Origin of the sequence: Flavobacterium panacis (assembly GCF_024649945.1) — a bacterium.
Classification (GTDB): domain Bacteria; phylum Bacteroidota; class Bacteroidia; order Flavobacteriales; family Flavobacteriaceae; genus Flavobacterium; species Flavobacterium panacis.
In genome coordinates this window covers 287685-345355 of record NZ_JANKMS010000007.1, presented here as the reverse complement: position 1 = coordinate 345355, position 57671 = coordinate 287685, and the positions used below count along the sequence as shown (strand labels likewise).

The following is a 57671-nucleotide window of genomic DNA, read 5'->3' as shown; positions in this document are numbered from 1 at the left end:
GCTAAAATTCAATCAGGAATGGCAGATTGCATCATTGCTGGTGGTGCAGAAAGTATGAGTTATATTCCGATGGGAGGTTACAAACCAACTCCAGATTATAAAGTTGCTGCTGCAGGTCACGAAGATTACTACTGGGGAATGGGTTTAACTGCCGAAGCGGTTGCTAAACAATATAATGTTTCCAGAGAAGATCAGGATGAGTTTGCATACAATTCTCATATGAAAGCTTTAAAAGCACAAGCAGAAGGAAAATTCGATAAACAAATCGTTCCAATTACTGTTGAGCAGACTTTCATTAATGAAAATGGTAAAAAAGAAACGAAATCATACGTAGTCAATAAAGACGAAGGACCAAGAGCTGGAACTTCTAAAGAAGCTTTAGCAGGTTTAAGACCGGTTTTCGCTGCTGACGGAAGTGTAACTGCTGGTAACTCTTCTCAAATGAGTGATGGTGCTGCTTTCGTTTTAATCATGAGCGAAGAAATGGTAAAAGAATTAAACCTTGAGCCAATTGCACGTTTGGTAAACTTTGCTTCTTCTGGTGTTGAGCCAAGAATTATGGGTATCGGGCCAGTAAAAGCAATTCCGAAAGCCTTGAAACAAGCAGGATTAACATTGAACGATATCGAATTAATCGAATTGAACGAAGCTTTTGCTTCTCAAGCTTTAGCAGTAACTCGCGAATTAGGTTTAAATCCAGATATCGTAAACGTAAACGGTGGAGCAATTTCGTTAGGACACCCTCTAGGTTGTACAGGTGCTAAACTTTCTGTTCAGTTATTTGATGAGATGAAACGTCGTGGTAACAAGTATGGAATTGTGAGCATGTGTGTGGGTACTGGACAGGGTTCTGCAGGGATTTACGAGGTATTGTAAGAAAGTATTCTCTCCTATTTGTCATTTCGACGAAGGAGAAATCACACTCGAGAATCGACAAAGATTGACACATTACGTTGCGGAGCTTCTAGTGTGATTTCTCCTTCGTCGAAATGACAAGATTGAGCAAAAACAAAATATAAAAAAAACATAATCATGGCAGATACAATCGAAAAAAACGTGACTCGTGGTGGTCAGTTTTTGGTTAAAGAAACAAAATGTGAAGATATCTTTACTCCAGAAGATTTCTCAGAAGAGCAGTTAATGATGCGTGACTCTGTAAAAGAGTTCGTAGACAAAGAATTATGGGCGCATAAAGATCGTTTTGAAAAGAAAGATTACGCTTATACAGAATCTTCAATGCGTAAAGCAGGTGAATTGGGACTTTTAGGAGTTGCGGTTCCAGAAGAGTACGGCGGATTAGGGATGGGATTCGTTTCTACAATGTTGGTTTGTGACTACATTTCTGGAGCAACTGGATCTTTCTCAACTGCTTTTGGTGCTCATACCGGAATTGGAACTATGCCAATTACACTTTACGGAACTGAGGAACAAAAGAAAAAATACGTTCCAAAATTAGCTTCTGGAGAATGGTTTGGTGCTTACTGTTTAACTGAGCCAGGCGCAGGATCTGATGCTAACTCAGGAAAAACAAAAGCAGTTTTATCTGATGATGGAAAATATTATTCAATTACAGGTCAAAAAATGTGGATTTCGAATGCAGGTTTCTGTAGCGTTTTCATCGTTTTTGCTCGTATTGGAGATGATAAAAATATTACAGGCTTCATCGTAGAAAACGATCCTTCAAACGGAATTTCTATGAATGAAGAAGAGCATAAATTAGGAATCCGTGCTTCTTCTACTCGTCAGGTTTTCTTCAACGAAACAAAAGTTCCAGTTGAAAACATGCTATCTGAAAGAGGAAACGGTTTCAAAATCGCTATGAATGCTTTAAACGTTGGACGTATTAAATTGGCTGCGGCTTGTTTAGATGCTCAAAGAAGAGTTACTTCTGGAGCTGTAAAATATGCTAACGAAAGAATTCAGTTCAATACTTCTATTTCATCTTTTGGAGCTATCCGTTCTAAATTAGCTGAAATGGCAACTAGCGCATACGCTGGAGAAAGTGCTTCTTACCGTGCTGCAAAAGACATCGAAGACAGAATCGCTGCTCGTGAAGCTGAAGGAACTTCTCACCAAGAAGCAGAATTGAAAGGTGTTGAAGAATATGCTATCGAGTGTTCTATCTTGAAAGTAGCGGTTTCTGAGGACGTTCAAAACTGTTCTGACGAAGGAATTCAGGTTTTTGGCGGAATGGGATTCTCTGAAGATACTCCAATGGAAAGTGCTTGGAGAGATGCTCGTATCGCTCGTATTTACGAAGGTACAAACGAAATCAACAGAATGCTTTCTGTAGGTATGTTGATCAAAAAAGCAATGAAAGGACACGTTGATTTACTTGGACCTGCAATGAAAGTTCAAGAAGAATTAATGGGAATTCCATCTTTTGATACTCCTGATTTCTCTGAATTATTCTCAGAAGAAAAAGTAATTGTGGCAAACTTGAAAAAAGTTTTCTTAATGGTTGCAGGAAGCGCTGTTCAAAAATACGGTCCAGATTTAGATTCTCACCAACAGTTATTAATGGCTGCTGCTGATATCTTAATCGAAATCTACATGGCTGAAAGTACCATCTTGAGAACGGAGAAATTAGCTAAATCACAAGGCGAAGACAAAGTTCAAGAGCAAATTGCAATGGCAAAATTATACTTATACAAAGCCGTAGATATTGTAAACTTAAGAGGAAAAGAGGGAATCGCTTCATTCTCTGAAGGAGACGAACAACGTATGATGTTAATGGGACTTAAACGTTTCACAAAATACACTAATCTTCCAAACGTAGTAGCGTTGAGAGAAAAAATTGCAGAAAAATTAGTTGCAGAAAACACTTACTGCTTCTAATCTAAAAATAGTTTTTAGCTTTTAATTTGTTTAAACCCGCGCAAGTCCGAAACTGCGCGGGTTTATTTTTCCCTTTTTTCACACGAAAGATATCACTTACAATTCGCAACTTTTTTGCACAAATCTGCAAAATATTCGTTAAAATTATGATTCAACAACTATTACGATAGTAAAATATCAAATTTATTGCAGTACTTTTAGCTTTCTAAAAAACTCTAAAAACCAGAAAAAAATGAAACAAACTACTCTAATTGCTTTATTTTTAATGTGCTTTGGTCTTTCTACAACTTTCGCACAAAAGAATAAAAAAATGGATATTATTGCCTACTACACAGGCGATTCAAACTTAATTGATCAATACGAAGTCAGTAAACTAAATCAAATCATCTTCAGTTTCTGCCACTTAAAAGACGGAAAATTAACAGTTGATTCAGATAAAGATTCCAATACTATTAAACATTTAGTTTCGCTGAAAGCTAAAAATCCACAACTTAAAATTATTGTTTCACTTGGTGGCTGGGGCGGTTGCGAACCTTGCTCGGAAGCTTTTTCTACACCTGAAGGGCGTCTAAAATTTGCAAAATCTGTAAAAGAATTAAGTGATTCTTATAAAGTTGACGGTTTAGATTTAGATTGGGAATATCCTGCAATCGAAGGTCTTCCAGGACATTTGTATCAAGCTGTTGACAAACCAAACTTTACTGAATTAGTTAAAATTCTTCGTTCAACATTAGGCAAAAAATACGAATTGAGTTTTGCAGCAGGAGGATTTCAAAAATACTTAGACGAATCTATTGACTGGAAAGCGGTTACGCCATTAGTAAACAGAATTAATATTATGAGTTACGATTTAGTAAACGGTTATTCTCAAGTTACAGGTCATCACACACCATTATACAGTACAAACGCAAACGAAGAATCTACTAATAGAGCAGTTGAATTTTTATTAAAACAAGGAGTTCCTGCTGAAAAATTAGTTATTGGAGGCGCTTTTTATACCAGACAATGGATTAATGTAGAAAACATAAATAATGGTTTGTATCAGGCTGGAAAACACGTTGAAGGTGTTAATTTTAAAGATTACGCTAAAACCTATACAGAAGCAAACGGCTGGAAATATTTCTGGGATGATAAAGCAAAAGCGCCATATTGGTACAATGCTTCAACTAAAACTTTTGCAACTTCAGATGATTTAAAATCTATTAAAGAAAAAGCTGAATATGTAAAAGCTAAAAAATTAGGCGGAATCATGTTCTGGGAACTTACATTAGACAGCTTCCGTGACGGAATGGTGAATGAAATTTACAAAGTAAAAACAGCAAAATAATTTTTACATCAAATAAAAAAAGGTAGTTATTCTCTAAATAACTACCTTTTCTACTTTTATAAAAGAACTAAATCTTATTGTACTTTTGTCTTATCTAATTCTCCAATAAACGGAATCGCTTCTAAAATTTCACTTCGAATAATCGTCTGTAAATACACTTCTAGCTGAATAAACTTGGCTGCATTGATGGAACCTATCGCTTTTTTAGCTTGACCATAAGTTTTAGAGTACAATTTTTCATAAGCAATATGATTTTTTAGAGTTCCTTTTGCCAGTTCATCTGCTTTCGCATCTGTTAAAGTTTCGTAATTGGCCGCATAATCATTTATTAATTGAAATTTGGTCTGTCCCAATGCTTTTCTCTGGGTTTCGTAAGTATCATACACTTTTGCGAAAGCCGCAGCTTGTGTATCAGACAGATTCATGTACTGTTTCACCAGTTCACTTTTAGATTTTCCATAAACACTTTGTAAAACATCTACATCTTCCTTAAATGAAGATTGTGCATAAGATGAAAATGAGGCAACTGCCAAAATAAGAATTAGACTTAATTTTTTCATGGGTTTCAATTTTAAATTTGTTTTTAAAAATACTATGCATTACTCAAATATACTGATTTATAACATTTTAAAACAAAACCTTAGCACAAAAAAATCAACTTATTCTTACTATTTATTTTTTGAATCTTTTGGAGCACTAATTATTCCATCGTAATAAATTGGCGCTCTATTGTTACTTGTAACATTTAACGTCGCAGAACCGTTATAGAAAATTGTAAATGCCAAGTCATACACATCATTTTTTCCCCGAACAGTTGCCCTTAGAATAGTATTTTTCTTTTTATTTTCAATTTTAATATTCTCTGGCTTACCTTCAAATTTAATTCCGCCATCACTATTATAACCTATATTGTATCCTCTACCAAAAAAAGGAAGATCACAAGTTGTATTCTCTTTATTAAACTTTAAAAAATAAGTATTGTAATCCAACTGAATTAATCTTCCACCTTGTGGTGTCAATTTTTGCGCTTCAAAAACAAAATTTTGTGCATCTAAAAGTGCTTGTATCTGTTTTTGCTCTTCCAGCTCTCTTTCTTGTTTAAGCTCTTTCTTTGTTTTTTCCTGTGCCGAAATTGAAAGACTCAAAACTAAAAACAACGATATAAATGATATTGTAGCTTTCATAGTATTATTTTTTTGTGAAACGCATCATTGCTATATCTCCTGAAATAAAATTCAAAGTCTTACCATTATCCGTAATATCGTAAGAGGTTATTTTTTGGAGCATTTCCATATAAGTTTGTTCTCCTTGCTGTCCGTTCAAACACATCATTTTAGTGACTGCCATTGGCTGTTTAAAATCGATTTTATTTCCATCAACCACCAATTTTCCTGTGTAAGAATTGCAACTATTGTTTCCCGAAACCCGATTTTCTTTGGTATCAAAAACTATTGTCGGTTTTTTATTCGGATACAAACCATCAAAAGTAATTCTGGGGCCAGTAATATAATTGAGTTCCCAAGTTCCGTCAAGTTTAGAAACGGCATCTGTTTTTTTACATTTAAAAATATTGCAGGAAAACAATAGGAAACTAAAAAAAACGAGAGTAATAATCTTTTTCATCATAACTTTAAACTTTTAAATATGAACGAATTAAAGAATAAAAGTTTCAAAAAAACAACATTGAAACCTATACGAATTTAAGCAATATTTTTTGCTTTTGCGCTCAATCGATTTTAAATTACAAAGTATAGTTTGACTTTTTTTTAACTTTTAGAGTCAAAGTATTCGGTTATTTTATGTTAAATTTACTTAATCTTTAATTAAAAATGCCCGTAAATATGAAAAAACTAATCGTTTCTTTCGCCATAATTACAGCCTTAGTCATTGGTTGTAAAACAAATAACAAATCAAATGATGCTAAAACGCTAACAGTAGCATTAGAACCAAAAAGCAACAGTAAAGTTGGAGGAACTGCTATTTTTACAGAAAAAAATGGAAAAGTTACTTTTACTGCAAAAATGACTGGACTTGAACCTGGAGTTCATGCCATTCACATTCATGAAAAAGCAGATTGCAGCTCTGCAGACGGAAGTTCTGCTGGAGGACACTGGAATCCAACTTTTAAAAAACATGGAAAATGGGGAGTTGGTGAATATCACAAAGGAGATATCGGAAACTTTACTGCTGACGCAAAAGGTAATGGATCAATCACTCTAACTACTGACGAATGGTGTATTGGATGCGGAGATAGTAATAAAGATGTTCTAGGAAAAGGTATTATTGTACACGCTGGAACAGATGACTTTACTACTCAGCCAACTGGAGATGCCGGCGGAAGAGTTGCTTGTGCAGGAATCATCAAGTAAGAAAAATAAGAAAACTCATAATAACCACTATATTTTCACAAAATGTAGTGGTTATTTCATTTAAAATGAATTCTAAAACAAGAAAAAAGACATAGCTTTGCATCAGCAAAATTAAGTCAATGATTAATCCCTCAGCACCAGGCTGGATCGATAAGTTTTTTAGTGAACAGAAGTTTTCAGAAGCAATTCCTTTTGAAACGGTAGATTCGTTTTACTATAAAGTAAGAGAAACGGGATTTATTTACGGTCATATTATTGCTATCGATTCACAGGTTCCGATTCCGATAAAGGGCTGGTTTAAAACCGAAATTTCTAAAGTAGCTTTACTAAATACACTCTATCATGTTTTTTGTTTAGAGAAAAGAAATTCGGAACCTAAAAATTTTATTTCAGAAGTTTTAAAGTTTTACAAACAGATGAATCCAGAAGGATTTAATTTGTTTAAAATTTTATTACCAAAGGATACTCCTTCCCTATCTCTTGAAAACATCATTGATCAAAGAGTTCAAACTAATGACAGTATCATAAGTAAAAACTTTTCACATTTAGTTACCAATGCATTGCTTTTTATTGATGCTTTGGCTTTTAGACAATATTTAGAGCATGGAGAAATTCCAGAAAAATATTTAAAAAGAATTGAAGAAACTGTTTTAGGAATTGTTGGTTTGGCTTTAAAAACTAAAACATCAAAATCCGTTCATGACGATTTATTAATTAAACTTTTTGAAGCTTCCATTCGATATTCAAAATTTTCTAAAGTTACAGTCGAGACTTTGGAAACATTGCATTTAGAATATTTCAGCAACAAGTTAGAGCAATATTATTTGATTGATATGGCCGGAATGGCTCTTTGGAGTGATGGTGTTGTAGAAAATGAAGAAGCTTATTTTCTTTATGCTTTAGGATCTACGATGGGAGTTGCTGACGATTTTGTAACAAAAAGTATGAACACAACGAATACTTTTATTACAACGCACAAAAAGAAGATTCCTTATTTTAATTATTCTAATCCTGTCAAACATTTCTACGATCAAATGACGCACAGCGTTATAAAACTGATTGTTAGAAATAAAAACAGGTTGGTAAGAGAAATTATGCAGAGCAAAGAATTGGTAGTTTTGTTAGCCTATTCAACCACAAGAGATCTGGATGCCAAAGAAAAGAAAAAAGTCAAAAAACAGCTTTTGGATATTTGCAAAACGATTCCATCACTGACTATATTTTTACTTCCAGGAGGAAGTTTATTACTGCCGATATTAATCAAGTTTATTCCAACAATGCTTCCATCTGCATTTAATGAGAATCTTGACGAAAACGAATAAAAAAAATCGCCCTTTTGAGGCGATTTTTTGTTTTCTATTATAAATCTAACTGATAAACATTATCAAGTTCTGCATTTGAACTGATGGTAACATTTAAATCGGTTACGAAACCAGAATTTAATCCGTAAACCCAGCCGTGAAGCATAAGGTCTTGACCGTTTTTCCAAGCTCCTTGAACAATTGATGTTTTAGCTAAATTGTAAACTTGTTCTTTAGCATTGATTTCAACAAAAGCATTAAAACGCTCTGTTTCATCTTCAATTGAATTTAAATATTTATCGTGTAAGCGGTATTCATCTTTAATATGACGAATCCAGTTATCAATAATTCCAACGGACTGATTCCCCATTGCAGCTTTTACACCTCCGCATCCGTAGTGTCCGCAAACAATAATATGTTTAATTTTCAAAACATTTACTGCATAATCCAGTACACTAAGCATGTTCATATCAGAGTGAACAACCATATTAGCAATGTTTCTGTGTACAAAAACTTCACCTGGTTTTGCGCCAACAATTTCGTTTGCAGGAACACGGCTGTCAGAACATCCAATCCATAATAATGGCGGTTGTTGTCCTTTTGCCAGATCAGCAAAATAATTAGGATCTTTTGCCAATGAAGTTTCAACCCACTTTTTATTATTTTCTAATAACTGCTCATAAAATTTTCTCATTTTTTTATTTTTTGTGTGGTAATTTCTAATTCTAAAAATGTCTCAAAAAGAACTTGAATGTAAAGTTACCTAAATTTTGAGACTTCTTTTATCTAAAAAATGTCTTATTTTAATTATTCTTCTCTAATAACTTCTTTTTGAACTACTTCTCTTTTTGCTACATCATAATAATGTTCGATAGTAACATGATTATGATTTTCTGGTGTGTTTTCTAGTTCGTAAGCTTCTTTAAAGCCTTTAAGCTTTACTTTGATGTTTTCGTCAATAGCTCTCGTTTCTTTAAATTCACGAATTAAATCCAATACATCATGGGAAATGTATTCTGTATCATGAGCATTAATGATAACTTTTGAATTCTCTGGGATTTCAGCTAACGTTTGTTTAATCGCCGCTTTGTTTAAAAACGAAACTTCCTGCGCTAAATCGATGTGAATGATATCTCCATCTTCGTATTCTTCTTTTTTGAAGTTGTACGCTCTTTTTAAGTTTCCTCTTAAAACGAAAATAATACTAATGATGATTCCCAACGCAACACCTTTTAGCAAATCTGTCGCAACGACAAAGACCAAAGTTGCAATAAAAGGGACAAACTGGTATTTACCCTTTTTCCAGAAATGCATAAAGGCTGCTGGTTTTGCTAATTTATATCCAACCAAAATCAAAACGGTTGCCAATGTTGCCAATGGAATTTTGTTCAAAATTGTTGGAATAGCTAATACACTTATTAATAAAAGTACACCGTGAATAATTGCAGAAAGCTTAGATTTTGCTCCTGCATTATTGTTGGCAGACGAACGTACTACAACAGATGTCATTGGAAGACCGCCTAAAAGAGAACTTACAATATTACCCACACCTTGCGCTCTAAGTTCTACATTGGTATTGGTGTAACGTTTTTGCACATCCATTCTATCTGTAGCTTCAATACATAAAAGTGTTTCTATAGAAGCGACAATGGCAATTGTAATAGCAACTACCCAAACCTGCGGATTTGAAACTGCAGCGAAATTTGGCGTAATTATAATTGACTTAAACTCATCAAAAGATTTTGGAACTGGCAAAGAAACCAAATGTTCTTTTGCAATTGCCAAAGGGCTTCCAGTAGATACAAATATTTCATTTAAAACTACTCCAAGAATAACAGCCACTAAAGCTCCTGGAACTAGTTTTATTCTTTTTAGAAAAGATACTTTATCCCACGCTAATAAAATCACCAATGAAACCGCAGAAACTACTACAGCTCCTAAATGGATATGATTTAGAACATCAAATAAAAATGAAAAAGAATTGCTTCCATCATTTTGTATAAAAGCCTGATCTCCTTCAAAATCTGCATCATAACCAAAAGCATGTGGTATTTGTTTTAAGATAATGATGATTCCAATACCGGCTAACATTCCTTCAATTACGTTTGTTGGGAAATAGTTTGATATACTTCCAGCCTTTAAAAATCCTAATGCTAATTGAATTAATCCTGCAATAAAAACAGACATTAAAAATACATCGAAAGCTCCCAAATCGGTAATTGCGGTTAAAATAATAGCCGTTAAACCAGCTGCTGGACCTGATACACTAATATGTGACTGACTTAAATATCCTACTACGATACCACCCACAACACCAGCGATAATTCCAGAAAATAATGGCGCTCCAGAAGCCATTGCAATACCTAAACACAATGGAAGAGCTACCAAGAAAACCACTAAACCTGACGCAAAATCAGATTTAAGGTTAGCAAAAAGATTGATTTTTTTTGTCATAACACAATACTAAAAAAATTATTCATTAAAGATTTACCGCATCTCAGTTGAGATGTGGCTAAAGATCAAAATAATCGGAAGTATTATGCTAAATTGGGAGGTGGAGCAAATATGCTCGGAGAAATATTGTCAAGTTTTACAATATTCTCAGAAATGATTGTTTTTTTCTCGATATAAACCGGAATTACAACTTCGTGCTCAAGAATTGAAGGGTGCATTACATTTTTAAGTTCTTTATGCACTTCTTCTTCAGCAATGCTGAAAGATACAGCCGTACTATTCCCTTTCTTTAACGCCTGAACAATTGTAGGGGTCGATAAGAAGGCAATAAATATGAATAATAATATGCGGGCTACAAATTTCATCGAAACAAAAATAGCGTTAAACAAATAAAATCAAAGAGATTTGATAGAAATTTAACAAAAATAAAAAAGCAGAATGCAATTTTCATTCCATTCTGCTTACAATTCTTTAAAAAACAACAATTTACAAAGTTTCTTCTAACCAAGCATTCATCATCCAAATCGTTTTTTCTTGTTCAGAAATGAAGTCACTCATCATAGAATTGGTACCTTCATCATTAATTTCATCTGATTTGTTTAATATTTCTCTTTCGATTTTTAATAAATCTGATAAAGAATGAACGATCAATTGAACTGCTTTTTCATCGTTAGAAATATTTTTCCCAACAGTTAATTTATTGTTTTTAATATAGTCTTCAAAAGTATGCAATGGAGTTCCTCCAATGGTCAAAACTCTTTCGGCTATCATATCTATTTTTAATTGTGCGTCTGTATATAATTCTTCGAATTTTACATGTAAATCAAAAAAACGTTTTCCACGAATGTTCCAGTGAATTCCTCTCAAATTTTGATAATATACTTGAAAGTTTGATAAAAGCACATTCAATTCTTTTACTAATAATTCTGACTCTTTTACAGGTAAACCTAAAATATTTGTTTTCATGATCTAATTTTTTACACTAATTTACTACAAATTTAAAGTAACTTTCATAAAATAAATATAAATAAAAATTATATTTTCTTATTTTTGCATCACAAATTACTATCAATATGACTATAACTCAATTACAATATGTGTTAGCAGTTGCTGAGCATAAAAATTTCACTCTTGCTGCTGAAAAATGCTTCGTAACACAGCCAACCTTAAGTATGCAGATACAAAAGATTGAAGAAGAACTTAATATTTTAATTTTCGACAGGAGTAAAAAGCCGATTCAGCTTACCGATATAGGTCAGAAAATCGTGAATCAAGCCAAAAATATCGTTAATGAAGCAGATCGTATTAAAGATATTGTAGAACAACAGAAAGGTTTTATTGGAGGAGAATTTCGTTTAGGAATTATTCCAACCATTATGCCGACGCTTTTACCGATGTTTTTAAATAATTTCATCAAAAAATATCCAAAAGTTAAACTATTAATTGAGGAATTAAATACAGAAGAAATTATCCTAAAACTTAAAAACGGACATTTAGATGCTGCGATTGCTGCAACGCCTCTTGAAGACGAAAAAATAAAAGAGATTGTTTTGTACTTTGAACCGTTTGTAGCTTATATTCCAGAACATCACGCTAGTTTTGGAAAAGAAGAAATAGAAGTTGCCGATTTAAATCTGAATGAAATCTTATTGCTACAAGACGGACATTGTTTTAGAGATGGAATTTTAAATCTATGCAAAAGTGTTTCAGACGCCGATCAAACTAATTTCCAGATTCAAAGCGGTAGTTTTGAAACCTTAATTAAATTAGCAGACGAAGGTCTTGGTACAACATTACTTCCGTACTTGCACACCTTAGACTTAAAAGAATCCGATAAACTGAAACTTCGAAACTTTAAGGAACCAAAACCAGCCCGTGAGGTAAGCTTAATTTACCCAAAGAGCGAATTAAAAATGCAAATCATTGATGCACTTCGATCTACAATTGCAGGCGTTGTCAAAGGCGCAATTGTTTTTCAGAATGTTCAAATCATTAGTCCACTGCAAAAAAAGTAGTCATAAAAAAAGGAGCCAATTGGGCTCCTTTTCTTTTATACTTTAATTAGCTGTAGACTTGGTTTTAATTCTGGCTTTTCAATAATGAAATTTAATAGCCATTCTTGCAATTGTTCCATTTCGTAAGGTAACAGTGTTTTGATAGCTTTTTCTAACTCTTTGCAGAAAAGTACCGGATCGAAACTAACTCTCTCAAGTATTGATTTCGTGTAATCAAACATCATTTTTGACATAATAAAATAAGATTTTCGGGGGTTATCTATTTTTTTAAACTCGAGCCAAATTTAAACAATTAGCAAACATAAAATTCATTTTTAACTATTTTTTTTAAAAACTTTAGCAACGAATACGTTTTCTTAAAACACATAAATCAATGTAGAATCATTCTAAACAACTCATTTCTAACCGTTTTTAAAGGCTCTAAACATTTCTCGTTTTCCAGGAGGCCCCGCTAATTTTTCGACGGTAAATCCTACAGAAATCATGCTTCTTTTTACAACACCCCGTGCGGCATAAGTTACTAAGACTCCATTAGGCTTTAAACTATTGTACATTTTCTGAAAAATTTCCGTACTCCAAAGCTCCGGTTGCACCCTGTATCCAAAGGCATCAAAGTAAATCAAATCAAAAGTTTCAAAATCGTCAATTTCATCAAAAAATTGTTTCCTTTTGGTTAACGAGAACTGATCGCAAATTTCTACTTTTTCGTTCCATTCTGATTTATGCATTTTTTCAAAAATGTTATGAAATTCCAATGCTTCGAGCTCTTCAGCATAATTCATTTCTAAAATTTCATCGGCATCAACAGGATACGCTTCTACTCCAACATAATCGATATTTTGATTTTTACGAATGGCTTCTAAAAAGGTAATAAAAGCATTCAAACCTGTTCCAAATCCAATTTCTAAAATACTTATTGGCTTTTCAAATAAGGAAAGTCCGTTTTTTATAAATACATGTTTTGCTTCTTGAATTGCTCCGTGTTTAGAATGGTAACATTCGTCCCATTCTGGCAAACGAATTGTAGTTGAGCCATCTAGCGTTTTAATTATTTCTCTTTTCACTTTTTCCGAAATTTACAATAGCTTTTTATTGATTTTCAAGCCATTTTAATATTCAAATTTAATCAAAACTAATGCGTAAAGCCTTAAAAATCGATAGATTTTTCATAAATTCTTTATAAAAATCAATTAAATATTTGAGTTTATTATAGGATAAATAAATCTCAGTCAAAACGTATAAATAATGAATTTTCGCTAAGCATTTTACATAATTTTACGTAATTTTGCATTCATTAATTTCCATTTTACACGATATCATCACTTTAGAATTGATTAAGTGAAAAATATCCACACAAAAAACTTACATAACTATGAGTACAACTCAAACAAGCAAAATTGAAATCAGAAAAGCTGATTCGTCTAAGATAAGCTCTGTAGACTTTGAAAACTTAAGTTTTGGTGCTGTATTTACAGACCATTTATTTGAATGTGATTATAAAGACGGACAATGGCTAAACCCTGTCATTAAACCTTATGCTCCGATTTTAATGGATCCATCATCAAAAGTCTTTCATTATGGACAAGCTATTTTTGAAGGAATGAAAGCTTACAAAGACGAGAACAATGATGTTTGGTTGTTTAGACCTGATGAAAACTACAAACGTTTTAATAGTTCTGCTGTTCGTATGGCAATGCCAGAAGTTCCAGAAGATATTTTCATGGAAGGTTTGAATGAATTATTGAAATTAGACAAAGAATGGATTCAAAGAGGAAATGGCGCAAGTATGTACATTCGCCCTTTTATGATTGCTACTGGTCCTGGAGTAATCGCAAATCCATCTGATGAATATAAATTCATGATTTTACTTTCTCCTGCAAAAGCATATTACGGAGGTGAAGTAAAAGTTATTATTGCTGAGCACTACAGTAGAGCTGCAAATGGTGGAATCGGAGCTGCTAAAGCTGCTGGAAACTACGCTGCTCAATTTTATCCAACTAACTTGGCAAACAAAGATGGTTTCCAACAAGTTATCTGGACTGATGATGCAACGCATACAAAATTAGAAGAAGCTGGAACAATGAACGTTTTCTTCAGAATTAATGATACTTTATTAACAGCTCCAACAAGCGAAAGAATTTTAGATGGTGTTACTAGAAAAAGTTTGATCGCAATGGCTGAAAAAGAAGGTCTTAATGTAGAAGTTCGTCCAGTTATTGTTACGGAATTGGTTGAAGCAGCTAAAAACGGATCTTTGAAAGAAATTTTCGGAGCTGGAACTGCAGCTGTAATCAGTGTTATCAAAGGATTCTCTTATAAAGATGAATACTACGAAATGGCTCCAATTGAAAACTCTTATGCTTCTTTCTTAAAAGAGAAACTAACAAGTCTTCAAAACAAACTTTCTGAAGATACTTACGGATGGACAGTTAAAGTTCGATAATTCAAAACCATATTACAAAAGAAACCCGATAAAATTTAGTTTTATCGGGTTTTTTATTTTTTTTAATTTCAACGCTGAGATTAACCTCAATCTTGTCATTTCGACGAAGGAGAAATCTTAGCTCTTTACGTTTTAATCTTTTACAAAAGCTTAGAAAAATCTGGTTTAAAGTAATTCGGACCTTTCATCACTTTTCCGTCTTCACGGTAAATTGGTTGCCCATCTTCTCCTAATTTACTCATATTACTGCGTTGGATTTCGTCAAAAACAGCTTCAATTTTATCTTGAAGTCCGTGCTCGATAATTGTACCACATAAAATATACATCATATCACCAAGAGCATCAGCAATTTCAACCAAATCATTATTCTGAACCGCTTCATAGTATTCCTCGTTTTCTTCTTTCATCAAATTGTAACGAAGTAGCTTTTTCTCTGCTCCTACATCAGCAACTGGAGTTGTGCTATGACCAATTTTAAAAGCAGTGTGAAATTCTGTAACGGCGTCAAGTTGTTTTTTCATATAATAGTTTTCTTTTTTTGGGCTAATTTACTTCACTTACTTATAAAATTAAAATAAAATTGAATGAAATGAAAACCTAATTTAGCGGCAAATCATTTACAAATCTCTAAATTTGCTGAAAAATTTTAAAAATTATGTTTAGTCAGGGACAAATACTATTTGGAGTGTGTTTTTTTATTGCATTTGTAATCATAATGATTTTTGCTTATCGAAAAGATCTGGCATTGCATAAAATATTTTACAAAGGAAATTACAAAGTATTACTTGTTTTCTTGCTTTTCATTGCCATATTATTTGTTATCAAAATCTTTTTAAAGAGATAAAAATACCTGCGTAACAAAATAAAACCTAATAATTATGGGTTATTAGTAAGACTCACAATAAAATTTATAACTTTACGAAACCAAACGATCTACCAATGAAAATTCTTAAGTATTTATTTCTTTTTGCGTTATTAAGTCTTGTTGCCCTTACCGTTTTTGTTGCTACACAAAAAGGAATTTTTGATGTTGAAAGAAGTAAAGTGATCAATTCGCCTCGCGCAACGGTTTACAGTTACCTTAATGATTTTAGAAATTACGAAGATTTTGAATCCTGGTCGGTTGAAGATCCTTCCATAAAAATGACTTTTCCTAACAAAACAAGCGGAAATGGCGCTTCTTTTTATTGGGATGGAGTTGATGGAAAAGGAAATGCCATTACCCTTAAAACAAAAGAAGGAGAAAGCATTGAACAAAAAATGAAATATGACGGAACAGAAGCAGATGTTGCGTGGACTTTGAAAGACACTTTGAACGGAAAAACAAAAGTTACCTGGACAGGAAAAGGAACAATGAGTTTTTTATTTAAAATATATTCCGCCTTACACGGTGGTGCAGATCGAGTTATTGGTACGATTTACGAAAAAAGCTTAGCTAATATTGACAAAAATCTGGATTACGAAACCAAAACCTACGCTATCAAAGTTGACGGACTGGTTAAGAAAAATGAAACTCCTTACATTCGTCAGACTTTTACAAGTGAAATAGAAAAAGTAAATAAAAATGCCCGAATTGTAATTCCGAAACTTATTCATTTTAGTGAAACAAACGGTTTATCTGCAAACGGAAAACCTTTTATCATCTATCACACTTATGACACTAAAACTGGTTTAGCAAAAATCTCTATCTGTTTACCTATTAATAAAGAAATATCTATTAGTTCAGGAAGTGATATTTTATCTGGAAAATTAAACGGGTTTGATGCTGTAAAGACTACATTAAATGGAGATTATTCACATAGAAATGAAGCTATTGCAAAAACTACGGCTTTTATAAACAAAGAAAAAATTACTCCAGAACTAAGCTGGTCACATCTAGAAATCTGGACACTTAGTAAATTGGATGTAAAAGGTTCTTCTAAATTGGTAACCGAAATTTATTTCCCAATTATACCAAAAGTAGTTCCTGTTGCTACAGAGCCGTCTTATACACCTGAAACTCCAAGTGAAACACCAAGCGAACCAAGAACAGAGCCTGTAAAACGCAAACCAGCTGCTCCTGTTACTGCACCAGCACAAACTCCTGTCCAAGAAGAAGAACAGTCGGAATTCTAAATTTTTAAGGCTCATTAAACCTTTTGTTTTAAATTCAGTCTAACTTCTAAGAAAGGTTTACAAAACAAAAAGTTTGATAGACGAGAAAGAATTTATAAAACAATTATTAAACCCTGAAACGCAAAATGCTGCGTTTCAAAAACTCTTGTCTAATTATCAGAGACCTTTGTATTCTCATATCCGAAACATTGTTTTGAATCATGATGATGCAGACGACGTTTTACAAAACACTTTTGTAAAAGTCTTTCAATATCTTAAAAACTTTAAAGGCGAAAGCAAACTTTTCTCTTGGATGTATCGCATTGCAACAAATGAAGCTTTGACTTTTTTATCGCAAAAAGCAAAACTCAGCGGTATTTCGTCTGAAGATTTACAGAATAAAACGATCGACAATTTAAAAGCCGATCTTTATTTTGATGGAGATGAAATTCAAATCAAACTTCAAAAAGCAATTGTAACACTTCCAGAAAAACAACAATTAGTTTTCAAAATGAAATATTTTGAAGAATTAAAATACGAAGAGATTGCTGAAATATTAGGAACATCGGTTGGCGCTCTTAAAGCATCTTATCATCACGCAGTAAAAAAAATTGAATTATATGTTACATCAAATTAAACCTTTTGTAACAAAAACTATCTTATAAGTATTATGAAAACATTTAAATTAGAAAACGAACCCAAAATAAAATCCGGATTTAAAACACCGGAACATTATTTTGATGATTTTTCAGAGAAAGTTTTACAGCAATTAAACGAAAAAGAAGTAAAAGTAATTCCATTCTACAAACGCAAAAAAACACTTTCTCTGGCAGCGGCTGCGGTAATTGGTTTTGCATTATTAATTCCGATTGTAAATAATTATAAAGCAAATTCAAACGAACTTGATGAAGCTACTTTAGAAACTTATTTATCTTATCATTCTAATATCAGCCAATACGATTTAATTCAAACATTAGACGACAGCGATATCGAAAAATTAGGCAACGATGTTACTTTGGAAGATGAAACATTAGAAGATATTTTAGCTGCGAATCCAAATATAGAACACTTAATTTCAGAACAAAATTAGATCAAACTTAACTCAACAACTTAACTTAGCAATGAAAATAAAAAACATCTTACCACTCCTACTCTTTCTGACAAGTTTTTCAATTTTTGCTCAAGGTGGAAAAATTGATGAAAAGCGTGAAAAAATTAAAGCTTTTAAAGTTTCATTTTTAACAACAGAATTGGAATTAACTTCAACAGAAGCCGAGAAATTCTGGCCAATTTATAATGCTTATGATGATAAGCAATATGAATTAAAGTATTTAAAAATGAAAACGTATGTGAGACAGCTAAAAGATGAGAATCTTAAAAATCTCTCAGACAAAGAGGCTGCAACATTATTATCGCAAATCGAAAGTACGGATAAAGAAATATATCAGCTTCGTGAAAAATACATGAGCAATCTAAAAAAAGTACTTTCAGCAAAGAAAATATTGTTGCTTAAAAAATCGGAAGACGATTTTAATCGAAAATTATTACAGCAATATCGCGACAAAGGCAATAAAGATTAATCTTAACGAAACAACAGCGGTAAGAACCCTATATAATAATACTTACTTTATTATTTAGGGTTCTTATTTTTTTATTTAAAATTAAGTCGAACCACTTTATTATGCCCTGCAGCAATTGCAGTGTTTCTATTTACGAAACGAATAGTAAAAAACTTGGTATCTGTAGACAACTGCATCCAGTTTTCGCCTCCATTTTGAGAATATTGTATTCCTTCAGAACCTACGCAGACGATTTCTCTACCATTTCCTCCCGGAACATATTGCACACATGATGCATAGCCAAACCCCATATTTTGTCCGATTAGCTCCCAGGTTTTTCCGCCATCTTTTGTAAAAGCTTTGTTGTCATTTTTTTTATTCGGAAGTTCGTAATCTCCTCCAGCAATAAATCCTTGCTTAGAATCGTAAAAATCAGCTGTAAAAATACCCGTCATTTCTTTTCCCTGAACAATAGGAGTTTCTACCACTTTCCATGTTTTTGCTTTATCAGGAGAATAAAAAACACGTGCTTTTTTTCCGCCCGAAACCAACCATGTATCATTACCTTTGATTACGATATTGGTATTACTCGCTGCAAAAGCTGCTTCGCCAATAGCATTGGTAGGCAATTTATCAGACAATAGTTTTGTCCAAGTTTCTCCGCCATCACGTGTTACAATAACAGAAAAAGTATCTTCTGTAGGATCTCCAATTGCAATACCTTCTTTATCATTCCAAAATTGCATACTATCATAAAACACTTTCGGATTGATTTCTTTGTATACCAATTTAACCTTGTTGTCTTTTTTTGAAATTGAATATAACAATGCCGGATTTGAAACACTTAGCAAAAAAACATCTTTAGAAGTCTGTGCAATACTTCTAAATTCTAAATTCAAAGTATCGCGATAAATATGTTCTTCAAATTTTTCTTTTTTGATTAAATCGTAATAACCAAAACGAGAATTATCAGCTCCGTACCAAATTTTATTTTTATCTACCAAAATGGCTCTTATACTAATTCTATCTTTAAATAAAGTATCCATAGTCATTGATGTAAAACCGCTGTTATAAGCTACTTTAGTTTCATATTTAAATGTTCCAAAAGACATCAATAAAATAAAAATACCACAAAATAAAACTAGTTTTTTCATAAGAAATTAAAATTTGGTTAACGCTAAAATACGATTATTTATAATATCTCAAATAGCTTTATTTCATTTTCAAAAAATAATAATTAGTCTATTTTATACAGCCTATTAAATCCAAAAATCAACCCAATAAACACAACTCACTAACTAACAGATCATTGCAGCCAAAGAATCCTAAAATAAATTTGTGGCACAGTAATTGGATATTCCCTTGTACAATCAATTTAATATAATTTAGTCATGAAAACGAAATTACTTTTAATAGCGTTCACAGCATTAGTTTTTGGTTCTTGTGCAGCACAAAATCAAACTACAGTTTACGCAAAAAATTCAGATATCAGTGATAATTTAGATTTAAGAGCGGTTGCTTCCATGTTTGGAGAATCTGCCAATCTTCAGGATTTTGAAAGAAGATTAAACGATCCGAAATATCAAATTTCAAACTTAGATTTAAATGGCGATGATCAGGTTGATTATTTACGCGTTATTGAATCTGTAGAAGACAGAACACACGTCGTAATTATTCAAGCGGTCTTAGATCGTGATGTTTATCAGGATATTGCTACTATCGATGTTGAAAGAGACAATTACAACAAAGTAAGCGTTCAAGTAGTAGGAAACTCTTATTTATATGGTGCTAACTACATTTACGAGCCTGTTTACAGTGTTGTTCCAGTAATTTACACCTCATTTTGGGTTACCAATTACAGACCTTATTATTCAACATGGAACTGGGGTTACTACCCAACTTATTACACAGCATGGAGACCTTACCCTGTTTACAGATACAGAAATAATGTAAATGTTTGTATTAATGTTCACAACAGCTACAATTATGTAAATGTTAGAAGAAGTTACAGAGCACCTGTAATATACGAAACAAGACGTACTTACGGTTATGAAAGAATGAGACCAAACTACAGCTTTGCAGAGAGACATTCTAATGTAAGCAACAGATATGATTTGGATCAAAGACGTGTATCAAGCAGAGAGAACAATAGAAATTCATACAGCACAAACAGAGGAAACACATCGAGACCTACCTATTCTGACAACAGGACTTCAAACAGAAATTATGCTGATAACAGAAGTACAACAAACAGAAGTTCTGTAGACAGAAATAACGGAACATACAACTCTACTAATAGAACTGCAAATAGAAATACCGAAGGAACTGTAAATAGAGATTATTCAAACAGAGGAAACAATTCTGCCAGAGTTGAAAACACTCCAAGAACTGAATCTGGAAACAATACTTATTCAAGAGGAAATTCTGAAAACAGAGGAAACTCTAATCGTGAAATGTCAACTCAGAGATCTGATAATTCAAGAAATTATTCTCAAAACAGAGTGAGTACAACACAATCTGCTCCAGTTCAAAGAGCTGAAGCACCAAGAAGTAATTCTGAAAACAGATCTAGTTCTAATAGAGATTATTCTGCTAGACCAGCGCAAAGTCAACAGCGTTCAGAATCTCCAAGAGTAAGTCAGGAATCTAGAGGTGGTGGACAACCTCAGAGAGAAAGCGGTTCTAACTCCAGAAGTGGCGGAAACGGAAGAAGAGGATAAACAATATTTTTAATTTTCAATTAATTTAAAAGCACAATTTCACAATTGTGCTTTTTTTTATTTTTAATTATATATAGCTGCTAATTTGTTTTAAAACAGTAAATTTGCAACCGTCTTTTATAAAAATATACATGAGCGCATCGCATAAAAACTTACATAGTAAGTTGTCTATTGGGGGTTTATTGATTACTTTAGGGATTATTTATGGAGATATTGGAACCTCTCCATTGTACGTAATGAAGGCTATTTTAGGTGATCACACGATCAATGCCGACATTGTTCTAGGTGGTATTTCTTGTGTTTTTTGGACGCTGACTTTACAAACTACAATAAAATATGTACTTATTACTTTAAGTGCAGACAATCATGGAGAAGGAGGAATTTTCGCACTTTATGCTTTGGTCAAGAAAACAAAAATTCAATGGCTCATTGTTCCCGCCATTATTGGAGGAAGCGCACTGCTCGCAGACGGAATTATAACACCTCCTATTTCAATATCCTCTGCCGTAGAAGGAATTCGGGCATTTTATCCGACAATGCAAACACAAACTATTGTTTACATTGTAATTACCATATTATTCATTCTATTTACAATTCAGCAATTCGGAACTAAACTCGTTGGTAAATTCTTTGCGCCAATGATGTTGATTTGGTTTGCTATGCTAGGAACTTTAGGTATAATTCAAGTATTGAATTACCCAGAAGTCATTAAAGCAATCAATCCGTATTACGCTTATCACCTATTATCTATACATCCTGATGGTTTCTTTGTTCTTGGATTCGTATTTTTATGTACAACAGGAGCCGAAGCTTTATATTCTGACATGGGCCACTGTGGAAGAAAAAATATTAGAATCAGCTGGATGTTTGTAAAAACAACTTTAGTTTTAAACTACTTTGGACAAGCAGCTTATTTGATTCATCATGAAGGAAGTACTTTACAGCAATTAGGAGGAGAAAATGGAAATCCATTTTACCTAATTATGCCACATTGGTTTTTACCATTCGGAATTGTGGTTGCTACTTTAGCAGCAGTAATTGCTTCTCAAGCATTAATTAGTGGTTCATTTACTTTAATTAATGAGGCTATGCGTCTAAATTTCTGGCCAAAAGTAAAAATCAAATATCCTACAGAAGTAAAAGGTCAATTATACATTCCGTCAATCAACTGGTTATTGTTTTTTGGTTGTGTTGGAATTGTTTTACACTTCGAAAAATCAGGAAACATGGAACATGCTTATGGTCTTGCGATTATTCTCTGCATGATCATGACAACTATTTTATTGAATTATTACTTAATCATGAAACGCGTAAAATTGTATTTCATGGTTCCATTAATTACCATTTATTTATTAATCGAATTTAGTTTCCTAATTGCTAATATCACCAAATTTGCAGAAGGTGGTTACGTTACACTGATTATTGCAAGTATGCTGATTTCTGTAATGACGATTTGGTATTTGGCTAAGAAAATTAACAAAAGCTACACGAAAGTGGTCAAAATCGATGACTACAAACAAGTTCTTGTTGAGTTAAGCCAGGATTTATCTATTCCGAAATATGCCACGCATTTAGTTTACATGACAAATGCTAATCGTGTTGATGAACTGGAAGAAAAAATCATTTATTCTATCCTGCAAAAACGTCCGAAAAGAGCCGATATTTATTGGTTTGTTCACGTTAATATTTTAACTGAACCTTATAAAACACAATATAAAGTAACTGAAATTGCAAAAGATGACATCTATAGAATTGATTTCAATTTAGGTTTTAGAGAACCAACCAAAATCAATTTGATGTTTAGAGAAGTTATCAAAGATATGGTAAAACGTGGCGAAGTAGATATTACCAGCCGTTACGAATCTTTAAACAAAAACAATATTATTGGAGATTTCAAATTTGTATTGTCTGAGAAATTCCTATCCAACGACAATGATTTAAGATGGCATGAAAACATAATCATGAATTCTTATTTCTTCATTAAAAAACTGAGTTTGTCTGAAGAAAGAGCTTTTGGTTTGGACAGTAGCTCTGTTAAAGTAGAGAAATTCCCAATGGTGCTTCACGCTCCTGAAAATATTGGATTAACGCGTATTGTTTCTAAAGAATAATTAGCATCAAAAAAATATTTCAAAAAAACACTCTTAATTAGAGTGTTTTTTCTTTTAATGAGAATCAGAAACAAGATTCACTATTAAAAATTTAACTTTCAATCAATTAATACTACCTTTGCACTTCAAATAAATAAAATGAGATTACACAGAAATTTAGTTTATACGACAATCGATTCTTTGAATGCTATTTTCAATGAAGGAGAATATGCAGACAAAGTTGTAGCCAGAGCATTAAAAAAAGACAAACGTTGGGGAAGTTCTGACCGAAAATTTGTTGCTGAAACCATATACGAGATTGTTCGATGGAAACGATTATATGCTGAAATTGCAGAAGTTAAGGAACCTTATGACAGAGATAATCTTTGGAGAATGTTTGCCGTTTGGGCAGTTCTTCGTGGTTATCCAATTCCAGATTGGAGACAATTGGAAGGAACTCCTGAAAGAAAAATAAAAGGTCGTTTTGACGAATTATCTAAAAACAGAGCACTTAAAGAATCTATTCCAGATTGGATGGATGAATTAGGAGTGAAAGAACTTGGTGAGAAAGTTTGGGCAAAAGAAATTGCTGCTCAAAATCAGCCAGCTAAAGTTATTCTTAGAACCAACACTTTAAAAGGAACAAAAGAAAGCCTTCGAAATACTTTAATGGACTTAAATATTGAAACTGAATACTTAAAAGACCAACCAGAAGCTCTTGTTTTAAAAGAAAGAGCCAATGTATTTTTGACAGATGCTTTTAAACAAGGTCTTTTTGAAGTACAAGATGCCAACTCACAATTAGTTGCAGGATTTCTGGATGTAAAACCAGGAATGCGTGTTGTAGATACTTGCGCTGGAGCTGGAGGAAAAACATTGCATATGGCTTCTTTAATGGAAAATAAAGGCCAATTGATTGCAATGGATTTGTATGAAAGTAAATTAAAACAACTAAAATTAAGAGCCAAAAGAAATGGCGCTTTCAATATCGAATATCGAATTATTGACAGTACAAAAGTCATTAAAAAATTACACGAAAAAGCAGATCGTGTTTTAATTGACGCACCTTGCAGCGGATTAGGAGTTCTAAAAAGAAACCCGGATTCTAAATGGAAATTACAGCCTGAATTTATCGACAACATTCGTAAAGTTCAGAGTGAAGTTTTAGAAAGCTATTCTAAAATTGTAAAACCAGGCGGAAAATTAGTTTATGCAACTTGCTCGGTATTACCATCAGAAAACCAAGAACAAGTGGAGAAATTCTTAAAAACAGAAATCGGACAACAATTTACATTTGTAGAAGATCGTAAAATGCTAGCTTCAGAATCTGGTTTTGATGGATTTTATATGGCACTTTTGGAAAGAAAAAAATAAAACATCAAATTTCCAATATCGAAAAATTCCAAATTCCAATTTTGGATGATTCAATAAAAAAATCCCAAATTTCAACTAGTCATTGAAATTTGGGATTTTTATTTTTACTTGACTATTAACCACATCCCTCCAGTTTTGTCATTTCGACGTAAGGAGAAATCTCCACAAGTAGCTCCGCTTCAATAAGCCAATCTTTATAGAATTTCTTACGAAGATTTCTCCTTACGTCGAAATGACAAGATTCCGAAAATTTGAGTTTTGGAATTTTAAATTTTGGAATTTTAAACTTGCAAGCTTGGCTTACGAAGCAATTTACCATTTTCGTTTTCCTTGAATTTTGAGACAAAAACTATTTCTTTTGGTTTTTCATATTTTCCTAAAACATCAAAAAAATCAGAAGCAAATTCTTGTTTTTCACCTTCGATAACCAAAACTAATTTTTCTCCCAAAGCAGTATCAGGTAGTCCCGTTACAAAAAACCTATTCGCAATTTTCCCAATCAGTTTTGCTTCAATCTGCTCGGGAATCAGCTTTACTCCTCCACTATTGATTACATTGTCAATTCTACCTAAAAAGATAAACTGCTGATCATTTAATAATTCTACCAAATCATTTGTTACGATTGGTTCATCAGAAATTGTTGAAACATGAATAACCAAACATTGGCGATCATCCTGAGAAATCTTCACATTTGGTAAAATTGAAAAAACAGAATCTCCTAAACGCTTTGCTGCAATGTGAGTTATCGTTTCAGTCATTCCATAAGTTTCGTAGATCTCTGTTTTAAGTGGCAAAAGTTTCTCTTCCAGAGAAGAATCTAATTTTGCTCCACCAATAATTAATTTACGCACTTTAGAAAGCCCTTCAATTGAATTTTGAACCTGAAGTGGTACCATCGCTACAAAATCATAAGTTATAGAATTTAGCGCAAGAGGATGAAGACTTGGCGCTACTACATCTAATTCTAACCCTAAGATTAAACTTCTTACTAACATCATTTTTCCAGCAATAAATTGCGTTGGAAGACATAACAAAGCCTTATCTCCTGGTTTTAAATCGAAAAAATCACCTGTTGCCAAAGCAGATTGTATCATGGCTTGTTTTTGTAAACGAACCACTTTCGGAAGACCTGTTGTTCCTGAAGTTGTCATTTCAATATAATCTTTCTTATCAAACCAATCCAAAAAGAATTCACCTATTGATCGCTCGTATGCATCTCCCTCTTTCACATAACTATAAGCCGCACGACACAAATCTTTTGCGTTTAAATGATAACCATTTAGTTTAAAATAATTATGAACTTTATGTTGTGTTAAATTTTGCATACTTTACTTATTTTACTTCTATATTCTTAATTTCTCCAGTTAACCTTTCTTTCCAATTCGTCCAACCGTATTTCTTACTAAAGATAAAAAGTAAAATGGGATAAATAACTACAACTGGCAAAATAACATCAATTCCCGCTGAAGGTTCTGAAAGATCTTTAAATATGGAATGAGTCTGAAAAACAGACCAATCAGATGTTACCAATAATGCTCCAATAAGATTATTGGCAGCATGAAAACCAAGTGCGAGTTCCATTCCTTCATCCATCAAAGTAATCACTCCTAAAAAGAGACCAGTACCTATATAATAAATCATAATGACATTTCCCATTTTAACCACCTCAGGATTAGCCCAGTGCATCGATCCAAAAATAACCGAAGTCATTAAGAGCGGAAACCATCTGTTACGTGCTAAATTGGCAAATCCCTGCATCAAATAACCTCTAAAAACATATTCTTCTGTACTAGTTTGGATTGGAATTAAAATCGTCCCTAAAACAACCAAAATCAAAAATGGAATCAATTTAAAATTCAATTCAAAATGTTCTGGAGATTTAAGATATACAAACAGAAAACTCAGTATAGAAAAGAAAGTCCATAAAAGAAAAGAGAAACTAACTCGCTTCCAGTCAATTTTTGGCCTTGATGTCGTAACTGACAATAAAGTTTGATGATGAATATATTTCACTACAAAATAAATTCCTGCAAAGGCAAAAATAAAGGAGATCATTACTAAAAAAAGCGTGATATTAGATTCAAACATTCTCATAATATCATCATTTGTCGTTGGCATAGCCTTTTTTTCAACAGCTGTTTTATAAAATACAGCAACAGTAATCGGAATTTGCCCAACAAAAGAGGCTGCGATAATAAAAACCGAACCCAAAAGATATTTCCAAAACTTATTTTCAGGTTTAATTCCTTGCTCTAAAAACATAAAATTTTAATTTTAAAAAATGAGAATCCAAAATCGATAAGTTAATCTTACTTTTGACACTACGAAAGTACCGCTTTTTTATCTTTCGATATTTGAACCCTTAAATATAAAAAAATGATACAAATTTACCATAATCCCAGATGCGGAAAATCAAGAAACTGTCTTGCTTTTATAGAACAATCCAATCAGGAATTTGAAATCATTCCTTATTTAACAGAAACACCTTCTTTTGACGAATTAACAGTTTTATTGAAACAGTTAAATCTAGAACCACTTCAATTAGTCAGAACCAAAGAGAAAATTTGGATAGAAAATTTTAAAGGCAAAACTTTAACTAATGATGAGATTATTAAAGCAATGGTAGAAAACCCGATTTTAATCGAACGTCCTATTGTGGTAAAAGATGGGAAAGCCATTATTGGAAGAGATCCAGATTTAGTTGCTTCTTTTTTAGATTGATTCTAAAATATTCTATTAACATTTTTTTGTGAGTTCTCTCTTTAAACCAAAAACTACATTTGCCGTCTAAAGAGAAAAAGAAACCAGAAAAATGAAAAAAATCAAATTTGCTGTATTACTTGTATTCTTGTTTACAAGTTTTTACAATTACTCACAACAAGGTCCAGGAGGCAATAAAGTAAAAGTCACCGGAAAAGTGTTAGAAAAAGTAAGCAAACAACCATTAGAATATGCAACAATTTCGATTTCTGCTCCTAATAACACCAAAGTTATTGCGGGTGGTATTACAAATCCTAAAGGAGAATTTGAAGTTGCTGTTGCACCTGGAACTTATGACATCAAAGTTGAATTTATTTCATTTAAATCAACAGAAATCAAGCAAAAAAGCATTCAGGGCGATACCAATTTAGGTGTTGTAAATCTGTCCGAAGATGCTGCACAGCTGAATGAAGTTGTAGTTCGTGCCGAGAAATCGACTGTCGAAATCAAACTGGATAAAAAAGTTTACAACGTAGGTCAAGATATGATTGTAAAAGGCGGAAGCGTAAGTGACGTTTTAGACAATGTACCTTCTGTTTCTGTTGATACAGAAGGAAATGTAAGCTTAAGAGGAAGTGATAATATTCGTATTTTAATTGACGGAAGGCCTTCGCAAGCCATCAATATGGCTGAAGCTTTAAGACAGCTTCCTGCCGATGCAATTGACAAAGTAGAAGTTATTACAAACCCATCTGCACGTTACGATGCCGAAGGAGGTTCTGGAATTATTAATATTGTGCTTAAAAAAGGAAAAAATCAAGGTTTTAACGGAACTTTGATTGCTTCAACAGGTTTACCTGAAACGTATGGTTTAAGTGCCAATGTGAATTACAAAACAGAAAAATTAAACTTCTTCACAACAGCTGGATACAATTACAGAACAACTGAAGGAGCTGGTAAAACAAACTCTGAATATTTAGACGATAATAAAGCTACAAAAAGTTTCTTAGATGAAACTCGTGATACCAAACGTGTTAGAAACGGATTTAACGGAAGAGCTGGAGTTGAATGGACACTTACACCAACAACTTTCTGGACAAACGCTATTAATTACCAAACCAATACAGGTGACGACCGCGATTTGATCAATTATTATAATTATGACGCTGCTCGTAATTTTACTGGAACAACTTACCGTTTAAACAACGCAGACACAGGTAGTGACAACGTTGAATTTACTTCCAACTTGATTAAAAATTTCAACGATAAAGGACATAAGCTTACTGCAGATTTTTCTATTTCCAGAAATACAGATGACAGTAATAGCACTATTACCGATTCACCGAACTTTGACACCACATTAAACAACCAAATTCAAAAACAAATTTTGTTTCAGGCAGATTATGTTTTACCATTAGGAGAAGGAAGTCAGTTTGAAGCAGGGTACAAAGGTAGTTTTGGCGATTTGAACAACGATTATGATGTTACAAATAGCGGTGTTCCAAATCCTAATTTATCTAATACATTAGAATACAAAGAGAATATCAATGCACTTTATACACAATACGGTTTCAAGGCAAATAAATTCTCTTATTTGTTTGGTTTAAGATGGGAAGACACCAACATCGAAGTTAACCTACTAGACACTAACAATTTCAACACTAAAAAATACAATAATTTATTCCCAAGTGCTTTTGTTAGTTACGAAATTTCAGATCAAAGTAATTTCTCAGCAAGTTACAGTAAACGTTTATCAAGACCTAGAGGTCGTTTTATGAATCCAGCTGTAAACTATGCTAGTAATATTAACATCTTTCAAGGAAATCCAGACTTAGATCCTTCTTTAACAGACAAATTTGATATTGGTTACATCAAAAGATGGGACAAAGTTACTTTTAACACTTCGGCTTATTTTGAAAACACAAAAGATGTTTTCAGCTTTGTAAGATCTCCTACGGGTGATGTAGTAACGCCAGATGGTGAAGTAGTAACTCCAGCACCAGGTCAGGTAGTTGAAGGTACTCCGGTAATCAAAAGTTCTCCAATCAATTTAGGAAGAGAACAAAAATTTGGTTTCGAATTCACATTCAACTATACGCCTTACAAATGGTGGAAATTAAACAGTAACTTCAACTTCTTTAATGTAAAAACAACAGGAGAACACAGTTATATAGACACTCAAAATAACGAGATTGTTCAGAATTTAGATAATCAGGCCAATTCATGGTTTGCGAGAATAAACTCTAAACTTACATTACCATACAAAATTGACTGGCAATTGACAGGAATGTACAACGGAGAACAAAAAACAGCTCAAGGTAAAAACCTGGGTCAATTTGGAATGAATACTGCTTTTAGTAAAGATATCATGAAAGACAAAGCAACAATTGCTTTCAATATTAGCGACGTTTTCAATTCTAGAAAAATGAGATCTTACACGTATTTAGACAATGTAAATTCATATAGCGAATTCCAATTCCGTAAACGTCAATTCAATTTATCATTCACTTACCGTTTCAACAAACCAAAAGGTGAAAGAGATAAAAACGCACAGCCAAGAAATGACGGTGGTGGAGATGGCGGTGGAGAATTTCCTGGATAATAATCTTTAAGTTCCAAATAAAAAATTCCAAATTCCAATTTAAAAGTTGGTATTTGGAATTTTTATTTTTTTTGCATAAAAAAAAGGACTCGTAAAAACGGGTCCTTTTTTTATGACATCAATCTAAAATTAAATAGATTGTTCTTCTTGTCTTCTTTTAGCTCTTTTTTCTTTGAATAGTTCCCAGCTAGCGCCCGTAACCCAGTAAGATACGAAACCAACTAAGAAAAACATTAACCAAAACCCTATAGTTAGTATGGTTAAGAAAAGTAAAAAGCCTAAGTACTGTGAAAATTCAAACATGTTTTCCGGAATTTTTGAATGTTACCGCAAATGTAGGCTATATATTTTTTCTCAGCAATAAAAACTAAATCAATTTTCGTTAAATAACATTTATCCGTATATTTATACTCATTTTAAATAAGCTATTTTTTGAATGCGAAACCTTTTAAATAAAGAGTTCTTAGAAACCCATAATAATTTTCAGGAGCTGTTTCCTGCTGTCCGCTGTATTCCCGATAAACAAAAACTACGGCTAAAAAGCCTTGTTTTTCTAAATCGGGAGATGCCGCTCCCATCAGGGCTAGGAAACTCATTTTCAAAAGAAGCTTCAATTTTTAATTTTCACAAGTAACATTCACATTTTTTCAAATAACATTTTACATACAACAAAATGAAATACAGAATAGAGAAAGACACCATGGGCGAAGTTCAGGTTCCAGCTGATAAATATTGGGGTGCACAAACAGAACGTTCTAGAAATAATTTCAAAATCGGACCATCAGGTTCCATGCCAAAAGAAATTGTACAAGGTTTTGCTTATCTAAAAAAAGCAGCGGCTTATGCTAATTATGATTTAGGAGTTCTTCCAATCGAAAAAAGAGACGCTATCGCTGCAGTTTGCGACGAAATACTCGAAGGAAAATTAGACGACCAATTTCCTTTAGTAATTTGGCAAACGGGTTCTGGAACTCAAAGCAACATGAACGTAAATGAAGTTATTGCAAACCGCGCTCAGGTTCTTAAAGGTTTTGAAATTGGAGAAGGCGAACAATTCATTAAAGCCAATGATGATGTAAACAAATCACAATCATCAAATGATACTTTCCCAACCGGAATGCATATTGCAGCTTACAAAATGGTAGTAGAAACTACAATTCCGGGTGTAGAAAAACTACACGCTACATTAGCAAAAAAAGCCATAGAATACAAAGATGTTGTAAAAATCGGCCGTACGCACTTAATGGATGCAACACCGTTAACACTTGGGCAGGAAATCTCAGGTTATGCGGCTCAATTGGCTTTCGGATTAAAAGCCCTAAAAAACACGCTAGCTCATTTATCTGAAATCGCTTTAGGAGGAACTGCAGTTGGAACAGGATTAAACACTCCAAAAGGTTACGATGTAAAAGTTGCCGAATATATCGCTCAATTTACCAATCATCCTTTTGTTACAGCAGAAAACAAATTTGAAGCATTAGCCGCACACGATGCCATTGTAGAAACTCACGGCGCATTAAAACAATTAGCCGTTTCTTTAAACAAAATAGCAAATGATGTTAGAATGCTTGCTTCTGGACCACGTTCTGGAATTGGAGAAATTCATATTCCTGAAAACGAGCCAGGCTCTTCTATCATGCCAGGAAAAGTAAATCCGACGCAATGCGAAGCTTTAACTATGGTTTGTGCTCAGGTAATCGGAAATGATATGGCAATTGCCGTTGGAGGAATGCAAGGTCATTATGAATTGAATGTTTTCAAACCGGTAATGGCTGCAAACTTTTTACAATCGGCACAATTATTAGGTGATGCTTGTGTTTCTTTTGACGAACACTGCGCTCAAGGAATTGAACCTAACCACAAAAGAATTAAAGAATTAGTTGATAATTCACTAATGCTGGTTACGGCTTTAAATACAAAAATTGGTTATTACAAAGCCGCTGAGATTGCACAAACAGCCCATAAAAACGGAACTACTCTTAAAGAAGAAGCTGTTCGTTTAGGCTACGTAACTCCAGAAGATTTTGATGCTTGGGTGAAGCCAGAGGATATGGTATAATTTAATGGTTAATGGTTAATGGTTAATTGTTAATGGTTAATGGTTAATTGTTAATTCTCATCAATATCAACAAAAAAAGAGCTTTCTAAAATTTTAGAAAGCTCTTTTCATTAACCATTTACAATTAACCATTAACAATTATTTCCCGTCTACATAATCTTGTAAGTAACTAAATCTCTCTGTCAACTTTCCGTTTTCTGTGATTTTGGCGCGTTTTAAGATTCCGTCTTTGTCTCCGTTGAAGAAAGCTGGAATTACGTGTTCCATAAATTGTTCTCCAAAACCTTCGCTCGCATCTTTCGGAATTTCGCAAGGAAGATTATCAACCGCCATTACGGCAACCGCAGCTGGATGAAAGAAATCTACTTCCCTGTCTTCTAACGGAAAATAACCATACAAAGGTTCTGCAATAGTAGAAGAACGAACTGTACAAGCGATTGGTCCATTAACATCACAAGAGATATCGGCTACGACTTTCAATTTACAGTCGCTGGCATTCAACATTTCTTTGGTTAAAATCATCGGCGCGTTGTTTGCATGAAAATGTCCAGCAAAATAAATATCAGACACTTTTGTGAATCTTTCAAAATCAGACTCATATTCTTCCGGATGATTCACAAAATCTACGAAATCTAAAACCTGATCGTCTTTTCTTTTGTTATATTCTAAAACATCAAGCTGCACGTAAACAGCTTGCGCATATTTTTTTGTCAAATAATTATCGACTGTAATTTCTTTTACTTTAATGGCATCTAAAATTTCTTTTGCTCCACTTCCCACCTTTCCGGTTCCTGTTACTACAAATTTCAGCGCTGGCATTGTAATACGTCTCAAATGTTTTATCAAATCCTCTTTTCCTGAAAGTGTTTCTGCTTTTGGAAGTTTAAACAATTCGAACTTGATTCCGAAAGCTCTAATTCCGTTATAAACACCCACCATTCCAGCATATCTTCCAAAACCAATCAAACGACGATCATGTTCATCCACAATAGTCTCGTGATCATACAAATCAATATTTTTTTCTAAAACCGCCTGAAGTAACTTTCTATTATGAGGTTGTTTTTTAATGGTATGCGAAAAGAAAAAATAAGCCTTGTTTGGGATCAGATTTTCAACAGGAACTTCTTTTACTCCAAACAAAACGTCGCAATCTGAAACGTCATCAACAACAGTAATTCCCATGTTTTTATAAGCATCATCAGAAAATATTCTAATATCAGAACTTTCCACTTTTACAGCTGCTTCATGATAAAGCTGTTTCAACTTTGTTAATTCATTTGGAGAAAATACAACTCTTCTATCCGGCGGATTTTTTCTTTCTTTTATGATTCCAAATTTCATCTAAACTTGATTTAATATTTTTAATAATATAACTTTTTACAATGCATTTGTTTCAAATATAACAAATTTAGTTAAATTTTTGTTTTTAAAATTCACTTTAAAATGTTTCAAATCTGTTAAAAGCTGAAAAACAAAGAAGTAATTTTTACACTTCTTAAAAGAAAGTTAAAAATCACAAATAAGAGCCTCAGAATTGAGAAAACAACAAAATTGAATTCGATATATTTGTTTTTAAAGAACGATGCAAATGATTTTCCTTAAAAAAACAAAGATACCACAATTACTTTTCTCTATACTAGTTTTAAGTTCTTGTGGTCAAAACAAAAAAACAACAGAAGAAGCAGCACAAACAGTCGAAGATACATTACCTAAAATGAAGCCTTTAGGCGCTGAACCGAAAGTTTCTCAGGCCTTTAAAAATTCGGTTATGGGCAGAATAAATCACTTTTATAATAAAAACTGGCCCAACAACAACATGAACGGAAGTTTCTTAGTTGCCAAAAACGGACAGATTTTATTTGAAAGATATAATGGTTTTGCCAATAAAAATGAAAAAACTGAAATAACTCCCGAAACACCTGTACAAATTGCTTCTGTAAGTAAAGTGCTAACAGCAACAGCAATTTTAAAACTGGTAAATGCTGGTAAAATAGATTTAGACCAGAAAGTGAATACGATTTTAAAAACCTTTCCTTACGAAGATTGCACCATCAGAATGCTTTTAAGTCATCGTACTGGAATGCGTAATTATGCTTATTTTACAGACAGAGATAAATCGATTTGGGACAGACATAATCAGCTAACGAATAAAGACATTTTAAATATTCTGGCAACAAAAGACATTGGTTTGGAATCTAAAACTGGAACACGTTTTAGTTATTGCAATACCAATTATGCGATGCTGGCACTTATTATCGAAAAAATTACAGGATTAAGCTATAAAGAAGCTATGTCTGAAATGATTTTCAAACCTCTTGGAATGAAAAACACTTATGTTTTTGATGATGATAAAGACCGCAAGAAAATTGTTCCGTCTTATAAAGGAAATGGAGTAGAAATTGGTTTTGATTATCTGGATAATGTATACGGAGATAAAAATGTTTTTTCTACTGCAAGAGATCTTTTAAAATTTGACCGAGCTAGACAATCGCCAGATTTCTTAAAACCGGAATTATTGAAACAAGTTTATACAGGTTACAGCAACGAACGCAAAGGAACTAAAAATTACGGTCTCGGAATTAGAATGATCAATTGGGAAACGGGACAAAATTTCTATTTCCATAACGGATGGTGGCATGGAAATACTTCATCTTACATTACTTTGATGAAAGAAGGTGTTACGATTATCGCACTTTCTAACAAGATGACCAGAAACACTTATGCGGTTCGTAAATTGGCTCCAGTCTTTGGAGATTATCCTTTTAATTTTAAAGACGAAGAATAACAAAATTTTTCTGAAAATTTTAGTAGAAAGTAATTTCAAATATTCTAAATTTGCAAACTTATTTTTTGGGGTCGACTGGTTTTGACAGCGAGTCGAATTGAACAGTAAGCACGTCGAGCATTGAGACCTTGCTCGTAAATATAAGATCTCAAACTTTTACACGGCGAAAATAATTACGCTTTAGCTGCTTAATCCGAATCATAGTAAGATTGCGCCACGTCTCTACAAGGTAGAGAAGCTGGATTCTCCTGGAAAGCCTTGGTTTGTGGCGTTCCGTTCAGGGGAACCGTAAAAATAAACCTAGATATTCATGAGCTTCGGGTGGATTTCGAAAATTAAGAAGATAAGTGTTCGGTGGCTGTTTCTGGCCTAGCTTAACATCGAAAATCTAATCAGGAAATAAGCGTGTAGAAAGCTCTTTAGTTGCTCGTTTGGACCCGGGTTCGATTCCCGGCGACTCCACAAAAAAGCCTGTAAACTCTTTGTTTACAGGCTTTTTGTTTTTTGGTTATTTTTTTTGGTAACAAAATCTAAAACTTTAAATACCTTAAAATGAAAATTTAACAATCCTCCGAGAAAATTATATAAAAGAATTCATTTTTTGAAATGGTAATTTTAAGATAAGCTAATGCACTAATTAGACATCATTAATTTACTATTCTAAAAAATTAATTCTATGAGATTCGAAAATTACACATCAGAAGAATTTAACGGAGAAATGAATTCGTATGAAGAGCAACTTTTGCTAAATTATGATGATTATCTGGAAAACAATTTAACAAATGAATTGACAACCCGTGAACCATTTTACTTAGAACTTGGAGAACTGGAAGACGATCTTGAAGATGACTTCGAATCGGAATATGACGAAAATGATTGGGAAGAAGAAGATTTAGATGAAAAACTAGAAGGAGAATACGACAAAAACGAAGAAACTCCTGGTACTTTTTTAATGATCAGCTAAAATTATTCTTATGAAAAAGATACTGTTGTTTTTAATCCCAGTTTTGTTCTTTTCTTGTCAAAAAAAGGAAAATTCTACTGTTTCTAATGCTGTTGAAACTCCTGCTCCTATTGTTAAAAAGGAAGACAAAAAAGAGAATAAACAAATTGGCGACACTATCGCAATGAATTTTCCTGATGAAAAAAATGTCTTTAAAGCCGAAGCAACTTTTGATTCTCTTAATTCAAAAGTATATGTCAAATTTAAAAACGAAGATTTAGGCGAATTAAATGCATCCATTATTCCAGAGCCTGGTAAAGGAAATATTCGTTTTAATCAAATTATTTTTCCAGATAAATCTTCTGATGGCCCATTTGGTATGGATTTGAAAATGCCAATTAAGCAAAAGGGAAATTACATTTTAGTTATCGGACATTCGTTAATGGCAGAAAATCCCTATACTGGTAAATTTAAAGTGCAAATGGAGATTAAAAAGAGTAATTGAATTTTTTTAATCACCGTTTTCTTCATTAGAAATAAAGATATACTTAGAACCACTTGCTTTTAGGTTCAAAAGAATATCTTTTAAATTACAATCTAGATTAGAGGTAATTTCACGAAGTAACTGCTTTAAATCACCAAAACTATTGGGTTTCACCAAATAACATATAGATCCCAGTTTTGAAGCTGTTTCAATATCATTTTTATGTGAAGAAGTCGAAATCATGATTACTGGAATGTCTTTATAATAATTGTCGTTTTTAATTAATTTAAGACAATCCCAACCATTCATTACGGGCATATTTAGGTCAAGAAAAATCAGCTGTGGTTTTTCAGTGATTTGATTAAGTATTTTCCATGCTTCATTTCCATTTTCTGCACAATGACAGATTATGTCTCCATCTATTTCTTCTAATGCCTCACAAAACATTTCGGTATCATCCGTATCGTCGTCAGCCAATAAAATTATTTTTTCACTCATACTTTATATTCCATTTTCTTGTTGCTTTAGAGGAAGTTTAATTGTAAAAACTGCCCCAACATAAGGTCGCCCAATTGCCGTAATAGTTCCTCCATGCCTTTCTACTATCTTCTTACAGAGTGACAATCCTAATCCTGTTCCTTCATAAACATCCTTAGAATTCAGTCTTGTAAAAGTTTCGAAGATTTGTGCTGATTGTTCATCTTCAAAACCAATTCCGTTATCTTCAACAGTAATTAAAGCTATAGCTTTTTGATTTTCAGCAACTATTTTTGAAGATATCACGATTACAGGTGGCGTTCCTTTTTTAGCAAATTTAATAGAATTATTAATCAAATTATAGAAAAGCTGATAAATCAGTACCGAAGCTCCTTCTAGTTTTGGCAGATCATTGTAATAAATCTCTCCTTTGGTATTTTGTAAGGAGACTTCCAAATCCGTTTCAATGTTTTTTAAAACTTCGTTTAAATCAATTAACGTTGCTTTCTGTAAATTAGAATTGATTTTAGAATACATCAACACACCGTCTATCATATTAAACATTCGATCTGCAGCAACATGTATTCTACCAATAAATCTCGTTGCAGATTCATCTAATTGGCCTTCGAGATGTTCTTCTAACCTACTCGTAAATGTTTTTATTTTTCGAACTGGTTCTTTTAAATCATGAGAAGCAACGTGCGCAAACTGTTGTAAATCTTCGTTGGAACGTTGTAGTTCTTTTGTTCTGGCAGCTACCAGACCTTCTAATTTTTCGGTGATTGTTTTTTGTTCGTGAATATCGGTACAAGTTCCAAACCATTTAACAATCACTCCTGTTTTATCTCGTATCGGAAGTGCTTTACTCAAAAACCAACGATATTCTCCTGTATTTTTATTTTCTAATCTAAATTCAAGCTGATAATTTGTACCACCTTGAACGCTTATATACCAAGCTTCTAATACTGGTAAAACATCATCACGATGCAAAAGAGGCACCCAGCTTTGGTCTCCAAATTTATTTTCCTCCAGCCCTGTATATTCATACCAACGCTTGTTGTAATAATCTGTAGAACCATCTGGCTGCGCTGTCCAGATAACTTGTGGCACAAGATCTGCCATTTGTCTGAATTTCTCTTCGCTGTCTTTAATAATCTGTTGTACTTCTTTTTGAGAAGTTATATCTCCTGCTGCACCAAACCATTCAATTATATTTTTTTGATCGTCTAATATCGGAATGGCTCTTGAAAACGTCCACCCTATTGTACCATCTGCTTTTAAAACTCGGTGTTCCATTTCGAAGGTACCTTTTCTTTCAATTGCATTGGCAATTAGCTTTAATGCTTTTTCCTGATCTTCAAAATAAATATGTTTATCAATCCAGTTAAAAATAGGTTCTTCGGGATCAGATTGAAAATCGATACCTTCTAAGTTTCTCATTACAGTCCAATCGGCATTCATTCGATATACAAAATCTGAAGAAGCATTAATTAAAACACGGAATCGGTTTTCGCTCTCTTCCATTTTCTTACGGGCAACAACTTGTTCTGTAACATCGACCGCAACTTGAATCATTCCTGTTATTTTGCCCTCTTCAATTAGAGGTCGATAGGCCAAATTATAGTAGTAATCTCTTTTTACTCCTGTACGATTGTGTTGCACCAAAACTTCACTCTGATCAAAAGGAGTTCCTTCGTTATAGACGTTTTGAACCTGAGTCCAAACATACTGCCCTCTTAATTCCGGCAGAACATCAATCAACGGCATTCCAATAATTTCTTCTCCCCTGCCGATCATGGCAAGCATATGTTTATTGATTTGTTTGATTACCAAATCATCTCCCATTAATACTAATGTTGGAGAAGGCGTTTGGTCAATCATCGATTTTAAAGTAGCTTCACTTTCTTCAGCTTTTTTTGTTGCCAAAACCTGCTGTTGCTCTGCTTGCTTGATTTCTGTTATGTCGCGCGTAGTTCCTGCAACAGCTTCTACTTCACCTTCTTCATTAAAAACAGGTGCAAAAATATAATCGTAAACTCTACTGCCTAATTCGGCATGAGGAAACGACACTGTACCCCTAATCATTTTTTTTGAGGCAACTACTTTGTCTATTTCTCTTTCATGCATTTCGGCATGCCATTCTTCGTATCCGTTATCTCTTAATCCTTTACCAATAGATTCTTCTGCCGATTTACCCCACATAGAAAGTAAGGCTTTATTGGCATATGTAAAATGATAAGAAAGATCGAATACATAAACCAAATCTGGAGTTGTATTGGCTATAGAATGATAAAATCGTTTTTGCTTTTCGGCAGTATCTAATGCATTTTTTAAAGCAATCTCGTTTTTTTTCTTTTTGGTTAAATCTTCGCTGGTAACAATCAATAATTCTCCTTGCTTGACAGCTGTAAATCTGTACCAGCATTTTAGACCGTTTGCAGTATATTTAGATTCAAAATCGGAAGTAATTCCTGTTGATGCAGTACCAATAAACTTTTCAAAAATTCCGTTTTCTTTTATTTCCGGAAAAACTTCAGTGTAGCGTTTATCTTTATAATCTAAATCATTAATTCGCTTTAAAACATAAGCATTTAAAAACAATATCGAGAAATCGTTTACTTCACCTTGATTATTATACACAGATTTAATTACGGCAATGCCATTGGCTATTGAGTCAAAAACGGTTTGAAATAAATCTTGATTTTCTGTTATCTCCATGTTTTTCACTTAATGTATAAAAAGCGCTGTACTATTTTATTTCGATTGTTTTTGGATGAGCGAATTAAGACATTCACTTCATTTTGTAAAAGCGAATATAATTAATTTTACAACACTCAAACTTTTTATTCATTGAAATAAAAATTGCCAAACACAATCATTTTTGAGGTAATAGATTATCCAAATCAGATAAAGTGTAATATTTGAGATTATTAAGCTTCATGTATCGACACACAAATTCTAAAGTTTCTATTTTTGTTTGATAATTCTCGGTTACATTCTTAACGGGTTTATGGCTACAAAGAATCAAAATCTTATTATGCTTTTTAGCATAATCCAACAATTCTAAAAGATATGGAATACTAAAATGAATGTGACTGTTATCGATATCAAAAGCAAAAACGATTTTTGAATTATTAAAATAACTGTCTTGTTTTTCTGGAAGTTCTCCTCCAAAAGCTCTTCCTCTTATAATTTTAAATTCAGGAGACAAAGCTTTATCCAATTCTTCAGATCTTTCTCCATAAGGATAGGCAAAAGAAGTAACGTTAAAACCTTTCTTTTTCATAGAAACAATCATAGGATTTATTTCCTGATCCATATAGGCTTGTATTCCGTTCTGCTGTACAAACTTTACGGCATTATAATGATGATATCCGTGTCCCGCAATTTCATGTCCTTCACTTTGCATTTGAAGCAGTTTTTTTATTTGAGGCGCTCCAATAGAATCTATTCTGCAAACATTAAAAGTTGCTTTCCATCCGTATTTTTTCAAAGCAGCATCGGCTTCAGCCCATTCATCAACATAGGCATCATCAAAACTCAAAATTACACCCGCTTTGTACGGTTTAGTCTCTGGTTTTTGTTTTTTACTTTCGCAGGAAAAAAAAGTTAAGAACATTAAAAACAACATTGTTCTAATAAAAAATATCTTCATAATCTATTTTGATTAAAATGAAACTTTAAATGTGCTTTTACAGAATAGTTTACTCAAATATAAAAACTTTTTGAGATCTTTTACAGACACTTTTATAATTAGCTAAAACAAAATATTCTTCCTGTTTTTTTTCTACGAAATACTATAAGTTTTAACTACTTTTATCTCATCATTATTCCTTAGTTTGCCCAATGATTATCAAGAAAAAAAATAATTGGTTCAGAATGCTTTTTGAGTGGAACGGTTCTGTTTTACCACAATTACTTCCAAGACTTCTTTTATTGCTATTGTTTTCTCTCGCAGTAGTTTATTTCAAACCCTTTTTATTAGAATACAATCTGCATATTAATCCGGCAGCATTTACTTTATTCGGAATAACATTAGCCATTTTTCTTGGTTTTAGAAACAATGTGAGTTACGACCGTTTTTGGGAAGGAAGAAAACTTTGGGGCGCACTTCTAAATGATACTCGATCCTTGGCACGACAAAGTATATCTCTTATAAATGATAAAGAATACGAAGTAAAACGTGACGAATTCATTAATCTTCTTATTGCACTTGTTTATAGTTTAAAACATCAGCTTAGAAATACCAATTCTGAAGAAGATTTGAAACGACTTCTTGAAAATGATTTTGCCAAAAGTCTAAAAGAAGTCCGCTACAAACCTATCATTATTTTGAGAGAATTGGGAAATTGGATCAAAAAAGCAAAAGCTGAGGGTAAAATTGACAGCGTAACTCAATTGGCTTTTGAAGAAAATTTAAATAAACTTTCGGACATCATCGGCGGATGCGAACGAATTGCCAGCACACCAATACCTTATACTTATAGCGTATTACTGCATCGAACGGTTTATATTTATTGTTTTATGCTTCCTTTTGGATTTGTTGAAACATTAGGATGGATTACGCCTTTTATCATTGTATTTATTGCTTATACCTTTGTAGCTCTGGAAGCAATTGCAGACGAATTGGAAGATCCTTTTGGGGTACAGCCCAATGATCTTGCTTTGGATGCAATGTCTGAAATGATTGAAAATACATTGCTTGAATTAAATGATAAAAAAATAAATCCATTAAAAGCAAACACTGATTATTATATTACTTAAAATTGCAATGTTTTATTCAACAAACCAATTCCTATATGAATAAAGTATTATTAGTAGAAGATGATCCTAGAGTTTCTTCTTTTATCATAAGAGGTCTCGAAGAAAATCTGTATCAGGTAAAAGCTGTTTCAAAAGGTCATGACGCTGTAAATGAAGTCATGAAAAATGATTTTGATATTATCATTCTCGATATTATGCTTCCAGATATTTCAGGTTTTGAAGTTTGCGAGATTTTAAGAAATAGAAAAATTATAGTTCCAATTCTTATTCTTAGTGCTTTGGATACTCCTCACGAAAAAGTAAAAGGATTGCAATCTGGTGCAGACGATTATTTAGCCAAACCCTTTTTATTTGAAGAACTTTTGGCGAGAATAAATGCGCAACTTCGTCGAGCAGAATTTAGTTCGGGAATTTTAGATTTTCAATCTTATGCAGGAATCGAAATCAATATGAAAGAACAAAGTGCCTCAAGAGACGGAAAAGAACTCAATCTTTCGTCAAGAGAACTGAAGCTTTTGATTTTCTTTATGAAGAACCGCGAAAAAGCACTTTCGAGAATTGCAATTGCCGAAGCGGTTTGGAATCTTGATCTTGATATGAATACCAATACGGTAGATGTTTATATCAATTATTTAAGAAATAAAGTCGACAAGAATTTTTCTGAACCACTCATTCATACTGTAAAAGGAACCGGATATATGCTTAAGAAAAAAGCTCATGAATCTTAAAACCAAACTTTCTGTCAATTCTACTATTTTATTTGCTTTTACTGTTGGACTTGTACTAGCAGGTTCATTTTTGCTTTTTAAAAAACACAGACAGGAACTTTATTACGAAAGACTTGAAGACAGCGCCTTGATTACTGCTTTTTTTTATTTTGAAAAAGACGAAATCAGTAAAGTTGATAGTTCTCGTTATCAAACTATAGAGATTGAGTATAAAAAAATCACCAATCAGTCCATTAGGATTTACAATGCCAAAACCAAAGAATTATATCTGAGAGATGACATTGATATTACTTTAACAGATAAGGATTTAAAAGCCATTTCTAAAAACAGAATATTTTATTTTTCAAAAGAAGACAGACAGTTTACAGGTTTATATTATAAAGACAATCAGGGCGATTTTATTATTGTCGTTTCAGGAATAGATACTGTTGGAGAACAACAACTTGATGCGTTAGGTTTATTATTTATTGGGTTTTATCTGCTTGCGATTCCGCTTAATTTTCTTTTAGGCCGATTTTTAGCCAAACAAACTTTCAGGCCTTTTGAAGATGTTATTGCCAAAGTAAATACGATTACGACGGAAAACCTGCATTCTAGACTTGAAATGCCGACAGTCAGTGGAAAAGACGAAATTAAAGAATTGATTACGACTTTTAATTATCTTTTAGAAAGGCTTGAAACAGGCATAATGCTACAGAATAATTTCTTAAAAAATGCATCGCACGAGTTAAAAACACCACTCACAATAATTATAGGAGATATTGATGTTTCGCTCCGCCATCCGAGAACAAACGAAGAATATGAAAATGTTTTGAAATCGCTTAGAAAAGATACTTTTCATTTAAAATCGATTTTAGAAGAACTCTTAGTTTTATCCGGCCTTGAACTTTCTGAACCTCAGAAAATGGAAATGACCCGAATAGATGAAATTTTATGGAATGTATTGGAGAAAAAAGCAATTGAATATCCAGACTCAAAAGTTTCTGTCAATTTTGATGCAATTGCCAATAACGAAGAGTTGCTTTCTGTTTATGCAAACAAGGACATGCTTTTCATTGCGCTTAATAATATTTTGGACAATGCGATTAAGTTTTCTTTTCCTGAAAAGGTAAATGTTTTGGCATCATCAAATGAAGGCAGACTTTTAATCAAAATTGTAGATCAAGGTCTTGGTATTTCGCAAAAAGATCAGGAATCTATTTTTGAACTCTTTTTTAGAAGTGATCGTACACGTCATATACAAGGTCAAGGATTAGGGCTTTTTATCACCATGCAGATTCTAAAACTTCATCATATTGAATTAAAGCTAGATTCAGAATTAGAAAAAGGCACTACAATTTCTTTATTGTTTCCGTAATTAATTTCACTTTTTTATCAGTGAATCACCCTCATTAAGAATCGTCATTTTTACAATTGGTAACATTGGCTTAATACTCTAATCTTTCTCTAATCTACTTCAAATACAAGTCTAATCCTTTTATTTCTAAACATTTACACAAAGTATTGATTTTAAAGGGATAGAAAAACTTTAATATCATAACACGTTGATGATTTTAAGTTAACAATAAATAGTTATATCATTTTATGTTAACAAAAGCGTTAAATCGGATCGAAACAAACAGAGTTTCTTTGTCAAATAAAAACTAAAAACATGACAAACCTTAGACTCTTTTTTTCGGCTTTAATGCTCCTGACCGTGGGAAACATTTTTGCCCAAATTACAACCTCATCTTTATCTGCCAAAGTTAATGATGGTACAAGCCCCTTAATAGATGCAGAAGTAACCTTGACTCATTTACCTACAAATGCGGTTTACAGAGCTGTAACCAATAAACAAGGAAGATTCAGCTTCGAAAATTTAAATGCTGGTGGTCCTTACGAATTAGAAATTAAAAGTAAAGACACCAAAGATTATACAAACTCTCAAATCAATTTAGCACTTGGCGACAATGATTTACCAACAATTGTACTAAGTAAAGCTGATAATAACGTATTAGAAGAAGTAGTAATAACAGGCTCCAAACCTTCCTCAAAAAATAACGGAACCAATATTAATGAAAAACAAGTAAATGGTCTTCCGTTAATAAACAGAGGAATTCAGGATGTTACGAAATTAGTGCCTCAAAGTTCTAATAACTCTTTTGCTGGAACTAACTTTAGATACAATAACGTAACTATTGACGGTTCTATTAATAACGATGCTATTGGTTTTAGTCCATCATTAGGAGGACAATCAGGAACTTCTGGTATGCCTGGAAGTAGTACACGCTCTAACTCTATAAGTCTTGATGCTATTCAGGATATTCAGGTTTACATTGCTCCTTATGATATTAAATTAGGAAACTTTTTAGGAGGAAGTGTAAATGCTGTTACACGAAGCGGTTCAAATACAGTAACCGGATCTATTTACAGCTACGGAAGAAGTGCTGCAATTACTGGTCCTAACAATGCTGGAGACGGTTCTAAAATGCCAAAAGCTTTTGGCGACTATCAAATCGGATTCAGAGTGGGACTTCCAATTGTAAAAGATAAATTATTCTTCTTTACTAATATGGAATATGCAGAAAGAACAGATCCTATTTTTTACAATGCAGGACAAACTGATGCAAACGGAAAACTAACTTCATTGGTAGATAATGCTACGGCAGAACAAATTTCTAATTTCGTTAAAACGAATTACGGTTTCGACCCAGGAAGTTACGGTTCTTATAACAACTTTTCTAAAAGCCAGAAATTCTTCAATAAATTAGATTGGAAAATTAATGACAAACACTCTCTTTCATTACGAAATAATACTGTAATTTCTCAAGCAACAAATCTAGAGCGCGACGCGGCTAACTTTAGATTCGCAAGTATGGATTTTACTCAAAAAAATCAAGCAATTAGTACTGTTTTAGAATTAAAAAGTCATTTTAACAGTCAGTGGTCAAACTCATTCATAGCAAGTTATTCTGCCATTAAAGATTATCGTGATCCAAAATCAAGCAATATTATGTTTCCCCAAACAGAAATTGGTTACAACGGTGGAACAATTTTCTTAGGAAATGATCGTGAAGCAACTGTTTTCAACATGAAACAGAACACAACTGAAATTACAGACAACCTTACTTATAAAACAGGAAATCATACTTTATTATTTGGTACACATAACGAATTTTACGACATCAATTACGGATTCGTAAATGCACTTAACGGAAGAATTTCATACAAATCTCTAGCTGATTTTTACAATAAATTACCTTCTAGAGTACGTGGAACTTATCCATTTGATGGTTCTTCAAGAGATGAGATTTTCAATAATCCGTATGCACAATTTAACGTAAACCTTTACAGTGCTTATGTTCAGGATGAAATCAGAATTGGAAGCAAATTAAAAGTTACTCCAGGTGTGAGAATTGATTATACAGATATGCCGACAAAACCAAAATTAAGTCAGCAAGTTCAAAATTCTCCAGCTGATCCAAATTATGGAACAACTTATGATTATACGCCATTAAGCCAGATTAAAAACAACTTTTTTGGTACAGCTTTAGTTTCTCCAAGAATTGGATTTACTTATAATGTTAACGAGGACAAAACTCTTGTTTTACGAGGAGGTTCTGGAGTATTTACAGGTAGAGTTCCGTTTGCTTGGTTAGGATATGCGTATTACAATGATGGTGTTGGTTACGGAAGTTACGACAAAAACAACCTTACAGCGGCTCAAGTTGCAGCGGCAGGTGATCCTTTGACTCCAAACGGATTAAATGGATATCATGATGCAACGCCAAAAGTTCAGGCAGATTTAATTGATAATAAATTTAAAATGCCAGCTGTTTTAAGAAACTCTCTTGCCATCGATAAAATCATTGATGGATATAAATTTACTACTGAAGGAATGTACACAAAAGTAATTCGTGATCTTGAATTCCAACAAGTAAATAAGACAGATAACCCAACTTATTTCTCTTATGACACGAATCATCAGATGCCAATTTATGCGGCTAATATCAATGCAGCGTTTTCAAATGCTTACTTATTATCAAATACAAATAAAGGATACCGTTACAGCATAACTGAGATGATTTCAAAAACATACGATTTTGGTCTTAATTTTATGGTGGCTTATACGTACGGAGATTCTAAAGATGTTACAAACGGAATTCGTAATTCTATGGAAAGTAACTTCCAAATGAATCAATCTTTAACGCCAAATGATCCTCAATTGGCCACTTCTAACTTTAATATCAAACACAGAATTGTTTCTAATGTTGGATATGCAGTAAAATTGGCTGAAAACAATACTTTCTCTGCTAATGTTTATTTCAACGCACAATCAGGAAATCCATTTTCTTGGGGATTTGTAAACTCTACAATCGCAGGAACAGGACAGGCGGCAGGATTGGCTTATATCTTTAAAGATGCTACAGAAGCGGCAAAATATATTGGAGTAAGTTCAGCTGGAGTGCCTTCTGCTACAGCAGCACAACAAGTTGCAGATTACGAAGCATTCATTAACGGAAATGATTATTTAAAAAGTAGAAGAGGAACATTCACTCAAAGAAATGGTGACACTACACCTTGGAACATTCAAGCTGATTTAAAATTAATGGACGAAATTAAAGTAACTAAAGTAGGTACTTTCCAAATTTCATTCAGCATGGCCAATATCGGAAACCTTATCAACAAAGATTGGGGAAGAAGTTATTTTGTTCCAAATACTTATAATTCAACAGCAAGTCTTGGTTTAACTAAATCTGGAAACTTAGGAGGAACAGCAACAGGCGATCCAACTTATACGTTCCAAAAACCAACTACTACACCTTATACTATAGATCAATTAGCTTCAAGATTCCAAGGTCAGCTTGGCTTAAGATACTCGTTCTAACAATTGTTTGTGTTTATTTTTGATCTATCTCCTAGTTATCCTTTAAATAACTGGGAGATTTTTCAGTTTAGAAAAGCCATAAAAAAACCGCAATTTTAGAATTGCGGTTTTTTATTTTCAACACATAGAAACATAGGTTAAACATCTAAAAAGACTACAAAAGAGAAATTGTTTCTTTCACATAGTTTGCTATGTGCATTTAAACTAGTGAAACGCCTTTGTTCAGCTTTCTAAACTATGTTTCTATGTGTTTAAAAAACTTCAGTCAGCTGTTTCTTAAAATTATTTTGTCAACAGCGCTTCCATTATCTTGTCATAAATTGCAGTGTTTTGATAGAATCCCATAAACTTTTCAGCTCCTGGACCGTAAGCAAAAACAGGAACAGGAATTGACGTGTGATCGTTGGTACTGAAACTTCCGTGTACGTAGCCTTTTTCGAGACTTCCATCAATAAGAGACAAACCGCCTGTTTCGTGATCGGCAGTTACAATTAAAAGTGTTTCTGGATTTTTATCTACAAATTCCATTGCCTGTCCAACCAATTTGTCAAAATCAAGCATTTCTCTCACCACATATTCTACATTCGTTTGATGTCCGCCATAATCGATTTGAGCGCCTTCTGCCATAATAAAAAACGGATTTTTAGTTTTTGCAAAAGTGTTTGTTGCTTTCGCGAAAGATTTCGCTAAGAAATCTCCCCTTCCATTTTTCATAGAAACTACTGCAGCGTCTTCTAAAACAACGAATTTATTGTTTTTGATGGTGTCTAAACTTGAGAATTTATCTGAAAAAGTATAGCCCTTTTCTCTTAAAATTTTAGACAAATCTTTACCATCTTTTCGAGCAATAAATTCTTTTTGTCCTCCTCCAATTAAAATATCAGAAGGATTAGAAAGAAAATCATTTGCAATAGGTTCGCTGTAACTTCTATCAGACTGATGCGCATAAAATGCAGCCGGCGTCGCATCTGTAATATCTCCTGCTGAAATAATAGCTGTTTTAAAGTTTTTCTTAGCTAATTGCTCTGAAATCGATGCAAGAGGTTTTCCTTTTTCATCTACACTTATAAAACGATTATTGGTTTTATTTCCCGTTGCCATTGCAGATCCTCCTGCAGCCGAATCGGTAATATAACTATCGAAAGAATTGGTGATAGAAAATCCCTGAGTTGGAATATTAAACAAATTCAGTTTTCCTTTATTAGCCGTATAACCTGAATAGATTTGCGTTAATCCCATTCCGTCTCCAATTAAAAGAATCACATTTTTTGGACGTTTACTTTTGAAAGAATTTTTAGGAACATACGCATTATGAAACTCCGTATTCTGATAAAATGTCGTTTTTATGCTGTTTATAAACTCTGTCAGTTCAGCCACTTTATCGGTTCCAATAAAATCAACTTTTAAATTCATCAAAGTCATATATGTATTTACATTATCCTTCGTTGCCCAGAATCTGATTTTCTTATTCTGATCGTGAACTTTTTTGATAATCGCCTGAATTTTTTCAATGTCTGGTTGTGTTATTACACCTTTTCCGTTCCAAACTGTGATTTCATGCAAATCTTCACTAATCATTTCAACACGCGCTAACTGATCAGTCGTATAGTTTTCATTCAACCTTCCATCAAAAGAAATAAATTCTGGATATGCTGCCCAAAGCGATGGCAACGGTCTGTTTCCAGAAATAACCACTTTAATATTTTTATTTGAAATAATATCTGGATAGTTTTTTAACTGCTGTGCAATTGTTTTTAAAGTCGCATCGGCATCCGACTTAACATCAATCATTAAGATCAAAGGTTTATTGCTTGGATATGCTTTCCCTTGCAATATTTTCAATTTCGCCGAAAGCGGTTCCAAATACATGCTTTTTAATGTATTGTAGGAAGTTATTTCTTTAGAAGTATGCGCCACAAACAATTCGTTATTTACTAAAAAAACATCGGCTTCAATAACACCGGTTTCGTTAGAGTAAGCACCATAAAATGGCAATTTACTTTCGTAATCATTATGAGAATGGATATTGGAAGAACTATATTCCTGTGCTTGGGCATATAGGCAAAATTGAAGGCAAATAAGGGTGATTGTTTTTTTCATTGAAAATAAATTATACTAACAAAAAGCCGTAGGTAACTTTTTGAAAGGTCTTGAAACAAAAAAGGTTTTAATAATTTTTTACAACCGCAGCCTCCCGACAAAAAGACTGCGGTGTAAAAACTAAAAAAACACAAATGAAATTATTTATTACCAGCCTTCGTTTTGAGGCAACATTCCTTTACTAACTGCGATTTCGTCTGGTGGTATTGGCCAAACATGGTGAATCGCAGGATTAAAATTACGAGCAGGATAAATTACACTTCCATCATAATGATGTAATGGTTTCGCGTATGCTTCTTTTGCATCTCCCCAACGTACTAAATCAAAATGACGATCTGTCCACTCTCCTGCTAGTTCGCATCTTCTTTCTCTTTTTAAATCAACCATTGTTGCTCCAGAAATATCCGTAAGACCTGCACGGTGACGAATCATATTGATTTCTGTATCTGCATTTTGACCTTTCATTAATTTCGCTTCCGCTAACATCAAAATCACATCTGCGTAACGTAAAAGAGGTACATTTAAAGCTGTTGAAGGTTTATCTCCGTTGGCGTTTACGTAACGAATATCAACACCTCCAGAAGTCGTTTTTGGATAACTGAAAGGCTCCATGTATTTTTTAAACTGATAACCTGTTCTGTTACTTGAACTTACCACATGATTTCCTTCGTTAAAAGTTACTGTTTCTCCAAAATAAACAAATTTGTCTCCTTTTTGTAAAATCGTAGCGCTTCTTCTTTTATCATTTGGAACATAAGTATCAAATAATTCTTTTGTTGGATAGAAATTTCCCCATCCGTTGTAAACTCCCCAGCCTTTATCTTCTAAACAAACTCCAGGAAAAATAGATCCTAAAGAAGTATTTTCTGCACTTGAAGTCACAGACCAAATATATTCTGAAGACCAGTTATTACTGATTTTAAATACATCTTCAAAATTATCTAACAATTTGTGTTTTCCGCTAGCCACAATCATATTGGCATATTTGATGGCATTATCCCAATCTTTAGCATACAAATACGTACGAACTAAATACGCCCAAGCGGCAGTTTTATGAGCGCGCCCGTAATTGTCTGGTGTAAGCTGATCGAAATACGGTAATAAATCGGCTGCTTTGATTAAATCGGCTGCGATATACGCATAATTTTCAGCTACATTTTTCGCACGAGGAACATATACATTCGTAAAATTTTCTCTATCCTGAATTGGAATTCCAGCACGATCATCTCCATAATGATAAGCTAATTCTAAGTGCATTACAGCATGGTTGAAATAAGCTTCACCTAACATTCCGTTTCTGGTACTTTCGTCCAAAGGAATATTTGGAATGTTACGAATTACGTCATTACAACGTTTCATGATTTCATAGTGAATTCTCCAGATATCTTTTGTATCAGATTCTGCTCCGTCAACAATAAAATTCTTGATACGTTCCGCATTTTGTCTTGGTTTTGTTCCGATATCATCGCTGGCATTATTTAGCCAAAAGAAACCACGACCGTACATATTATCATCAGAATATAAAGCATATATTGAATTTACTCCTGCTTTTGCATCTGCTGGAGTTTTCCAGAAATTTCCGCTTGACGGAGCTCCCTGTGGTATAACATCAAGTTCACTTTCACAAGCCGAAGTGCCAATTAAAAGCACAAAACTCAATAATAAAAGACTTATTTTTTTCATTTTAATTGTTTTTTATTTTTTAAAAAGTTGCATTAACACCTGTCATGTAAATACGTGAAAGCGGATATTTTCCTAAATCCATTCCGAAATTTCTAAGACCAACTTCAGGATCCATTCCAGAATATTTTGTGATTGTAAATAAGTTTTGTCCAGAGATAAAGAATCTCAATTTTGCTTTTCCGTTCAACCAGCTTTCTTTAACCGTGTATCCAATTGAAACGTTTTTCAATCTTAGGAAAGAAGCATCTTCAATAAACAAATCAGAAATACGTCCGAAGTTGTTATTGTTGTCTGTTGAAGAAAGAACTGGAACATTTGTATTCGTATTTGTTGGTGACCAAGCATCTTTAGAATCTGCCAATAAATTATATCCAGGGAAAGAAGCATTTAAACCTGTATGTTTTACAGCATTGAAAACACTATTTCCTGCAGCTCCATTGAAGAAGATATTCATATCAAATCCTTTGTATCTGAAATTAGCATTTAAACTGTAAGTTGTTTTCGGGAAAGGACTTCCTAATACTACTCTATCGCTGTTATTGATTACACCGTCGCCGTTTTCATCTTTAAATTTGATATCTCCCGCAACAGCATTTGGCTGATAGGCCACACCATCTTTGTTTACATACGCTTTTGCTTCAGCATCACTTTGAAATAATCCATCTGTTGCATATCCGTAGAAAGCACCAACTGGGCTTCCAACTTGGTAAATATTAGCTAAAGGTAAACTACGAACTCTGCTTAAGTTTAAAGGCTCTAGAGAAGTTAAATCGTCTTTAATAGAAACAATTTTATTGCTTAAGAATCCTGCATTTGCTGTAACATCAAATTTGAATTCACCACGAGTTTTTTGGTATGTTAAACTTACCTCGATCCCTTTATTTTCAACATCTCCAGAGTTTACGATTCTTCCTTGAGGCGTTCCAGAAACTCCAGGCAATTGGTCACGAACCAACATGTCTTTGTTTGTTTTTACGTAAGCATCAACAGATCCTACTAAACTATTGTTCAACATTGTAAAATCTAAACCAATGTTAGTCTGCTCCGAACTTTCCCATTTCAAATTAGGGTTTGATAATTCGCTTTCTGCATAACCGTAATTGATAGATGGCGTTGCTCCAATTAAAGCCTGAGTTTGTACCAAAGGCACACTAAATTGGTATGGTCCAAGGTTTCCTAAGTTTCCTATTTGTCCCCAGCTTGCACGAAGTTTCAAATTGCTGATGATTGGCTCTAAACCTTTCATAAAGTTTTCTTCAGAAATTAACCAACCTGCAGAAACAGAAGGATATACTTTATAACGGTTATCTTTTAAAAGTTTTGAAGTTCCGTCGCGACGTACAATTCCAGAAAGCAAATATTTTTGATTGAAGTCGTAATTAATTCTTCCAACATAAGAAGAAATAATTTCATCTGATCTTCCTGCTCCTGTCTGCTGAATCAATTTAGCATTTAACAAATAACGTTGTGATGGATCTTCGTTATCAAAACCAGTTCCTTCTACAGTGTAGAAATCTTTTTTAGTTTCTTGATACGTATATCCAGCTAATGCTTTAAAGTTGTGTTTTCCTAATGATTTCTCATAAGAAATAGTCTGCTCACTTAATAAATCTGTAACTGTCAATGATTTTTGAGTCAATCTATTGAAGTCAAATATTTTTCCTGGCTCTGTAATTTTAACTGCAAAATCAGTAGCATTATCTTGAATTCTAGTATAACCCCAGTTTGATTTTACTTTTAAACCTTCGATAATTTCCCATTCTGCGTAAGGATTAATCAAAACAGTCGAGATTGGATTTTTATTATCTAATCTTTTTAAATACGCCACCGGATTGATCACGTCTCCATAAGAACCGATATATTTTTCTGGAACTCCTCCAAATTGTCCTGAACCATCTTCTCTATAAATAGTAGCATTTGGTGGATAAAAAATCGCTGCTAAAATCGCTCCTGTATAAGCATTTGCAGTATTGGCAGTTTGCCCATCTGTTAAGGAATATGATAAATTTTCTCCAATAGTGAAATTATCTGCCAATTTGAAAGAAGAATTTGCTCTAACCGTATAACGTTCTCCGTAAGTATTTAATAAAACACCTTCATTTTTTCTATAACTTCCAGAAAGAAAGAAATTAGATTTTTCTGTTTTTCCGTTTACAGAAATAGACAAATCTTGAATACCTCCTGTACGGAAAATTTCATACATCCAGTTTGTTTTTGTTGTTCTTGCAGTTGGTTCAAAAGCTGTATCAAAAGCAGGAATTCTTGGTAAACCAGCATTATCTCTTGCAATGTTCATCGCATCAGCATATTCTGCTGCGTTTAAAACATCTAATTTTTTAGCTACATTTTGAAAACCACCTTGGTAATTTACATTTACATTGATACGATCTGAAACTCCTTTTTTAGATGTAATTAAAATTACACCTCCAGAAGCTCTTGCCCCATAAATGGCTGCAGAAGCCGCATCTTTCAAAACACTGATCGAAGCAATATCATTTGGGTTGATTGTATTTAAAGAACCGCTGTAAATAATTCCGTCCAAAACAATTAATGGCGTTTCAGCATTTAAAGATCCAATACCACGAATATTAATTGTTGGAGAAGCTGTAGGATCACCACCATCATTAATAACAGTAACACCAGCAACAGTTCCTTGCAATAATTCGCCCGCATTGTTATACGTTCTGCTTGAAGTTTCTTTCATAGAAACAGAACCAACAGCTCCTAAAACTTCATTTTTCTTCACACTTCCATATCCCATTACTACTACTTCCTGAAGTTGTTTTACATCAGCAGCTAATTTTACTGTAATCGTTTGTGTACTTGTTACTTTTACTTCCTGCGTTACATAACCAACGTACGAAAAAATAAGTGTTGCTTCTGGAGCGTTGATTTCCATTTTGAATGTTCCGTCAAAATCTGTAGCTGCCGTTGCGTTTGAACCTTTATCTTTAATTCCAACACCTGGCAACGGCATATTATCATCTCCACCTAAAACAGTTCCAGAAATAATAATTTTATTTTGATCTGCTACTTTCAGATTTTTCTTGATCACAATGTTGTTGCTCACAATTTCATATCGAAGTGAAGCTCCGCAGATTTTATCCAACGCCTGTTCTAGGGTTACATTACTTAATTTTAAACTTAATTTTTGATTCGTATTTACTTGGCTGCTTTCGTACATAAAATGCACATCAACCTGATTTTCTATTTTTTCGAAAATATTTTTTATACTTTCATTGTCAACTTTTAAAGTCACTCTTTTGTTAATGTCAACAGTTCCGGCGTTTACTGTAAGCGTCGCAAAAAACAAAGTCATAAACAGGAATAATTTCATTCCTATTGCTTTTATGCTCTGAGACTTTTGGGCATGCCGCTTTTGTTTTTCCTTCATAGTTTTTAGATTTAGTTGGGATTGTTTTTGTTATTAGTTTGCTACGTAGTTTTATTTTTGATGTTCTAAAGAATTACTCTATTTTGTAAATTCCTGAATCCATTTTATATTCGGCGTTGATGATGTTGCACACCAATCCAATTACCTGATCAGCAGGAAGTTCTTTAAAATAGGCGCTTATCTTTAAAGCATTTAAATCTTTATTCTTGACCTCAATTGAGACATTGTAATTACGATTGATTGTCGCCACAACTTCTGCAAGTGGAGTTTCTTCAAAAACCATTATATTTTTACGCCAAAGCGAAATCGTATTTACTGGAATATCTTTAAAAGCTTGAAGCTTATTATCATTAGATTTGAACACCACTTTTTGACCAGGAGTGACATATACATTCTCTTCTGTAACTGTCGATTTTACATTTACTTTTCCCGTCAAAACAGAAACTTCTTGTGTCGTCTGTTCCGGATAAGCCTGAACATTAAAACTTGTTCCTAAAACTTTGGTATCCATTTTATTGGTATGAATAATAAAGGGATGTTTTTTGTCTTTGGCTACATCAAAAAAAGCTTCACCAGACAAGTACACTTCTCTTGTATCTCCTTTAAACTCTTTTGGGTATTTTAGAATACTTCCTGCATTTAACCATATTTGCGTTCCGTCACTCAATGTAATCTGAGCGTGTTCTCCCAATTTTGCTGCTAACTGCTTGTTTTCAATTGAATTTGATGACTGGTAAAAAAACACCGATAATCCGATTAAGAAAACCAAAGAAGCCGCAACAGCCCAATTTTTATAATGAAGCGCAATAACCTTGTTTGTTTTCTTTATATCTCGTAATTCTTTTTTTAGCTGCGAACGATCAGATTGAATTACTTCCATATTATCAAAAAAATCATCTGTACGATCGTACCATTTATTCCACATTTCTTGTCCTTTTGGAGAATACTTTCCGTCTAAAAAATTTTTGATTTCGTTGTTTTCGTTATTTGAATTTTCAGGCATTATAATTTCTTTATGTCTTTAATAGTATGTCTTGGGAATTGTAGTTTTAGGTAGGCGCTGAAGGTTACGCTTCTGTTAAGAAAAAAGCGAAATCCTTAATTTGAATTTTACGTTTAATTGAATTCGCCCAAATACGTACGCATAAATTTGAGCGCATAAGTAATATGGTATTTTACGGTTTCGATAGAAACGTTTAATTCTTCAGCGATTTCTTTATTCGTATAATGTTTTACACGACTTAGAATAAAAACTTCTTTTGATTTTTTAGGAAGTAAAGCGGCCGCTTCGTCAACAGCTTTTTGCAATTCATCATAATAAATAGCATCTTCTGTGGCGTTATGACTTGTATAAGCCACTACGTTTTTATCTAAAACTTCTTGAATGTATTGATCGGTAACTTCATGCGATTTGATATAATCTAATGTCATATAACGCACCGAAGTATAAATGTAGGCTGCGAAACTTTTCTGAATGACAATGGTTTTGCGTCGTTCCCAAATAGAGGTAAAAACTTCCTGAACGATTTCTTCTGAGATGGCAATAGATTTCATTCTTAAATAAACAAATCGAACAAGAATATCGCGGTATCTAAAATAAAGCTCATCAAAAGCTTTGTCTTTTCCAGATTTTAATAATTCGACAAGTTCTTCGTCTGTAAACTTCTTATACATGATACATTATTTTGATAGGAAAGATCAAATGAGAAGCGTCAGCCGAGGCTTTTTTTCTGATTTCGTATTGATAATGTTCGTGTTCTTTTAAAAATGACATATACAAAGTGTTGGGTTCTTCTTATATGTCTCCAAAATTAAAGATGAGGGTAGGTCGAAAAGGTTACGTTTACATTAATAAAACCACCTTAAAACAAAACATATTATTAACATTTAAAACCAAAAGTTGGCTTAAAATAATACGTTGAAGCATTTGCAGTAAAAAAACAAAGAGCTTTTTCCTCTATAACAATCCTTCTCTTATAAAAAGCAGAAAATTGGTGTTATAAAGAGAAAAAAGCTCTTAACAAAAAATTAAAGACAAGGCGAAAAAACGTCTTTAAATAAATCTAATTTTTCTAAAAAACTGAAAAAAATAATTTTCTTCGGCTTCCTCATTATTTTATTCCAGCGTCTAATAATATAGCTAACTGAATGCAAGGAGAATCGGAACGGTTGCTCCACGCATGATTGGTTCCCCTTTGAATTACGATATCTCCAGCTTGCAGTAAAGTTTCTTCTTCGTCTACAATCAAATAAATTTCTCCAGCCAAAATCACGATATAATCTAAAGTATCCGTCTGATGCATTAATGGATGCGGTTGTCCTTCTGGCGCTTCAATTCCTAAATCCTTGTCTGGCGGAATCTGCACATATCTAAAATAACTTCCATTTTTTGGTGTATTCGGAAAAGCGGTGTTTTCGATATAATTTTCCTCAAATTTTGCTGGCGAACTGTCTGTTGTCCAAATATCAGAAATGATTAAACCCGGAAAATGTTCCGAAACATTGGTTACTATATTGTCTTGTTCTATAATCGATTTTCCATTTCGTAAACCTGTTACGATTCTTCTTGGAATTGTTTTCATTTTAATCTTATTCTATTGTGTAATATTATTTTTTCAATTCTAATTATCAGCTTAAATCTGTGTAAATCTTTTAAAATCTGCGTGAAAAAATCTATGCGCAAAAGTATTTCACGCAGATTTTAAAAGATTTGAGCAGATTGAATAAGATTTATTTATTAAACTTTTCTATTTCACTAAAAGTGGCAATTTTTCATTTTTTATGATAGTGAATGAAAACCTAACAGATTATAAAAACCTGTTAGGTTTAACTACTTAACTAACTAATCTAACTTAAACCATTCATTCACTTCGTTTGCTATTGAATCTTTTATTTTAGGATTTTCAAATTCATTTGTTGCTGGATTATATTCATAATCTTTCTCCCATTTTTTATAATTCGAAGCTACTTTTTCAATTGCGTCGCAGATATATGAAAGTTCTTCGTTTGTTGTAATAGGATGCAGTGACAAACGAACCCAGCCCGGTTTATTGGTTTGGTTTTTTTCTAATAATTCATTGGTAATTACAGCCGATTTCTTTTCATTAATATTAAACAAATAATGCGCATACGTACTCGCACACGACCAGCCTCCGCGAACTTGAATTCCGAAACGGTCATTTAAAAGTCTTACGATTAAATTGTAATGAATATCTTCAATCACAAAAGAAACACAGCCAATTCGTTCTGTCTTCAAATCTCCTAAAATAGACAAACCTTTTATTTTTTGAAGTCTTGCAAAACAAAGTTCCAACAGTTCTTTTTCTCTGTTTTTAATGTTTGAAACGCCCATTTTTTCTTTAAGTTCCAAAGCCAAAGCGGTTCTGATAACTTGTAGAAAACCCGGTGTTCCTCCGTCTTCTCGAACTTCAATCACATCGCTGTAACAATATTTCCCCAACGGATTGGTCCATTTTACATTTCCTCCACCTGGATTGTCTG

The 57671-nt window shown here is 33.2% G+C and carries 49 protein-coding genes and 1 other RNA gene (2 of these 50 cut by a window edge); 25 read left to right on the top strand and 25 right to left on the bottom strand.

Annotation, left to right across the window (positions count from 1 at the left end):
• The 3 genes from NQQ59_RS16585 to NQQ59_RS16575 all read left to right on the top strand — a co-directional run.
• Window positions 1-876, top strand: partial view of a thiolase family protein gene (locus tag NQQ59_RS16585; protein ID WP_144218788.1) — the 3' portion only. It extends 306 nt beyond the left edge of the window; 876 of the gene's 1182 nt are visible here — the last part of the coding sequence; the start codon falls outside the window, past its left edge; its stop codon occupies window positions 874-876.
• A 156-nt stretch (window positions 877-1032) separates the two neighbouring features.
• A complete protein-coding gene (locus NQQ59_RS16580) occupies window positions 1033-2838 on the top strand; it encodes an acyl-CoA dehydrogenase family protein (protein ID WP_144218786.1) in 1806 nt (601 codons plus the stop codon).
• A 232-nt stretch (window positions 2839-3070) separates the two neighbouring features.
• Window positions 3071-4165, top strand: a complete 1095-nt coding sequence (locus NQQ59_RS16575) for a glycoside hydrolase family 18 protein (protein ID WP_144218784.1) — start codon at window positions 3071-3073, stop codon at window positions 4163-4165.
• A gap of 74 nt (window positions 4166-4239) precedes the next feature.
• Here the strand turns inward: NQQ59_RS16575 and NQQ59_RS16570 are convergent, their stop codons facing one another.
• The 3 genes from NQQ59_RS16570 to NQQ59_RS16560 form a co-directional block, all read right to left on the bottom strand.
• A complete protein-coding gene (locus tag NQQ59_RS16570; RefSeq protein ID WP_144218782.1) occupies window positions 4240-4725 on the bottom strand; it encodes a hypothetical protein in 486 nt (161 codons plus the stop codon).
• 108 nt (window positions 4726-4833) lie between these two features.
• Window positions 4834-5349 carry a DUF4251 domain-containing protein gene (locus NQQ59_RS16565; RefSeq protein ID WP_144218780.1) on the bottom strand — a complete coding sequence of 172 codons (516 nt, stop codon included), beginning with the start codon at window positions 5347-5349 and terminating at the stop codon, window positions 4834-4836.
• A gap of 4 nt (window positions 5350-5353) precedes the next feature.
• On the bottom strand, window positions 5354-5791 hold the full coding sequence (locus NQQ59_RS16560; protein WP_144218778.1) for an META domain-containing protein: 438 nt from the start codon (window positions 5789-5791) through the stop codon (window positions 5354-5356).
• A gap of 215 nt (window positions 5792-6006) precedes the next feature.
• Between NQQ59_RS16560 and NQQ59_RS16555 the strand changes: the two genes are divergently transcribed.
• Window positions 6007-6534, top strand: coding sequence for a superoxide dismutase family protein (locus NQQ59_RS16555; RefSeq protein WP_144218776.1), 528 nt, complete (start codon window positions 6007-6009; stop codon window positions 6532-6534).
• 119 nt (window positions 6535-6653) lie between these two features.
• Window positions 6654-7856 carry an LETM1-related biofilm-associated protein gene (locus NQQ59_RS16550; protein WP_144218773.1) on the top strand — a complete coding sequence of 401 codons (1203 nt, stop codon included), beginning with the start codon at window positions 6654-6656 and terminating at the stop codon, window positions 7854-7856.
• A 37-nt stretch (window positions 7857-7893) separates the two neighbouring features.
• On the opposite strand, the gene can is transcribed toward NQQ59_RS16550, so the two are convergent.
• From can to NQQ59_RS16530, 4 genes are all read right to left on the bottom strand, one after another.
• The gene (gene can, locus NQQ59_RS16545; protein WP_144218771.1) at window positions 7894-8529 is read right to left on the bottom strand and encodes a carbonate dehydratase; all 636 of its coding nucleotides are present in this window, start codon (window positions 8527-8529) and stop codon (window positions 7894-7896) included.
• Between the two features lie 113 nt (window positions 8530-8642).
• The gene (locus tag NQQ59_RS16540; protein ID WP_144218769.1) at window positions 8643-10289 is read right to left on the bottom strand and encodes a SulP family inorganic anion transporter; all 1647 of its coding nucleotides are present in this window, start codon (window positions 10287-10289) and stop codon (window positions 8643-8645) included.
• A gap of 83 nt (window positions 10290-10372) precedes the next feature.
• Window positions 10373-10654 (bottom strand): hypothetical protein, encoded by a 282-nt coding sequence (locus NQQ59_RS16535; protein ID WP_257698392.1) that lies wholly within the window; start codon window positions 10652-10654, stop codon window positions 10373-10375.
• Window positions 10655-10775: 121 nt separating this feature from the next.
• On the bottom strand, window positions 10776-11255 hold the full coding sequence (locus NQQ59_RS16530; RefSeq protein WP_111288607.1) for a Dps family protein: 480 nt from the start codon (window positions 11253-11255) through the stop codon (window positions 10776-10778).
• A 107-nt stretch (window positions 11256-11362) separates the two neighbouring features.
• On the opposite strand from NQQ59_RS16530, the gene NQQ59_RS16525 reads away from it, so the two are divergent.
• Window positions 11363-12304, top strand: coding sequence for a LysR substrate-binding domain-containing protein (locus NQQ59_RS16525; RefSeq protein WP_144218765.1), 942 nt, complete (start codon window positions 11363-11365; stop codon window positions 12302-12304).
• A gap of 35 nt (window positions 12305-12339) precedes the next feature.
• On the opposite strand, the gene NQQ59_RS16520 is transcribed toward NQQ59_RS16525, so the two are convergent.
• Both NQQ59_RS16520 and mnmD read right to left on the bottom strand, forming a co-directional pair.
• Window positions 12340-12537: a hypothetical protein gene (locus NQQ59_RS16520; protein ID WP_073416676.1), complete on the bottom strand. Its 198-nt coding sequence runs from the start codon at window positions 12535-12537 to the stop codon at window positions 12340-12342.
• Between the two features lie 168 nt (window positions 12538-12705).
• On the bottom strand, window positions 12706-13368 hold the full coding sequence (gene mnmD, locus NQQ59_RS16515; protein ID WP_144218763.1) for a tRNA (5-methylaminomethyl-2-thiouridine)(34)-methyltransferase MnmD: 663 nt from the start codon (window positions 13366-13368) through the stop codon (window positions 12706-12708).
• A gap of 308 nt (window positions 13369-13676) precedes the next feature.
• On the opposite strand from mnmD, the gene NQQ59_RS16510 reads away from it, so the two are divergent.
• Window positions 13677-14747 carry a branched-chain amino acid aminotransferase gene (locus NQQ59_RS16510; RefSeq protein ID WP_144218761.1) on the top strand — a complete coding sequence of 357 codons (1071 nt, stop codon included), beginning with the start codon at window positions 13677-13679 and terminating at the stop codon, window positions 14745-14747.
• A gap of 140 nt (window positions 14748-14887) precedes the next feature.
• On the opposite strand, the gene NQQ59_RS16505 is transcribed toward NQQ59_RS16510, so the two are convergent.
• A complete protein-coding gene (locus NQQ59_RS16505) occupies window positions 14888-15268 on the bottom strand; it encodes a pyrophosphohydrolase domain-containing protein (protein WP_144218759.1) in 381 nt (126 codons plus the stop codon).
• 418 nt (window positions 15269-15686) lie between these two features.
• Here NQQ59_RS16505 and NQQ59_RS16495 point away from each other — a divergent pair, with 418 nt between their 5' ends.
• The 4 genes from NQQ59_RS16495 (at window position 15687) to NQQ59_RS16480 (ending at window position 18421) form a co-directional block, all read left to right on the top strand.
• On the top strand, window positions 15687-16862 hold the full coding sequence (locus tag NQQ59_RS16495) for an SRPBCC family protein (protein WP_144218755.1): 1176 nt from the start codon (window positions 15687-15689) through the stop codon (window positions 16860-16862).
• Between the two features lie 73 nt (window positions 16863-16935).
• A complete protein-coding gene (locus NQQ59_RS16490; protein WP_144218752.1) occupies window positions 16936-17478 on the top strand; it encodes an RNA polymerase sigma factor in 543 nt (180 codons plus the stop codon).
• 33 nt (window positions 17479-17511) lie between these two features.
• Window positions 17512-17931: a hypothetical protein gene (locus tag NQQ59_RS16485; protein WP_144218750.1), complete on the top strand. Its 420-nt coding sequence runs from the start codon at window positions 17512-17514 to the stop codon at window positions 17929-17931.
• 31 nt (window positions 17932-17962) lie between these two features.
• Window positions 17963-18421, top strand: a complete 459-nt coding sequence (locus tag NQQ59_RS16480) for a sensor of ECF-type sigma factor (protein WP_144218748.1) — start codon at window positions 17963-17965, stop codon at window positions 18419-18421.
• A 71-nt stretch (window positions 18422-18492) separates the two neighbouring features.
• Here NQQ59_RS16480 and NQQ59_RS16475 read toward each other — a convergent pair whose 3' ends face one another.
• Window positions 18493-19554 (bottom strand): beta propeller repeat protein, encoded by a 1062-nt coding sequence (locus NQQ59_RS16475; protein WP_144218746.1) that lies wholly within the window; start codon window positions 19552-19554, stop codon window positions 18493-18495.
• Window positions 19555-19791: 237 nt separating this feature from the next.
• Here NQQ59_RS16475 and NQQ59_RS16470 point away from each other — a divergent pair, with 237 nt between their 5' ends.
• From NQQ59_RS16470 to NQQ59_RS16460, 3 genes are all read left to right on the top strand, one after another.
• A complete protein-coding gene (locus tag NQQ59_RS16470) occupies window positions 19792-21120 on the top strand; it encodes a DUF3300 domain-containing protein (protein ID WP_144218744.1) in 1329 nt (442 codons plus the stop codon).
• Window positions 21121-21251: 131 nt separating this feature from the next.
• Complete coding sequence (locus NQQ59_RS16465; RefSeq protein ID WP_144218742.1) at window positions 21252-23231, top strand: KUP/HAK/KT family potassium transporter; 1980 nt, start codon at window positions 21252-21254, stop codon at window positions 23229-23231.
• Window positions 23232-23369: 138 nt separating this feature from the next.
• Window positions 23370-24584, top strand: coding sequence for an RsmB/NOP family class I SAM-dependent RNA methyltransferase (locus tag NQQ59_RS16460; RefSeq protein WP_144218740.1), 1215 nt, complete (start codon window positions 23370-23372; stop codon window positions 24582-24584).
• 281 nt (window positions 24585-24865) lie between these two features.
• Here the strand turns inward: NQQ59_RS16460 and NQQ59_RS16455 are convergent, their stop codons facing one another.
• Together NQQ59_RS16455 and NQQ59_RS16450 are read right to left on the bottom strand one after the other, a co-directional pair.
• Window positions 24866-25909 (bottom strand): AMP-binding protein, encoded by a 1044-nt coding sequence (locus NQQ59_RS16455; RefSeq protein WP_144218738.1) that lies wholly within the window; start codon window positions 25907-25909, stop codon window positions 24866-24868.
• Window positions 25910-25916: 7 nt separating this feature from the next.
• Window positions 25917-26846, bottom strand: coding sequence for a CPBP family intramembrane glutamic endopeptidase (locus NQQ59_RS16450; RefSeq protein ID WP_144218736.1), 930 nt, complete (start codon window positions 26844-26846; stop codon window positions 25917-25919).
• 114 nt (window positions 26847-26960) lie between these two features.
• Between NQQ59_RS16450 and NQQ59_RS16445 the strand changes: the two genes are divergently transcribed.
• Together NQQ59_RS16445 and NQQ59_RS16440 are read left to right on the top strand one after the other, a co-directional pair.
• Complete coding sequence (locus NQQ59_RS16445; protein WP_144218734.1) at window positions 26961-27305, top strand: arsenate reductase family protein; 345 nt, start codon at window positions 26961-26963, stop codon at window positions 27303-27305.
• Between the two features lie 91 nt (window positions 27306-27396).
• Window positions 27397-29886 (top strand): TonB-dependent receptor domain-containing protein, encoded by a 2490-nt coding sequence (locus tag NQQ59_RS16440; RefSeq protein ID WP_144218732.1) that lies wholly within the window; start codon window positions 27397-27399, stop codon window positions 29884-29886.
• 425 nt (window positions 29887-30311) lie between these two features.
• Here the strand turns inward: NQQ59_RS16440 and NQQ59_RS16435 are convergent, their stop codons facing one another.
• Window positions 30312-30482 carry a hypothetical protein gene (locus tag NQQ59_RS16435; protein WP_186296633.1) on the bottom strand — a complete coding sequence of 57 codons (171 nt, stop codon included), beginning with the start codon at window positions 30480-30482 and terminating at the stop codon, window positions 30312-30314.
• A 77-nt stretch (window positions 30483-30559) separates the two neighbouring features.
• On the opposite strand from NQQ59_RS16435, the gene fumC reads away from it, so the two are divergent.
• Window positions 30560-31945, top strand: a complete 1386-nt coding sequence (gene fumC, locus NQQ59_RS16430; protein WP_144218728.1) for a class II fumarate hydratase — start codon at window positions 30560-30562, stop codon at window positions 31943-31945.
• Window positions 31946-32083: 138 nt separating this feature from the next.
• On the opposite strand, the gene NQQ59_RS16425 is transcribed toward fumC, so the two are convergent.
• Window positions 32084-33286: an NAD(P)-dependent oxidoreductase gene (locus NQQ59_RS16425; RefSeq protein WP_144218726.1), complete on the bottom strand. Its 1203-nt coding sequence runs from the start codon at window positions 33284-33286 to the stop codon at window positions 32084-32086.
• A 241-nt stretch (window positions 33287-33527) separates the two neighbouring features.
• Between NQQ59_RS16425 and NQQ59_RS16420 the strand changes: the two genes are divergently transcribed.
• The 4 genes from NQQ59_RS16420 to NQQ59_RS16405 all read left to right on the top strand — a co-directional run bounded on the left by NQQ59_RS16420 (window position 33528) and on the right by NQQ59_RS16405 (window position 36178).
• Entirely contained in the window at window positions 33528-34730 is a 1203-nt protein-coding gene (locus tag NQQ59_RS16420) for a serine hydrolase domain-containing protein (protein ID WP_144218724.1), read from the top strand.
• 67 nt (window positions 34731-34797) lie between these two features.
• Window positions 34798-35195: a transfer-messenger RNA gene (gene ssrA, locus NQQ59_RS16415) on the top strand.
• 211 nt (window positions 35196-35406) lie between these two features.
• A complete protein-coding gene (locus NQQ59_RS16410; RefSeq protein WP_144218722.1) occupies window positions 35407-35694 on the top strand; it encodes a hypothetical protein in 288 nt (95 codons plus the stop codon).
• A 10-nt stretch (window positions 35695-35704) separates the two neighbouring features.
• Window positions 35705-36178 (top strand): hypothetical protein, encoded by a 474-nt coding sequence (locus NQQ59_RS16405; RefSeq protein WP_144218720.1) that lies wholly within the window; start codon window positions 35705-35707, stop codon window positions 36176-36178.
• Between the two features lie 6 nt (window positions 36179-36184).
• On the opposite strand, the gene NQQ59_RS16400 is transcribed toward NQQ59_RS16405, so the two are convergent.
• The 3 genes from NQQ59_RS16400 to NQQ59_RS16390 all read right to left on the bottom strand — a co-directional run bounded on the left by NQQ59_RS16400 (window position 36185) and on the right by NQQ59_RS16390 (window position 40289).
• Window positions 36185-36655, bottom strand: a complete 471-nt coding sequence (locus NQQ59_RS16400; protein ID WP_144218718.1) for a response regulator — start codon at window positions 36653-36655, stop codon at window positions 36185-36187.
• A 3-nt stretch (window positions 36656-36658) separates the two neighbouring features.
• A complete protein-coding gene (locus NQQ59_RS16395; RefSeq protein ID WP_144218716.1) occupies window positions 36659-39352 on the bottom strand; it encodes a PAS domain S-box protein in 2694 nt (897 codons plus the stop codon).
• 157 nt (window positions 39353-39509) lie between these two features.
• Entirely contained in the window at window positions 39510-40289 is a 780-nt protein-coding gene (locus NQQ59_RS16390; RefSeq protein ID WP_144218714.1) for a polysaccharide deacetylase family protein, read from the bottom strand.
• Window positions 40290-40480: 191 nt separating this feature from the next.
• Here NQQ59_RS16390 and NQQ59_RS16385 point away from each other — a divergent pair, with 191 nt between their 5' ends.
• From NQQ59_RS16385 to NQQ59_RS16370, 4 genes are all read left to right on the top strand, one after another.
• Entirely contained in the window at window positions 40481-41398 is a 918-nt protein-coding gene (locus tag NQQ59_RS16385) for a bestrophin family protein (RefSeq protein WP_144218712.1), read from the top strand.
• Between the two features lie 35 nt (window positions 41399-41433).
• Window positions 41434-42126 (top strand): response regulator transcription factor, encoded by a 693-nt coding sequence (locus tag NQQ59_RS16380; RefSeq protein ID WP_144218710.1) that lies wholly within the window; start codon window positions 41434-41436, stop codon window positions 42124-42126.
• The gene (locus NQQ59_RS16375) at window positions 42116-43483 is read left to right on the top strand and encodes a sensor histidine kinase (RefSeq protein WP_144218708.1); all 1368 of its coding nucleotides are present in this window, start codon (window positions 42116-42118) and stop codon (window positions 43481-43483) included. Before NQQ59_RS16380 ends, NQQ59_RS16375 begins: the two co-directional genes overlap by 11 nt.
• Before the next feature lie 294 nt (window positions 43484-43777).
• Entirely contained in the window at window positions 43778-46993 is a 3216-nt protein-coding gene (locus tag NQQ59_RS16370; RefSeq protein WP_144218706.1) for a TonB-dependent receptor, read from the top strand.
• 282 nt (window positions 46994-47275) lie between these two features.
• Here the strand turns inward: NQQ59_RS16370 and NQQ59_RS16365 are convergent, their stop codons facing one another.
• From NQQ59_RS16365 to NQQ59_RS16335, 7 genes are all read right to left on the bottom strand, one after another.
• The gene (locus tag NQQ59_RS16365; protein ID WP_144218704.1) at window positions 47276-49093 is read right to left on the bottom strand and encodes an alkaline phosphatase; all 1818 of its coding nucleotides are present in this window, start codon (window positions 49091-49093) and stop codon (window positions 47276-47278) included.
• Window positions 49094-49240: 147 nt separating this feature from the next.
• Window positions 49241-50776 carry a RagB/SusD family nutrient uptake outer membrane protein gene (locus tag NQQ59_RS16360; RefSeq protein ID WP_144218702.1) on the bottom strand — a complete coding sequence of 512 codons (1536 nt, stop codon included), beginning with the start codon at window positions 50774-50776 and terminating at the stop codon, window positions 49241-49243.
• Between the two features lie 19 nt (window positions 50777-50795).
• The gene (locus tag NQQ59_RS16355; protein ID WP_144218701.1) at window positions 50796-54170 is read right to left on the bottom strand and encodes a TonB-dependent receptor; all 3375 of its coding nucleotides are present in this window, start codon (window positions 54168-54170) and stop codon (window positions 50796-50798) included.
• Between the two features lie 73 nt (window positions 54171-54243).
• Window positions 54244-55173 carry a FecR family protein gene (locus NQQ59_RS16350; protein WP_144218700.1) on the bottom strand — a complete coding sequence of 310 codons (930 nt, stop codon included), beginning with the start codon at window positions 55171-55173 and terminating at the stop codon, window positions 54244-54246.
• A gap of 113 nt (window positions 55174-55286) precedes the next feature.
• Window positions 55287-55844 (bottom strand): RNA polymerase sigma-70 factor, encoded by a 558-nt coding sequence (locus tag NQQ59_RS16345; protein WP_144218699.1) that lies wholly within the window; start codon window positions 55842-55844, stop codon window positions 55287-55289.
• Between the two features lie 437 nt (window positions 55845-56281).
• Complete coding sequence (locus tag NQQ59_RS16340) at window positions 56282-56752, bottom strand: cupin domain-containing protein (RefSeq protein WP_144218698.1); 471 nt, start codon at window positions 56750-56752, stop codon at window positions 56282-56284.
• 260 nt (window positions 56753-57012) lie between these two features.
• Window positions 57013-57671: the 3' portion of an aminotransferase class V-fold PLP-dependent enzyme gene (locus NQQ59_RS16335; RefSeq protein WP_144218697.1), read on the bottom strand. Its footprint extends 814 nt past the window's final position; 659 of the gene's 1473 nt are visible here — the last part of the coding sequence; its start codon lies beyond the right edge, outside the window — the gene reads right to left on this strand; it ends in the stop codon at window positions 57013-57015.

What these genes read in the sequence shown, in the direction of transcription:
- NQQ59_RS16580 (WP_144218786.1), top strand. Translation starts at nt 1,033, where the DNA reads ATGGCAGATACAATCGAAAAAAACGTGACTCGTGGTGGTCAGTTTTTG.
- NQQ59_RS16575 (WP_144218784.1), top strand. Translation starts at nt 3,071, where the DNA reads ATGAAACAAACTACTCTAATTGCTTTATTTTTAATGTGCTTTGGTCTT.
- NQQ59_RS16570 (WP_144218782.1), bottom strand. Translation starts at nt 4,725, where the DNA reads ATGAAAAAATTAAGTCTAATTCTTATTTTGGCAGTTGCCTCATTTTCA.
- NQQ59_RS16565 (WP_144218780.1), bottom strand. Translation starts at nt 5,349, where the DNA reads ATGAAAGCTACAATATCATTTATATCGTTGTTTTTAGTTTTGAGTCTT.
- NQQ59_RS16560 (WP_144218778.1), bottom strand. Translation starts at nt 5,791, where the DNA reads ATGATGAAAAAGATTATTACTCTCGTTTTTTTTAGTTTCCTATTGTTT.
- NQQ59_RS16555 (WP_144218776.1), top strand. Translation starts at nt 6,007, where the DNA reads ATGAAAAAACTAATCGTTTCTTTCGCCATAATTACAGCCTTAGTCATT.
- NQQ59_RS16550 (WP_144218773.1), top strand. Translation starts at nt 6,654, where the DNA reads ATGATTAATCCCTCAGCACCAGGCTGGATCGATAAGTTTTTTAGTGAA.
- can (WP_144218771.1), bottom strand. Translation starts at nt 8,529, where the DNA reads ATGAGAAAATTTTATGAGCAGTTATTAGAAAATAATAAAAAGTGGGTT.
- NQQ59_RS16540 (WP_144218769.1), bottom strand. Translation starts at nt 10,289, where the DNA reads ATGACAAAAAAAATCAATCTTTTTGCTAACCTTAAATCTGATTTTGCG.
- NQQ59_RS16535 (WP_257698392.1), bottom strand. Translation starts at nt 10,654, where the DNA reads ATGAAATTTGTAGCCCGCATATTATTATTCATATTTATTGCCTTCTTA.
- NQQ59_RS16530 (WP_111288607.1), bottom strand. Translation starts at nt 11,255, where the DNA reads ATGAAAACAAATATTTTAGGTTTACCTGTAAAAGAGTCAGAATTATTA.
- NQQ59_RS16525 (WP_144218765.1), top strand. Translation starts at nt 11,363, where the DNA reads ATGACTATAACTCAATTACAATATGTGTTAGCAGTTGCTGAGCATAAA.
- NQQ59_RS16520 (WP_073416676.1), bottom strand. Translation starts at nt 12,537, where the DNA reads ATGTCAAAAATGATGTTTGATTACACGAAATCAATACTTGAGAGAGTT.
- NQQ59_RS16510 (WP_144218761.1), top strand. Translation starts at nt 13,677, where the DNA reads ATGAGTACAACTCAAACAAGCAAAATTGAAATCAGAAAAGCTGATTCG.
- NQQ59_RS16505 (WP_144218759.1), bottom strand. Translation starts at nt 15,268, where the DNA reads ATGAAAAAACAACTTGACGCCGTTACAGAATTTCACACTGCTTTTAAA.
- NQQ59_RS16495 (WP_144218755.1), top strand. Translation starts at nt 15,687, where the DNA reads ATGAAAATTCTTAAGTATTTATTTCTTTTTGCGTTATTAAGTCTTGTT.
- NQQ59_RS16485 (WP_144218750.1), top strand. Translation starts at nt 17,512, where the DNA reads ATGAAAACATTTAAATTAGAAAACGAACCCAAAATAAAATCCGGATTT.
- NQQ59_RS16480 (WP_144218748.1), top strand. Translation starts at nt 17,963, where the DNA reads ATGAAAATAAAAAACATCTTACCACTCCTACTCTTTCTGACAAGTTTT.
- NQQ59_RS16475 (WP_144218746.1), bottom strand. Translation starts at nt 19,554, where the DNA reads ATGAAAAAACTAGTTTTATTTTGTGGTATTTTTATTTTATTGATGTCT.
- NQQ59_RS16470 (WP_144218744.1), top strand. Translation starts at nt 19,792, where the DNA reads ATGAAAACGAAATTACTTTTAATAGCGTTCACAGCATTAGTTTTTGGT.
- NQQ59_RS16465 (WP_144218742.1), top strand. Translation starts at nt 21,252, where the DNA reads ATGAGCGCATCGCATAAAAACTTACATAGTAAGTTGTCTATTGGGGGT.
- NQQ59_RS16460 (WP_144218740.1), top strand. Translation starts at nt 23,370, where the DNA reads ATGAGATTACACAGAAATTTAGTTTATACGACAATCGATTCTTTGAAT.
- NQQ59_RS16455 (WP_144218738.1), bottom strand. Translation starts at nt 25,909, where the DNA reads ATGCAAAATTTAACACAACATAAAGTTCATAATTATTTTAAACTAAAT.
- NQQ59_RS16450 (WP_144218736.1), bottom strand. Translation starts at nt 26,846, where the DNA reads ATGTTTTTAGAGCAAGGAATTAAACCTGAAAATAAGTTTTGGAAATAT.
- NQQ59_RS16445 (WP_144218734.1), top strand. Translation starts at nt 26,961, where the DNA reads ATGATACAAATTTACCATAATCCCAGATGCGGAAAATCAAGAAACTGT.
- NQQ59_RS16440 (WP_144218732.1), top strand. Translation starts at nt 27,397, where the DNA reads ATGAAAAAAATCAAATTTGCTGTATTACTTGTATTCTTGTTTACAAGT.
- NQQ59_RS16435 (WP_186296633.1), bottom strand. Translation starts at nt 30,482, where the DNA reads ATGAGTTTCCTAGCCCTGATGGGAGCGGCATCTCCCGATTTAGAAAAA.
- fumC (WP_144218728.1), top strand. Translation starts at nt 30,560, where the DNA reads ATGAAATACAGAATAGAGAAAGACACCATGGGCGAAGTTCAGGTTCCA.
- NQQ59_RS16425 (WP_144218726.1), bottom strand. Translation starts at nt 33,286, where the DNA reads ATGAAATTTGGAATCATAAAAGAAAGAAAAAATCCGCCGGATAGAAGA.
- NQQ59_RS16420 (WP_144218724.1), top strand. Translation starts at nt 33,528, where the DNA reads ATGCAAATGATTTTCCTTAAAAAAACAAAGATACCACAATTACTTTTC.
- NQQ59_RS16410 (WP_144218722.1), top strand. Translation starts at nt 35,407, where the DNA reads ATGAGATTCGAAAATTACACATCAGAAGAATTTAACGGAGAAATGAAT.
- NQQ59_RS16405 (WP_144218720.1), top strand. Translation starts at nt 35,705, where the DNA reads ATGAAAAAGATACTGTTGTTTTTAATCCCAGTTTTGTTCTTTTCTTGT.
- NQQ59_RS16400 (WP_144218718.1), bottom strand. Translation starts at nt 36,655, where the DNA reads ATGAGTGAAAAAATAATTTTATTGGCTGACGACGATACGGATGATACC.
- NQQ59_RS16395 (WP_144218716.1), bottom strand. Translation starts at nt 39,352, where the DNA reads ATGGAGATAACAGAAAATCAAGATTTATTTCAAACCGTTTTTGACTCA.
- NQQ59_RS16390 (WP_144218714.1), bottom strand. Translation starts at nt 40,289, where the DNA reads ATGAAGATATTTTTTATTAGAACAATGTTGTTTTTAATGTTCTTAACT.
- NQQ59_RS16385 (WP_144218712.1), top strand. Translation starts at nt 40,481, where the DNA reads ATGATTATCAAGAAAAAAAATAATTGGTTCAGAATGCTTTTTGAGTGG.
- NQQ59_RS16380 (WP_144218710.1), top strand. Translation starts at nt 41,434, where the DNA reads ATGAATAAAGTATTATTAGTAGAAGATGATCCTAGAGTTTCTTCTTTT.
- NQQ59_RS16375 (WP_144218708.1), top strand. Translation starts at nt 42,116, where the DNA reads ATGAATCTTAAAACCAAACTTTCTGTCAATTCTACTATTTTATTTGCT.
- NQQ59_RS16370 (WP_144218706.1), top strand. Translation starts at nt 43,778, where the DNA reads ATGACAAACCTTAGACTCTTTTTTTCGGCTTTAATGCTCCTGACCGTG.
- NQQ59_RS16365 (WP_144218704.1), bottom strand. Translation starts at nt 49,093, where the DNA reads ATGAAAAAAACAATCACCCTTATTTGCCTTCAATTTTGCCTATATGCC.
- NQQ59_RS16360 (WP_144218702.1), bottom strand. Translation starts at nt 50,776, where the DNA reads ATGAAAAAAATAAGTCTTTTATTATTGAGTTTTGTGCTTTTAATTGGC.
- NQQ59_RS16355 (WP_144218701.1), bottom strand. Translation starts at nt 54,170, where the DNA reads ATGAAGGAAAAACAAAAGCGGCATGCCCAAAAGTCTCAGAGCATAAAA.
- NQQ59_RS16350 (WP_144218700.1), bottom strand. Translation starts at nt 55,173, where the DNA reads ATGCCTGAAAATTCAAATAACGAAAACAACGAAATCAAAAATTTTTTA.
- NQQ59_RS16345 (WP_144218699.1), bottom strand. Translation starts at nt 55,844, where the DNA reads ATGTATAAGAAGTTTACAGACGAAGAACTTGTCGAATTATTAAAATCT.
- NQQ59_RS16340 (WP_144218698.1), bottom strand. Translation starts at nt 56,752, where the DNA reads ATGAAAACAATTCCAAGAAGAATCGTAACAGGTTTACGAAATGGAAAA.